Below are 57,671 nucleotides of genomic sequence, written 5' to 3'. Positions count from 1 at the left end.
AAAGACTTTCTAATTATACATGAATTGCAACAACAATAAAGTGGCGGAAGATACAAAAACACGGAATCGAACGGATAAAATGGGGCCGATCATGAAACAGTAAACTTAGGAAGAAAATACCTTTCGGGGAGGACAGCGCCATGAAAAGCAACAAAACGGCGGCCTTCTTGGCCGCCGTCATCCTTATGGCCGCCCTTGCGGCCGGGTGCGGCCCGCAATCGACCGTGAAGCAGCAGCAATTGAATCAGCGGGACGACACCCAGGGCGGAACCGGCAACAAAACGCACAGCGGCAATCTTCACTCCAAGTGATGTTTCCGGCGCAGCCGTCCGATCAAGCCGACCATATCTTCCGGCAGCGGAGCCTCGAAGCCGATCCTGCTCCGATCGGCGGGATGAGCGAAGGCGAGTCGGGCGGCGTGCAGCGCATGACGGTCGAGGGATATTCCTTCGGCCTTCTTTGCGTCCGCATCCGTGTTCGCAAGCGCCTCGGTTTCCGTTCCTTCCTCCGGGTCCGCGTCGATTCCGTACATCGCATCTCCGACTAAAGGATGGCCGATATGCTTCATATGAACGCGGATTTGGTGCGTCCTCCCCGTCTCGAGCCGCAGCCTGACAAGCGAAGCCGCGGCGCCGTACCGCTCGACCGTTTCGTAGTGGGTCACGGACCGATACCCGCCGGGCGTTACGATACGGACATGCGGCGATTCGGGATCGCGATCGATCGGGGCGTCGATCGTCCCGCCATCCGTTGCAACCGAACCGTGGACGATGGCCAAATACGATTTCTCGACGGCACCCGCCTGCATTTGCTCGGATATGTGCTGGTGGGCGTAAGGATTTTTGGCGATGGCGAGCACCCCCGACGTCTCACGGTCCAGCCGGTGAACCGGGCGGAAGCGGATTTTCTCCCCCCGCTCCAGCCAGTAATGGACTACCCCGTTGGCGATCGTATTCGTATAGTGGCCATGCGTCGGATGGACGATGATGCCAGCAGGCTTATTTACGATCAACAGCTGATCGTCCTCGTGCAAAATGTCGAGCGGCATAGGCTGCGGCAAAATGTCCTCGGACTGCTCCTCCTCCATACGGATCTCCACGACGTCTCCGGCCTGCACCCGCGCGGACGTATAGCGCCTGACTCCGTTGACGGTTATTCCTTCGGGGGTAAGCTTTAGACGGGACAGCAGCTTGCGGGACAGCTGCATCCTGTCGCGAAGAATCGTCTTGAGCATCGCGCCGTCCTCCCCTTGCGGAACAACGTAGGTCAACGGCTCATAATAATTCATTTCGACTTGCGCCGGAATACTTCGGGGCTTCGGGCATATTCCACATCCGGCACTCCCTCCCGGTGATTGGCGGTACGGGCGACGGTAAAGAAGAAATCGGACAGCCGGTTCAAATAGCGGCGAACCTCTTCATTGATTTCCGCCTGCTTGGACAAGGTGACGACGCGGCGCTCGGCCCGGCGGCATACGGTGCGGCATACGTGGAGCAGCGAAGAGGCGGCCGATCCTCCGGGCAGGATGAATCGGGTAATATCCGGCGTTTCCGCATCGTATTTATCGATCCACGCTTCCAGCCGGTCCACCATATCCGCCGTTACTTTGTAAGGACGAAGCTCCGGCTTGAGCAGGGCAAGGTCGGAGCCGCAGTCGAACAGCTCGTGCTGGATCAGCTCCAGATCCGCCTTTAGGTCGGCGAGCTTGTCTGACGACATGGCGCCGATCGCCTGTCCGAGAAAGCAGTTCAGCTCGTCCGTCGTACCGTATGCTTCCACGCGCACGTCGTCTTTGTCGACGCGGCCGCCGATGACGCCGGTTTGTCCTTTATCGCCCGTTCTCGTATAAATTCTCATTCGTTCCGTCCCCTTTCGTTATCCCCGTTAATCATCTCATAGATCCGGTTCATATCCAAATGCTGACGCACATGATCCGCCAGCCGGTCGAACGCCGCCTCGCGCCTGCTCATGAATTTCAGCTCCCCTGCGAATGGCGACCATCCTTTGTCCGCGCGGATCTCGTTGATCCAATATCGTCTAAGCTCGTCGTTATGCAAGATGCCGTGCATGTAAGTGCCCCAAAGCTTGCCGTTCTCCGACATCGCTCCGTCGGCATGGTACGAGCCGGCCGTATCCGGCGCATCGTGAATCCGGATCGAGAAAGGCTGGCGAACCGGCCCGAGAAAAGCGGTCCGTCCCATATGAATCTCATACCCTTCGACGGGCAGTCTCCCGTTGTCCGGCAGTTCGACCGTACCGGTCACCCGCTCGGTCCGCTTGTCGGGCGTGAACGTCGTTACCGCCGGAAACAGTCCGATGCCCGGAAGCTCCTCCGTGTCGGATTCGATCCGGTCCGGATCGAGCAGCCGCGTCCCCATCATCTGGTAGCCCGCGCATATGCCGAGCATCCTTCCGCCCGCTTCGACGTGACGCTTGATGCACGTCTCCAGCGCGGTGGCCCGCAAAAACTTCAAATCGTCGACCGTATTCTTGCTTCCCGGGATGATGACCGCGTCCGGATCGCCCCATTCGGATACCGTGGAGACGTAGCGGACATGTACGTCCGGCTCCTCGAACAACGGATCGAAATCGGTGAAGTTGGACAGTCTCGGCAAACGCAGAACGGCGATATCCACTTGCCCTTTCCGCTTCACCCCGGTCGCTCTCTTCGCATCGAGCGAAGCCGAATCTTCGTCCTCCAGCCCCAGATCCGGCAAGTACGGGATGACGCCGACAACCGGCTTGCCCGTCCGTCTCTCCAGCCAATCGAGCCCGGGCTGCAGCAGCGAGACGTCGCCGCGGAATTTGTTGATGACGAAGCCTTTGACGCGGGCGCGTTCTTCCGGCGTCAAAATATCGAGCGTGCCGACAAGCGAAGCGAATACCCCGCCCCGGTCGATGTCGGCGATCAGCAGCACCGGAGCGTCGGCCCACCCGGCGAGCCGCATATTGACGATGTCGCGGTCTTTCAAGTTCACCTCGGCCGGACTTCCCGCCCCTTCGATGACGACGACTTCATAGCGGCTGCGCAGCCGTCCGAGCGCTTCCTTGACGATATGCTCGGCCTCGCCGAGATATTTTTCCCGATACGTTCTGGCGTCATAATCGCGCAGCGGCTTGCCGTGCACGACGACTTGGGACACCATATCCTTCTTCGGCTTGAGCAGAATCGGGTTCATGTCGGTCGTCGCGGGGACCCGGCATGCGTCAGCCTGCATCCCTTGCGCTCTGCCGATCTCTTTGCCGTCCGGGGTTACGTATGAGTTGAGCGACATATTCTGCGACTTGAAAGGAGCCACCTTTCGTCCGTCCTGGAGCAGGATGCGGCAAAGCGCGGTCGTCAAAATGCTCTTGCCCGCATCCGACGACGTCCCTTGAAACATGAGGGTCGGCGCGAGCGCGGGACCGGCTTCCGGCTTGCCTGCGGCATTGTCCGTCGTTGCCTGTTCTGCCTCCACCGCCGCCGCTGCCGATATTTCTTCCCGCTCGCCCTTTAGCGCCTGCTTAAGCTGATCGATCAAGATCGCATTGTCGTCCCTGAGATGGACGGCTATGCGGAAATAAGAAGAGTCCAGCCCGGGAAACAGGGAAGCGTCCCGGATCAGCACACCCGACTCGCCCATCCGCCGCTGAAGCTGCTTCACATCGATGCCGAAGCTATCCGGAATGCGGACAAGCAGGAAGTTGACGTCACTCGGGAAGACGTGCAGTCCGAGCTCCCGCAGCTTCTCATTGAGCCAAGGCCGCTCTTCCGATAGCCAGCGTCGGGTCCGGCCGGCATAGTCCGCATCGGCCAACACCGCCTCTCCGACCCATTGGGCGATCGCGTTGACGCTCCACGGCACCTGCAGCTCGGCAAGTCTCCGTATTTCGTCCGGATGCGCCACCATGAAGCCCAGCCGGATGCCCGGAATCGCGTAAAACTTCGTCATCGAGCGGATGACCCGCAGCCGCTTCTTCTCGGCCGCCATCCGGATCAAGCTGGCCGAATCTTCATCCGGCACGAAATCGACGAACGCTTCGTCGAGAATCAAAGGAACGTCGTCGCGGACGAGCCGCATCAGCACGTCCGGGTCGGCCAGCCGCCCCGTAGGGTTGTTCGGGTGACCGAGTATAAGAAGGTCGGCCTGTTCCGCCGCGTTGCGCACCCCCTCCTCGCCAAGCGCGAAACCGTCGGCTTCGGAGAGCGGAATGTCGACGATACGTCCTCCTATTTTCAGAACCGCTTCCTCGTATTCCGAGAAAGAAGGCCGGGCCAATCCTACCGAACGAGGCTTCAACGCCCGGACGGACAGATCGATCAATTCGGCCGCTCCGTTGCCGACCAGCACGCTTTCCTCCGGAATCCGGTACTTCTCCGCGATGGCACGGCGCAGCCCCCGCACGGCCGGATCCGGGTAACGGGCAAGCTCCCGCCACCGGTCGGCAAGCAGCGTGCCGACGCATGCCGGGGGGCCGAACGGGTTCATATTCGAACTGAAATCGAGAAATTGCCCTGACGGCTTGCCGAATACCGCTTCCGCGGTCGTCAAATCTCCTCCGTGCCCATATCGTTCCAACATAACGTTTCCTCCCCGTCTCTACCAGCTTGCCGCCGCAACGGCTCCGAGCAGCAGCGCGCATTCCAGCAGCTCGATTAGCGCCCCGTACGTATCGCCCGTCAAGCCCCCCAGCTTGCGCGTCATCCCGCGCGCCAGAACGTATCCGATCAAGCCTGCCGCAAAAATAAGCCCGGCCGTGTAAGTGATCGCTTCCCACCACGGGAACCGCATAGCCATGAATACGATTACGCTGGCCGCAAACGCCCAAATAGTAGCGTTTCTCGCTTCCGAACGCGTCACCGATGTGAATAAGCTGCCGAGTCCGGTTCCTTCTCTGGCATACGGCCAGCCTGCAATCGCCCAGACGACGAACCATCTGCTCCATATCGGGGCGACGACGAGGAACGCGAGAAACCCGCCCGTTTCTTCGGAAACAAGCGAGAGCAGCAGCGAAAATTTCATCATCAGCAGCAGGACGCCGGCGACGACGCCCATCGCGCCGACGCGGCTGTCTTTCATAATTTCCAGCATCTTCTCCCGCGGCCGGTGGCTGAGCAGCCCGTCGGCCGTATCCATCAAGCCGTCCAGATGAAGCGCGCCTGTCAGCGCCACCCATATGCCCAGTACGAGTACAGATGCCGGCGCGGCCGGAAGGACAAGTCCGAGCATCCATCCCGCTGCCGCAACAAGGACGCCGATCACAAGGCCGACGACCGGGTAATAAACCGTGCTGCGTCGGAACAAATCGTCCGTATAATTTAATTGGATATTTACCGGTATGCGTGTAAGAAATTGAAATGCCGAGGCGCATGCCTGCAGCCCGTTCAACCATGCATCGCGATAATTGCGCATAACAGCCCTCCCGCCGCCACATAGCTTACCCCGTAACAAATCCGCGTCGTAAGCACGATATCCAAACGGGTCTTCTCGCGCAGCGGCCATCCCATCCGCGCGCGGTCGCTCACGATGTCGCCGTACCGGTTCAATCCGCCGAGCTCGATGCCGATCGCTCCCGCAACCGCCGATTCCGGAATGCCGCTGTTCGGACTCGGGTGGAGCGAGGCGAACGCCGCAATCGATTTGGCGGCTCTCGCTGCCGACAAACCCCGGCCGAACAGGCTGACAAGTATGATCATAAGTCCGGTCAGCCGTGCCGGAACGTAATTCAATACGTCGTCGAACCGGGCGGAAGCCCAGCCGAAATATAAATATTTTTCGTTTTTGTAGCCGACCATCGAATCTAACGTATTGGCAGCCCGATACAGCATGGCGAGAGGCGCGCCGCCGAGCAGCGCGAAGACGATCGGGGAGACGAAGGCGTCCACCGTGTTCTCCGCTACCGTCTCGACAGTGGCGCGGACGATCTCCGGCTCCTCGAGGCGGGTCGTATCGCGTCCGACGATGTAGCCCACAAATTTACGCGCGTCCGGCATATTGCCCTCGACGAGCGGCCGATAAACCTGCATCGCGGCATCCTTCAAGCCTTTAACGGCTAACGTCGTCGAAATAAACCACGTATTGGCCGCGTACCCGAGCCATGGATGCACCCACCGGCACGCCAGTACGATGCCGAGCATAACGGAAAAAGCCGCCGCGACCGTCAGCATGGTCAAGGCGACGCCCGCAAGCCGCACCCGGCGCGGCGACGCGGATCCGGGAGCTTCGCCCCGCCGGAGCCATTTCTCCAGGCGCGAGATGAACCGCCCGATATAGATGACCGGATGAGTCGGCCAACGGGGATCGCCGACGATCCAATCCAGCATGATAGCGGCTATCGCCATCCATGCCGTCTCTTCCAAGCTGTACAGCAGCATCCCCAACTTCCTCCTCCCTTTTGTCCGATACGGAACGATCAGTTCCGCTATTTCCCGAAAAGCCGTCTCCAGAACCGCCTAAAGGAAGTTTCAGTTCCGTTATTGACGACAAAGGAACGGTTTTTCAGCCATTTTTGCCGAATAGCGGAACTCATCCTTCCACTTCGCCCTATAAACGCAGAGCTGACGAGCAATAAAGGAACTCTTCCTTCCGCAGGCGCCATAATAGCGCCAACCTGCCGCACGATGCGACGGTGAGCTACCCGTCGATCTGCCGTGGCTCGAATCGGAAAGCCAGCCGTTTCAATTCGACCGGAATGCCGCTCGTCACCAGAAACACCTCGTCGCATGCTACCGCGATCCGCTGGTTCATCCGTCCGGCCAGATCGCGGTACACCCGGCCGAGCTTGTACTCCGGCACGATGCCGCTGCCCACCTCGTTTGTAACGAGGAGCACCGTTCCCGGGTATTGGCGGAGAGCGGCCGCCAGCTCGTCCACTCGGTCGCCGACCTTTTTCTCCATGTCGGCTTCCTGCTCATATCGGAGTACCCAGTTGGACAGCCATAGCGTCAGGCAGTCGATCAGTACCGCTTCCCCGGGGGACGGGACGTGACTCAGCAAATACTCCGCAACATGGAACGGTTCCTCGACCGTCGACCACGAAAAACCCGATTCGTCCCGGCGCTCCTTGTGCAAGGCCAGCCTTGCCGCCATTTCGTCGTCGAACGGCTGCGCGGTGGCGATGTAGATACCTTGTTTCCCCAGATGGGCCGCGTACCGTTCTGCAAAAGAGCTTTTTCCGCTTCTGGCCCCGCCCGTCACCATAATCCGCATGCTCTCATCTCCTTCCTTGTCCAAAGTCAGACTATTAATCCGTCTTTGCACGAACGCCTTCCTGCCCGCAGTCTATTCTCTCACTACGCCGTCGGAAGTCACTTCTCCGATACTCCCGCGCTTTCGAACGTAGCCATCTCGTTCATCAGCTTGACCGCGGCCTCCACGATCGGGAACGCCATAACCGCGCCGGTCCCTTCGCCAAGCCGCATATCCATCTGCAAAATCGGCCGCAAGCCGATATGCTCCATCAATACGCGATGCCCCAGCTCGTGGGACAAATGCGATGGCAGCATGTACGCCGACGCCAAAGGCGCGATACGCGACGCGACGAGCGCCGCCGCCGACGAGATGAAGCCGTCTATGACGACCGGACAACGGTTCGCGGCCGCGCCGAGTATGACGCCGACAAGACCGGCGATCTCGAAGCCGCCTACTTTCGCCAGCACGTCCAGCGCATCTTCCGCATTCGGGCGGTTGACTTCGAGCGCACGGCGGATGACGTCCCTTTTGTGCCGGAGCGCCTCGTCACCGATGCCCGTCCCCCGGCCTACGACCGCCTCGATGTCCATCCCGGTCAGAGCCGCGAGCAGCGCCGAGCTCGGCGTCGTATTGCCGATCCCCATCTCGCCGGTAGCGAACATGCCGTAGCCGCGCTCCGCGAGATCGTCTACGATGTCGACGCCGGCTTGTATCGCACGCACCGCTTCGTCAGGACTCATGGCCGGACCGACTGCAATGTTGTCCGTTCCTTTCCGGATTTTCCTGCCGACCAGATTCGGGTGGCTCAAGTCGGCATTGACGCCGATATCGACGCATACGACATCCGCGCCGACGTGTCTCGACAGCACGTTGACCGCCGCACCCCCGTTCAGGAAGTTCAATACCATCTGCGGCGTCACCGCAGCCGGGAACGCGCTGACGCCTTCCGCACACACGCCGTGATCCCCCGCCATGACAATGACCGCCTTGCCGGACAAGTCCGGCTGCAGCCGGCCGGTGATGCCGGCGATCTGTCTGGCGATTTCCTCCAGCCTGCCGAGACTTCCCGGAGGCTTAGTCAGCCTGTCGATGCGCTTCTCGGCATCCCGCATCGCGGACTCGTCCAGCCCTCGTATGCGTTCGACCGTTTGCTCCAATAAGGTCCGCAGTGCCATTTTCCTGTTTCCTCCTTCTGCTATATTACTACGAAACCGGTTCGCGCGTCTTGCTAACCGTACGATAAGCCGCCGGCTCTCCCGGCTGCAGCAGCAGCTGGGGAACGCCCGTCACCGGATGAGCCGTAACGATCGGCTCGGTTTCATAAACTTCCTTAATAAGCGCGCGGTCGAGCACTTCCCACGGCGTACCGATCTTCACGATACGCCCCTGATGGATGAGCAGCAGCCGGTTGCAGTATTGCGCCGCCAAGTTCAAATCGTGCAGGACGGCGACTACCGTCAGCTTCTCCTCGGACTGCCAGCGGCGCACCGTATCCATCATCTGCATCTGATAGCCGATATCGAGATAGGTCGTCGGCTCGTCCAGCAGCAGCAGACGGGGCTGCTGTGCCATCACTTTGCCCAGTGCGACGCGCTGCCGCTCCCCTCCGCTCAAATATTCCAGCGTCCTGGAGGCGAACGGAGTAAGCCGCAAATGGTCCAATATGCCGTCGATCAAACCGGATTTGTCGTCAGCCTCTTCGCCGAGCCAGTTCTGGAACGGAAAGCGGCCCATTTCGAGCACCTCGCGGACGGTGAAGCCGACCGGCGGCAGCGCGTCCTGCTGCAATACGGCCAGCATCCGGGCCAGCTCCTTGCGAGAGTAAGCTTTCAGCGGCTTACCGAGCATCCGGATGTCCCCCGAGTCGGGATGGTCCACACCGGAAATGAGCTTGAGCAGCGTCGACTTGCCGCTGCCGTTCGGCCCGATAATGCCGAGCGTCTCCCCTTCGTCTACAGCAAACGACACATCGTTCACAACGGTTCTGCCGTCGAACGATTTCGACAGGCGATTCACCTCGATCATACGATCAACCTTTCAGCAGCTTCTTTTGTCTGGACAGCAAATAAGCGAAGAACGGCGCCCCGAGAAAAGCGGTGACGACGCCGAGCGGAATTTCCGTCGGACTGAGCACCATGCGGGCGAGCGTGTCGGCCCACAGCACGTAAATGCCGCCGAACAGCAGCGACAAAGGAATGAGCAGCCGGTAATCCGGACCGACCATCAGGCGGACCAGATGCGGCGTAATGAGACCGACGAAGCCGATGACCCCGCATACCGAGACGGCGGCGGCGGTCAATATCGTCGAGACGAGCAGCACGATCCATTTGGTCCGCTCCACTCGCACCCCCAAATGGGCGGCATGCCGCTCTCCGAGCGCGAACAGGTTGAGCGCGCGGCCGCAAGCGATCAGAATGCCGGCTCCGATCAGAAGATAAGGGATCACCACCATTGTATAAGGCCATCCCCGCAGCGCCAGACTGCCCATCAGCCAGAATAAGATTTCGTTGACGATCTTGTCCGAATTGAGTGCAACCATGAAGGAAACGATGGCGCTTAGAAAGGAAGATACGACAACCCCGGACAAAATGACCGTTTCCGTCCGAAAGCGCCCCTGAACGCCGGCCAGCCGGAATACGATCCACAGCGTGGCTAGTCCGGTTGCGAAGGCGACGATCGGAATCGACCACATGCCGAACAGCGCATAATGAAGCCCGAACGAAATAAGAAAAGCGGCTCCGACCGACGCCCCCGAAGCGACGCCCAGCGTATACGGGTCGGCGAGCGGGTTGCGCAGCACGCCCTGAAACCCGGCGCCGGAGACCGACAACGCGGCCCCGATCAATACCCCGAGCACGATACGCGGCAAGCGGACTTTCATAATGATTTGCTCCGACGATTCGGGCCAAGTGACCGGAACGGAGCTTCCTATGTAAGGGATCTGCTTGAGCAGTACGCCCCATACTTGCGCAATCGGAATATGCGCGGACCCGAGCGACAAGCTGACGACGACGGAAAGAAGAAGGAGCAGCATCCCCGCTACTCCCCATACAAACAGCTTCCGTTTCATTATTTCACCAATTCCGGGTGCAGCGCTTTGGCCATGTCGACGAGCGCCTTCGTAAGGCGCGGTCCCGGACGCGACAGCAAATTGTCGTCGAGGCCGATCACTTTGCTTTTCTGGATCGCGGCGATTTTATCCCAGCCCCCGCGGCCCCGGATCGTTTTCTCGAGATCCGGCACGTTTCTGGCGAAGAAGATGACGTCCGGGTTCGCCTGAATAATTTTCTCCTCGCTGATCTGCTTCCAGCCTTCCAGATCGGACGCCACGTTGACGCCGCCCGCGAGCGTGATCATATCGTCCAAATACTCGCCCTTGCCGACCGTCCAGCCCGGAGAAAACTCGATGTATACTTTTTTCTTCTGCTCCGGCTTCAAGCTTTTCAAAGCGTCGACCACCGTCTGCTTTTCTTTCTTCATCTCGGCGACGACTTTCTCCGCCTGCTCCTGCTTATCGTTAATGAGCCCGAACAAAGTGACGCGCTCTATCGCTTCGTCGATCGTCTTCGGGTTTGTCTGGAACAAGTTCATCTTCAGCTCGTTCAGCTTCGCTACCGAGTTTTTGTTCAGCGACAAGCCGGCGAACACGATGTCCGGATTGGCCGCGATAATCGCTTCGGCGTTTCCTTGCAAATTGCCCATCTTCGGCTTGCTCTTCGCCTCTTCGGGATAATCGTCCAGGTTCGATACGCCGACGATTTTGTCGCCCAGCCCGAGCGCGAACAGTACCTCCGTCTCCGTAGGCGAGAGCGATACGATCCGCTGCGGCGCTTTTGTAAAGGTGAATTCTTTGCCCGAGCTGTCCTTGATCGTGAGCGGGTATGTCGTCCTTTTGCCCGTCGACTCGCTTCCCGACTTGACTGCCGTCCCCCCCGACGCCTGCGCGGGTTCCTTGACCCCTTCGGCCGGTTTGTTTTGTCCGCATGCGGCAACCGCAACCGCCAAGGCACATGCCATGAGCAGCATTCCAAGCTTCTTCATCCGTTCCCTCTCCCTTGTGCCCCAAAAAGTGATGTGTTCCTTCGAAGCCTACTCCTGTTACTTTCCGGGGACCCCAACCTGCTCCCCAAAAAGTGATGTGTTCCTTCCTCCAACAAAGAAACCCCCATCCTCGAAAGGACAGGGGTTCAGCCAATACGGGCAAACGCGCAATAGACGCGTATATTTCGTTCTTCCCGAATAAGCCGGTTCCTTTTCCTCGAAGGATTCCTTGAGCTAAACCATACAGGCAGGTCTCCTGACTCATAGGCGCGCGGCTGCAACGCGCTGCTTTCCCGCCTTCCCATCCGCATCCCGGACAGTGGCATCGTGAGAAAGCTCCTATTTCACAGTGGCGGGACCGTGTCGGATTTTCACCGACTTCCCTTTTAACCCGATCGTAGCGATACGTTCGGGCACCTGTTGGCTGATTGTGCTATTAGCGTAAAACTCGCATGCCAAGCATCTGGCTTACGGATCGATTATAGGCCAAATCGGGGCTTCTGACAATAGCAATCGCGCTCGTGAACGGCACCAAGACGCCTAAAAATACGAAGGACCGCAGCATTCGGCCGCGATCCTGACCCTATCCTTTATTTTTTGAGAATGACCTGAATGGCGGCGTTCATCTTCTCCTCCGCTTCCCGCAATGCCGTGTTGATGTCTTTGCCGGAATAAAGAACTTCATTGAACGCCTGATCGATCATCGCTGCCGGATTTTGTGGAAAAGAGAACTTGAACGGTTTTACGATAGCGAGCTTCGGCTTTGTTAATGCGACTACATTCTTATTCTGATAATCCGCGTTGTTCTGTCCGAATTGATCCTGGATTTTCCGATCCTTAAGGACGGAAACTTTTCCGTTTCTGGATATCGTCGTCTGCACTTCATCGGATAAGAGTACCTCTATGATTTGGAAGGCGGCATCTTTATTCTTGCTCTGGGCCGTCATGACGAGGTTATAAGAGTCGACGCGCTGACCGATGCCGGGCGCAGCCGGATTGACCGGATAGGTGACGACATCCCAATTCAAGCCATTAATCTTCACCATCGCCGGCAATAGTGCGCTGTATCCCATGGTCATGGCAACCTGACCGTCCTGAAAGCCTTTGATCGCCGCGATCGTCTTGGGAGCTGCACCGTCGTCGGACAATTGCTGCAATCGGAACCAAAATTGGAAAAGGTCTTTCCAGCCCTGCGACTGAAAAACGGATTTATCGTTAACGGTATCAATGAAAGGCAAGCCCAATTGGTAAGCTCCCCAGAACACGCTGTTCGGGTGCAAGCCGACGTAAGGGACCCCATTCTCATTTCGGGTCAGCTTCATGGCCAAGCTCCGTATTTCCTCCCACGTCATGCCGTCTTTCGGATAAGAAACCCCGAACCGGTCGAACAAATCCTTATTGTAAAACAACCCGAACCCGTTATTATAAACAGGCAAGCCAACCAACTGCTCGGAGAAGCTGCCCACCTTGATCGACTCCAAATACTCCGGTTGAATACGGGCCAGGTCGAATTTATGCTTCTTGATCAGCTCCTCCATATTGTAATAAAGCCCCAGCGACTGAAACTCCAGGATGTTCAAGGGAGCTTCCAAAATAAGATCGGGGATGTTTCCCGATGCTACCAGCTCCGGTACTTTGCTGCCCGCCACCGCGGTATCCGTTCTTTGGATTGTAATATGCGGATATTTCTTCGTGACGGCGGCAGCGAACTGACTCAGCTCTTCATCGGACAAGAAGCCTTTATTGGCAGCCAATTTTACCGTAACGGGATCATTCTTGATAACCGGCTCTTCCTGCGTTTCCACTTTCTTTTGGCCGCCGCATGCGGCTGTTGCTAGGAGCAGCATGGATAAAACCAACCCGGCGATTATCCGCTTCCATGCCATAATAACCACCCCTCATCCCCCGATAATATAGTTAATACAATATATAATATGTAATTGGTCAATTCAGAACAAAAAAGCTTCCCAGGCGAATGGGAAGCTGCCGCATGCGGTCATCTTAGAAGCCGCTTGATTGCTCGAACCTAATTCCGTCAGCACTTTACAAGCGTGACGCGTTCGGACTCCTGTTGAAAGAGATGGAAAACATGCTGTTATTTACGGAAAAACGACGCATAATCGGTACTACACTGTAAAAAGTCAAGTTATTTCTCGTGGATTGGCGCAACTCTTCAGCAATCAACGAAAATAACTGCAGCTTTTCCATTAAAAACGGTGCGTCCGGCCTTGGCCGCCGCTTTTACCTGCATGTTTTCCATTTAAGGGAGGCCAAGTATCTTCTGCTAGGCCCGGACTCTTTTACCGCGGCAGCTCGAAGCGGCTGTAGCCCTCCATCCGGTACGGCAGCGTCAGCACCGCCCAAGGGAGCCCATACTCTGAATACAGCTGCCGTTTGTCCGCCACGTCCTTCATGACCAAGGACAACCCCGGCAACAGCCGAAACGCGGAGCCGTTAACGTCCCGCTCCTCCACGAACGGAGCTGGAATGGCGCGGACGATACGCGACGACTCGTATGCGCCATTGGAAACGAGGATGAAGCCGCGGCTCGCCTCGATCGGGGAGAACAGCGGCTCGCCGCCATCGCCGCCGATCGCCTGCATCAGGTTCAAGTACATATGGCGCAGCAAATTTTCCGGTCCGTACGAAAAGCTTCTCTCGCCATCCCGGCTGCGGATCGTCCATTCGTTCTCGTAATTCCAGCTCGCTTCTCCTTCCGTCCCGCGAACGGTCAGGTAAGGCGTCTCGTCCTTATCGTGAGACAGCATCGCGTAGAAGTGAACGACAACGCCGTTCGCCGCGTTCACCCGAATACACGACACGTCGTCTCCTTCGATTTCGTTGACATGATACAGCTCGGCCTGCACGGACCGGTGCTCCCCCCTCGAAGCGTCGCCGCTTCCGGCCGCGAGCAGGCAATTGTTCAGCAGATGGGCGAGCGGATTGTTGAACGTACCGTCCAGGACGTACACACCGTCCAGTATAAGCTTGCCCGCCCATCGGGTGCGGTCGTAATACGAGCGCCCTCTTCTCCACATGCCTACTCCCGTTACATCGACAAGCCGCCCGATCGCCCCGGCCCGAAGCTGCTGCAGCAGCTCCCGGAACGCGCGGCTGGACGTATGCTGGAAATTGACTTGGCACAGCCGGCGGTTGGCTCTTCCGGCCGCGATGATCTCGTCCACATCCTGCACCGTCACGGCCGGCGGCTTCTCCACGAGCACATGGAAGCCGAGCTGCATCGCACGGATGCACATCGGCTTGTGGGCGGCGATCGGGGTGGCGATGACGACGAAATCCATTTCCGGATGCTCGTTCAGCATCCGCTCATAATCGGTATAATGAGCCGCTCCGCATGTGACAAGCTGGCGGTACTCCTCCGCATACGCCTCCGCCCGCACCTCGGCAAATGCGACAACCTCCAGCAGCCCTTCCTTGACCAAATCCAGCATGGCCTTAACGTGATTCGTACCATATCCGCCGATGCCGATAATCCCAGCCCGAACTGTCCTCACCCTGAATCCCTCCATAAATTGAGGCTGTTGAAAAAGTCTGCAAAGTTGTATGACAAATCTCTCTTTGACTTTTTCAACAGCCTGACAAATGGTTCGCCCGGGAAGCAATCAGCCTCCCGGGCGTCACGATCTCTAGAAACTCCTCGATTGCTCGAACCAAATTCCTCCCAGCAATTTAAACGTTACGAACTGATTCGAATTGGCGCCCGTAATGTCGACATTGCCTTTCGTTCGGATCGCGGAAGCTCCATACACGATCGTCGTGTTAACCGCGAGCCTGACTACGATCGTCTGGTTGTTCATCCCGTCGTCGAACATCGTGACAAGGGTCGGAGCCGTATTGGCAAAAGCAAACGAGCCGCCCTTGCCGACCGATGGCGTCGTGTCGCCGTCCGCGAACGTAAACGCATCCGTATCGAGCGCATCATTGCCGGAGCATTGCGCGAAATGTTTTCGGCCCCGGGACAAATAAATTTTACTTAATGTCGTCATATAAAAAGAGTTGTTTTTCAACGTATTGTTCGCAAGCTTCCCGCTCGTCTCCTCAAACACGTACAAGTGGTAAGCGTAGCTTGCCGCATTCGTCACGACATTGTTCTGAATGACGTTGTTCGAGGTGGTTAACGTCGGTCCCAATTGCGCGATATAGATGGCGCACATCGCCCTGCCCGTATAACAGGCGCTTATCGTGTTGTTCTGGATCACATTGTTCTCCGAATCTTTGGAGCCCCATGCGGTTCCGACAATCGGCGCGCCATAATTGGGTCGCGAATATTTGGCATCTGCCGGAAGCGGCCTGATCCAATCGTTTTCCAGAGCGATCGCCGCGATGTAATGCCGGGATATCGTATTCCCGTCCACCACATTCCCGATGCTATTGACGGCCATGTACACCCCGTAATTCGTAAAGCTCTCGATTCGGTTGCTTGCGATCAGATTCTCATAGGCGCCCGTATTGATGTTGACCGCCGCTTCGCCGCCGATCGTATTATACCCGTCGATTTGCTTCATCAGGTTGGAGGTCACAACGTTCTTGTAAGCCCCGTATCCCAACAGTACGCCCGAGGAGAGGAACCCCAGCAATTCATTCGAGGTTATTACACTGTTATTGGACGCCTGGGCGACGTAAATGCTGCGATGGTTTTGCTTCATGCAGTAGTTGTTCGATACGATCGTGTACTCCGCAGCGAGCAGATTCACGGCGTAGCTGCCGTACAGCAGCGTATTGCCGGTAATGATATTGCCGACGCAAGGTATAGTGGGAGGGACAATATTGCCGTTATCGAAAAAGCCTCCAAAATTGGCCGATTCCCCGATCAGGTCGATCAGCAAGCCGCGTTGGGTCGGATTCTCGTATCCGACAATATGATTGTTTTGGATTTTGTTATAGTTCGAGTCGAACCAGAGCAAGATTCCGTAATGATTCAAGGTCGCGTGATTCGTAAATCCATAAATGCGATTGGAAATAAACGAGCAGTTTTTGCATGCGTCCGCCTTGATGGCTTCCCGATCCCCGCCGGACATATCGATATTTACGCTTATCGTGCAATTTTCGACCGCCGTCCCGCCGAACAGCCTCGGCCCATCCAGCTGAACGACGCCGTTGACCGCCGTGCCCTTCCCCTTGATGACACCTTCGCATCGCAGTGCTACCGTTCCGTTTTTGATCCGGATCGACGATACGAGATACGTTTTGCCTCCCGGACAAAACACCGAGCATTTATTGGTCGCGGCGTAGTTCAGTATCGCTTGAAAAGCGGCCGTGTCGTCCGTCACCCCGTCCCCGACCAGAGGCGCCAGCGGAGCCGGCGGCTTCAATACGTTGATAGGCCGCAGCGCCTCCAGCCTCCCGACATTTTCGTTAATGGCATGAACGAGGTCGGATTTATCGGTTGTGGTTAGCTGTGACAAATCTCCGATCAGTACCAAAGGATCCTCCCCCGCCGCCTTCGCGTTCAGCGCATGCATCCAGCTCCCCGCAGCGACCAATGCACCCGTCGCGCCGAGCGAAGCGAGCATCGTTCTCCGGCTCATCCATCCGTCATCTTTCGCCGCCGTGCCGTCACTCTTCTCCGTACTGCAATCGCTTTCAACAACAGTCTCATGATCGTTGTTCGGTTTATCCATATACACGCCTCCAATAGGTATTGTTTGTTAGAGCGCACACGGTTGTCGGATCGATGCAAGCTGCGCGGACATAAGCGGCTTATTTGGTTTTTTGCTTGAATGCTTCGATTTTCTTCAAGGCGTCTTCTTCCGCGCTGCGGAGCGTCGTATTCATATCCATCTTGCCCAAGCTGTACTGGTTGCCGAAGTTGTAATACGCCGTCACCAAATCGCCGTCATAAGCCGCTTTCGGAGGAATCGGCGCGAATTTATTGTAGAATATCGCTTTCCAGTTCCGGTCCGCATATGGGGACTCCTTGCCGAGATCCGCCTTTACTTTGTCGCTGTTCAATACGGGCATCGTTCCTTTGCGGGCAATCTCCGCCTGGAATTCGTCGGACACGAGATATTTGAGCACTTGGGCTGCGGCATCCTTGTTCTGGGCCATCTTCGTAATGCCGTAATAGCTCGGATACGATTGCGAACCGACCGCCGGCTGCCCTTTGATCGTCGGCAAGGAGACGATATCCCAATTCAGCTCCTTAAGCTCTTTCTCCCACGCATAGATCAAGCTGGACAGGTACGCATACATCCCGACCGTCTTGCTTTTGACGAAATCATTAATATCGGGAAGCCTGTTCAGTTTCACAACTCCGTCCTGGTAACCGGGCGCGCCGAGCGGCTGTGTATAGAAAATATCGAAGTACGTTTTCCAACGCTCGTCCTTGTTGATGGTCGGCTTATCGGCTGTCATGTCGGCATGCGGAATCGATAACGGATTGAGGCGGAACGAGTGGAAGGGCGAATGGGTGAATCCGAAATATTGGACGCCGCTGTCCAGACGGGTCAGCTTCTTGTTCATGTCCATCACTTCGTCCCATGTCATCCCGTCTTTCGGGAACGGTACGCCGAATTTATTGAATACATCTTTATTGTAATACAGGACCAGATTGGTCGTAGTGACCGGCAAGCCGTACATTTTCCCGCCGGAAGCCTGCTTGACCGCATCGACGACGGTCGGATCGAGCCGCGATAAATCGATGCCGTGCTTCTTGATCAGCTCGGCCATATCGTATTGAATGTCTACCGGGAAAGCCGCCGCTTCGAAATTGCCGATCGACTGATAGAAGATATCGAACCGCGTATTGGTCGTGATCAAATCGGTCAGCTGCGTTCCTTTGCCGGCCTGAATATATTTGATCGTATAGTTCGGAATTTTTTTGCGCAAAGCATTGCCCATGCGGGAATCGAAGCTTTCGACCAGCTCGCCGTTGTTGGAATAAAATACGATTTCGGCCGCTTCTTTCGTATAATCGATCGGTGCCGTCGGAGTAACGGCCGCATCCTCCTTAGCCTTTCCCGAGCTGCCGCAGCCCGCCAGTATCGAAGTTGCGATCATCACGCCGATCGATGGAATGAAATATTTTTTATTCAAGCTAGACCCTCCCCATATCTGTTATCTCTAGCGCCTCTTTTGCATTGAAAAGAGGCGCCCGCTCGCCAAAACATTTACTCGCAATCGATCGCAAACATATGGAACGTGTCCAGCTGCGGTACGTCAAACGCAATGTACTCGCCCTCTACCGTAAAATCAACCGGTTCTTCTTTCGGCAGAAACAGCACGCGAGTCGGCTTCTTATCCCCGATATTCACTTCCACGCGCACTCCCGATACCGGAATGTTCGGCTGCTCCTGCTGGAAGTTGATGACGTTAATCGTATAACGCTTATCGGATTTGTGCCGGAACATCGTAATTTCCACAGGCTTCGGCGCATTGGTCCGGAAGTGGGGAGCTTTGTTCAGCAAAGATTTGATAAGATCGATAAAAATAGTGCGCTGCCCCGTCTTGGCCATCCTTTCCAAATACCCCGCCGCATACATCGCCCGGCCGTTGCCGTATCGGTTGACCGTAATGCCCGGATAATTGGTCGGAATTTCCGGCGGACTGCTGATCGCCGACGAGAACTGATGCGGATTGTTCGGATCAAGCTCGGGCAGCACGATCGTGGCCAGCGTCTCCGTGCCTTCGTGCGGCTTGGCGAGCATTTGATTGCAGTTCACGGTCATCGGGTACGACTCGTCGTAATCGGCGAACAGCGGCTTTCCTGCCTCGGTCGGCGCGTAATAGCCGATGTCCTCCCATGTCGTTCGCTCATAGTCGACACCGAATACGTCGGAGAGCATATAATTTTCATGCCGCTTACCGGTTTTGTCCACCAAGGAAGTATTGGCGCTTGCATACACGCTTCCTCCGGCCGCTACGAACTTGCGGATCGCCTCGACCTCTTCGTCATCCATCATTTGCATGTCGGGCAAAATGACGACTTGGTACTTATGCAGATTATCCAGTCTGTTTTTGCTGATGACGCCGAACGGAATATTACCGTCTATCATCGCTCTGGCCGCATTCATTGCCGCCGCATGGTGCGGAGCGGAGCCTGTGGGGGGCACTTTTTCCACCTTTTTGCCGTTGTCGCGCAAATCGATCAACGATTCGATGTTCGTATAGATGGCGACATCTTGGCAATACTCGGCGTCGTAATCCATGTAGGGCTCGTACTGGCGCGTTTCTCCGTATATCTCGCCCAACATGCGATACATCTTTTCGTTCATCGTACCTAGCGGATCAATCGCGTCAATGAAACTGAAAGCACCATTATTGGCCATCGCCAAGTACACCAGGTTTTTCAAATAATGCTTCGGCTTGTAGACTGTATGCTCCAGCAGATTGGCGTCGGCTACCGTCGTCATAAATTCGACGGAATGGTTTTTGCTTGTACTATGGAACATCTTGCACACATAGTTGACCGTTTGAGGCCCTCCCGATATATCTCCGCTCAAATAATCGTTTTGATCAAAATACTTCAGGGAAGCGCCTTGGTGCCAGCCTACAAAATAACCGGCGACATTATGAGCTACGGATATGCCGGGCTTCCATTTCTTGGCGGACTGCGTGACCAGCTCGGCGAATCCGGACTGCCACGCCTCCCGGCGCCGCTGGAACTCCACAAACTTGGGATTGTTCCAATCGACCACTCTCGGAATTTCGCTGATCCCCGTCTCTTCCAAGTACCGTTTCCGGCACGCCGAGCAATAGCACACTTGCGACAGCATGATCATGTCGATCCATAGACCGTCAAATTCATAGTTTTTGCACAGCTGCTCTACATCCGTGAGTACCATATCGCGATATCCCTCGTGGTTGTAGCAGCATACGCCATATCTGCCCGGTTGTCCCCAATAATAATCTCCGGTGGTCAGTCCCTCGCTGTTGACCGCCCGCCATTCCGGATGATGATCATACGCCCACTTCGACCAAATGTTATAGTACACAACCGAGGGCAATCCGGCTTCTTTGGTCAGCGTCGTAATCTCGCGAACGATATCCCTGCCCTTCAGCCCTTTATGCATTTTGTCGGCTTTAGTCGGGAAGTTGGTAAGTCCCACGCAGGAGTTCGTATAGAAGTAAATGGCGTCAACCTGAGCGAGCTTCATCAGCTCGACATACCGCTTCGAATCGAATTTCGATAGAAACCGTTCATCCCAGTCCGGAATATGCATATCGACCAAACATCTTCGATGACTCTTTTTAAACCACGGTGTACTCATTTCTAGTCCTCCCTCATATGTACCCACTTTTTATGAAATCCTTTTAAACGTTATAGAATTTATAAATTTTCGGACCTTGTGAACGAAAAGAATAAATTGTATACCAAGAAAAACTACCTCTTACGCAGGGTCATTCATCGTGGAAAAGACTTCGATTAGAAGCTTTTCTTATAACATTTTTGGAAATCGATTTCTCATTATGTATACTTCATGTAAAACCCCCTTGTAAGAGTATCATTTCGTTCCGCTTTTCAGCGCCGCTATCGCTTTCTCCGCTTCTTCGCTGGCATTGCGCGTCGCTGTGTTCAAATCGGTTTTGCCGAGCACGATATCGACGACCTGCTTGCGCAAAATGCCTTCCACGGTCAATTGGTAGTTCGTCCGGATCGTTAGGGGCGCCGGTTTGTTGTAATAGACGGAGCTCCAATGAATGTTTTTGAATTGCGAGCCTTCCCCGAACGCTTTCTTGACCGCCTCGTCTTTAATGACCGGCATAAGCCCTTTCCTGGAATACATCGTCTGGGCTTCGGGCGTAGTCAAATAATGAATGACGTTCATCGCTTCCTCTTTATGCTGCGCCATCGATGTAATGCCGAACATTTCCGGCGTCGTCTGGGTACCGACTCCCGGCTGATCGCGGAAGGTGGGCAGGGCGACCATATCCCAATTCACTTTCTGCAGCGTATCGGGCACTGCCTGCGGGAATTTGGATATAAAGGAGAACATGGCAAGCTCCTGCGAATTGGTGAACTCGAATCGATATGGAAGCGCCTTCAAAGCCGCCGTCCGGTCTTTGTAAGCTTGGCTCTCGGACGGCTGGATGACGATCGTATCGAACAGCTTCTTCCACGGCTCCTGGGTAAAGGTAGGCTTCTCCGTCTTCGGATCGATGAGAGGAACGGAGAGCGGGTTGTTCATCAAGAGGAACAGGTCGGAAGCGTATCCCAAATACTGCTTGTCGCCTTCCTTGCGGGTCAACTTCTTGGCAAGGTCCAGCATTTCGTCCCAGTACATGCCGTCGCGGGGGTAGGCCACCCCGAATTTATCGAATATATCTTTGTTGTAATACAGGACGAAGCCGACATTCGTTACGGGAAGTCCGTACAGCTTGCCGCCCCCGGAACTGCGGATGCCGTCGATGAGGGTAGGCTCGAATTTCGCCATATCGACCTTGTGCTTGGCGACCATGTCCGTCATGTCGTAGAACAGGTTGCCGCTTGCGCCCATTTCGTAAAAGTATGAAATGTTTTGGTAAATAAGATCGATCCGCTGCTTCTGGGCGAGCAATTCGGGCAGCGTCTGTCCGGGCTTGTTCTGAATGTACTTGATCGTGTAGTTCGGAAACTTCTGCCTGATCGTGTCTCCATGAATTTGGTTGAAGCCATCCGGCGAATCGCCGGTAGTCGAGAAAACTACGAGCTCGACCGGTTCGGCCGGTTCGGCTTTGACAGCGGCGGCGGACTCGGGTGATTTAGTCGCTGCGGGTGGAGGAGAGTCGTTTGCGCTATTGCCGCATGCCGAGGTCATAAGGGGAATTGCCGCGAGCAGTGCAGGGAAAATCCTTTTCATGGACATGTTACAGCTCCTTTACATTGGAATGTGCTGCGAACCTCCTAGGCAAAAAACGACGATAACCGTATCAACCACCTTTAATCATTATCGATTATGGAATAAATATAATATATAATATCAAATCGGTCAATTGGAAAAATGAAAGAAAAAAAGCTCCCCATCTCAACCTGGACGGGAAGCCGTTTCTTGCTATTCGATTATACCCACAGTTGTTCATCGCCGTTGTACGGATCGATCGGCGGGTTCGGGGCAACCTGTACAAACTCCATGTACGAACGGTAAATATGAGCGCGCATCGTCTTCTCCGCCGCATCCGGGTCCCCTTGCTTAATGACCTCAATCAATTCCAGGTGCGTGTCGACTTCCTTCTGCTTGGACGAGGTCGTGCCGAGCGTCCGGTTCAGCAGCGCGATCTGGAACGAGATGGACCGGTACATCGAGATGATTTTCGCGTGCTTGGACAGATGGACGATTTTCTCGTGAATGTAGAACGAATCCTTCAGCAAATACGCAACCGAATCATCGTGCAGCTTCTCCTTCATCGTCTCGTACAGCCGCTCCAGCTCGGCTATTTCTTCCGCTGTGGCCTGCTTCGTTACCGTCCGGATCGCCAGCCCTTCGAACAAAGCGCGCACGGAGTAAATTTCATAAACGGCCTTGTCGTCCAAAGGGGAGACGATCGTCCCTTTATTCGGAATGATCGTAATGAGCCCTTCTCCCTGCAGATGGCGAAGCGCCTCCCGGACCGGCGTCTGGCTGAGTCCGAGCTCCTTCGCCAACCTGGATTCCACGATGCGGTCCCCCGGATTCAAGTGTCCCATCAAAATTTGGTCTTTTATATAAGTGATCAGTTCTTCCGTAATATTTTGCTTATAAAATGCCGCTGTTTTATTCACGCTCGGATCCGTCATGTAGACACGACCTTTTCGGAATATTCGCGCAACATCCTATATTTTATATAGGATATAATCACTAATCCAAATTATATAATAATTCCATAGGCAAGAAAAGACCGCACCTTTCGGCACGGCCGTCCCCTTATTTTTCCGCCATCACTTTCAGTACTTGCTTCGCCTTATCCTTATTCTTGACTCGCATCGTGATGAACGCGACTACCTCTCCGCCTTTGTAGCCGGCGTCCTTCAACAGCTTCGAATCTTTCAACGGAACGCCTATAAGCTGCCCGTCGTAGACGCCGTCCGGGAAATCTTCCTTCTTCAATATGTCGTCCAGCGGGACGAACCCGCCTTCTTTTTTGAATCCGTCAAATTGCTCCTTCGGCAGGACGAATATGCCATGGTCTCCGGCAGCCAGCTCCACGACCATCTTCTGCGGCTCGAATATCGGGCTGATCGAGACGGCTACTGTCGGCGCCTCTCCCATCTTGGCCTGAAGCGCATTTTTCAGCTCGTCCTGCTTGTTGAACGGCGAGTTTTGCGGAAACATCATAAAAACGGAAACGTCCGCCTTCGGTCCGCCGCATGCGGTCGTCACCGCAAGCAGCAGCGCCAGTACCGCCGCGAGCCATCCGCCCCTGCTCCATTTCGCTTTCATCCGTATGTCGTCCCTCCACTCCGCATCAATCACCCTTCTATGATAGCATGCGCAAAGGACAAACAAAAGTTTGCCGAATGGGCAAAAGAAAAGAAGGACCGGGTCGCCCCCGGAACTGCCTCGGAATTACTCTCACCCCAAAAAGTGACGCTATCCTTCGAAGTTTACGCCGGGTACTTTTCGGGGACCCCGAACACTGAAAGTTTTTCTTGATATGGAAATGACACCCTTGCCGTTGCAAGGATGCCACGCATCAAAGTAGTTCCTTATTCCGTGTCAGTTCCCTAGTCCTTCTGCGTCACTTTCATATACTCGTTAATTTTTACGTCGAGCATCCGGCTAATTTCCATAACGGGCTCTGAAGTCAAGGAATCGCACTGTTCAAAAGCGACTTCCATCTGTCGGCGCAAGTTCGCTATTTCGTCTTCCAAAGAATCGGCAGCTTCCGCCGCCTCCGTCCGGGACTTCCGTCTGATGCGGTCAGGCCATTGCAGCGGTCGCGGCGTTGTGCCGATGCCTGTGTCGACATGTCGCGATAGGTTGCCAAACTCGACATCCGTGACCATCACGGCCTATCCCTCCTTGGATCGAATCTTGCAGATGTTTGTCAATGCGAGTTACTCCCATTATATCAGAGCATCAGGAAAAAGTGTAATACATTTACAATTTCACAAACCGGATTAAGCCTGCGCTTTCAGCTTGTTCAGGAAGCCGTCGATCCGATGAATCGCCTCCTGAAGCTGGGAAACGGACGATGCGTAAGAGCAGCGGATAAAGCCTTCTCCGCCCAATCCGAACACGTGTCCGGCCACGGTGGCGACTTTGCCTTCGCGGAGCAATCGTTCGCAAAATTCGTCGGAAGATAGTCCCGTCGACGCAATCGAAGGAAATAGGTAGAAAGCTCCTTGCGGCTCATGACACTCGAGACCGATTTCGCGGAAGCCCTTCACGACAAGACGGCGCCGCTGATTGTACGACTCCACCATCCGGTCTTTTTCCTCCAACCCTTTCGTCAACGCTTCGTAAGCCGCCACCTGACCCATGACCGGGGCGCACATGACGGTATATTGGTGAATTTTCAGCATCGCCGAAATAATGTCCGGATGGCCGCAAGCATATCCCATCCGCCAGCCGGTCATCGCGAACGCCTTGGAGAAGCCGCTCACCAGAATCGTTCGGTCTTTCATGCCAGGCAAGGAGGCGATCGATACGTGCTTCGTGCCATACGTCAGTTCGGCGTATATTTCGTCGGATATGACGATCAGGTCGTGTTCTTCGGCGATTTTCGCGATCGGCAGCAAATCCTCGTAACCCATAATGCCACCCGTCGGGTTGCTCGGGTAACAAAGGATTAATATTTTCGAACGCGGGGTCAGCTTGGCGCGGAGCGCTTCCGGCGTCAGCTTGAAGTTGTCCTTCGCGAACGTCTCGATGCCGACCGGCACGCCGCCCGTTATCGTGGAGATCGGCGCGTAAGGAATGTAGGTCGGTTCGGGCACGAGGATTTCATCCCCGGGACTAATAAACGCGCGCAGCGCCAAATCGATCGCTTCGCTCCCGCCGATCGTCACCATAATTTCGTTCTTGGGCTCGTAGGTCACTTCGAACTGGTTATGCAAATATTCGGCGATCGCTTCGCGCAGCTCCGGCAGCCCCGCATTCGGGGTGTAAGTCGTCCGCCCCCGTTCGAGCGATGCGACCGCCGCTTCGCGGACGTGCCATGGCGTGACGAAATCCGGCTCGCCTACTCCGAGAGAGATGATTTCCTTATTGCCGCTGGCCAAGTCAAAATATTTCCGAATGCCTGAAGGCGGCATATCGCGTACGAGCGGGTTCAAAAACCGCGTCATCGATTTCGTTTCATGAACTGTTTCCGTTTTTACCTGTTCCTGTTTAATCATCCGAATCTTCCTTTATGATCAATTATGGAGAGATATGCATCCGGAAATCTTCGACGTGATCTTCGAAGATGATCCCGTCCTGCTTATATTTTTTCAATATAAAGTGCGTTTTCGTGGAAAGTACGCTTTCGATCGGCGACAGCTTGCTCGATACGAACGAAGCGACTTCCTTCAAATTTTTTCCTTCGATTTCGACCAGAAGGTCGTAAGCGCCGGACATCAAGTAAACGGATTTCACTTCGGGGTGGAGATAGATGCGTTCGGCAATCGCGTCGAAGCCGCGGCCGCGTTCGGGCGTAATTTGCACCTCGATCAGCGCGGTTACTTTCTCGTCGTCGACCTTGCTCCAATTGACGACGGTAGCGTACTTGACGATGATATGCTCCGCTTCCATCTCCTTGATCGCTCGCCGGACCTCCTCGACATCGACGCCGAGCATCGTTGCCATCAGATCCGGGGTCCGACGGGCGTCTTCTTTCAGCAACTCAAGCACTTTAAGCTTCAATTCTTCCATGTCGAGTATACCTCCTGTACGGTTCGCGGATTTCCCCATAATCGCTTTATAAAAACGTTAAAACCACTATACACCAATTCGTGGGCGAAGCAAAGCAAAATAACCCCGGATCGCTCTCGTGACAGGCTGATCCGGGGATTGTATACGATTATATGCCGCGTCTGGTCAGGCTTGCTTCACGAGTGAAGTCCGGCGGTTTTTCAGCAGCTTGAATATCGTTCCGACGATGTCGCGATTCCGGTAGTCGGGCAGCACGACGATGTCCAGCCGGCCGTTCGCGCCTTCTCCGTCGCCCGCTTCCCCGCCGTCGACGAGGCGGCCGACGCCTACGAGCTCATCGCGATCGTAAGCGGATACGAAGCGGCACTTCTCCGGGTACGTGTCAAAAAAACGGCCGGCGTCCCAATGGCCCTCCAGCCCGCTCGCCTCGATCAAAGTCGCGACCTTCGCTTTGTCCGGCAAAGCATTGTCAAACGCGATTTTCATAAACGCTCACCTCGATGTAATTATACATGAATGTGTATAATTATGCAATATGAAGTATGAGCTTTCGCACAAATGAGAGAAACGGCCTGGTTTTCCGCTTGCAGACGGCTCATAATGGAAAACATACAGTTAATATGCGTCTAAAAGGCTGAAAATCCATTTTTACTGGAAAAGGTACAGCTATTTCGCCGCTCGAAAGCCAAAGTGGCCAAAATGCAAGAAAAAAGCTGTACCTTTTCCAGTTAGTTCACAGGAATGGCGCCGAATCCTCTGCAATAACTGGATATTTTCCATTATGGGGGTTCATGCTCATGCTCGATCATCCGAGTAACTTGTTCAAGTTACGGAACGCTGTACGGGCCATTCGCCGCCGGAAGCCGTACGCAGGCCGCTCCTGTTCAGCCAAGTCGGCCCGCAGGGGCGAACCCTACGCTTCGGTCCATCCCTCCCGTTCCTAATAACATGGGGGGCGGATCGCGGCGAGACTAGTAAAGCCTACATGTTCTCCGGAGCCGGCAAGCCGAGCACGTCCAGAACTTCCTTCAACGTTTCTTTGAACCGCAGTGTCAGCCATAAGCGAACGTTTCTGGTGCTGCCTTCCGCTTTCAGAATCGGGCAGGTCGCATAGAAATGACTGAACAAGGTCGTCAGTTCGTAAGCGTAAGCGCACAGCCGATTCGGCGAAAGCTCCTCGACCGCCGCATGCAGCGTTTCCGGCCAATAGGCAAGCTGTCTCAACAAGCCGCGTTCCTGATCGGTCAATCCCCCCAAACGAACCGTCTCGGATTGATCGTATCCCGCTTTCTCGAGAAGGCTGCAGGCGCGTGCGTAGGAATAGAGCAAGTAGACGCCCGTATTTCCCGATACTTCCGTAGCCTGATCGAAATCGAACACGATTTCCGTCTGCAGATGGAATCGGAGCAAATAGTACCGGATCGAAGCGGCCGCTATGGAACGGCTGGACAGGCCCGCCTTGCGCGAACGCTTCTCCTCGATGATTTGCTCCATCCGGTCCAGCAAATCGGTGATTTTGACGCCGATCCCTTGTCTGCCCGACATCGGGTACGACGCCCGGCCTTCCGAAATATCGACGCCCAGGCCCTCCGCCGTGGCCGGACTGAGCGATACTACGCCGTAACCGACATGTCTTAGCCGCTCCGCCTGCCCGTCGAAGCCAAGCGCCTGCAGAGCCTGCTTGATCATCGCCTGAGGGTATTCCTGCCTATGGTCGATCACGTTAATGACCGTATCCGCGTGCCCGATCCGCTTCTTCCGAATGCCGCCTTCGTGCGTCGACCAGAGCTTGTCGGCAAACTTTCGGTAGCGGAAATCTTTGCCCAGCACGCCGAATTTCCATAGGTGGTAGGCGATATCCTTCGCTGTATAAGTCAGGACGCCGTTCGAGCGGACGAGCACTTTATCCGCCTGGTGGTCCGGGTGATCCGCATCCGACTCGCAGCTATCGTCCCCGGCTTGCTTCAATATCCAGCAGCCCGCCAGCTTTCCCTCCGTCTCCTGCCGGAACACCGGGGTAGTTGACAGCAGCTCGAACGCTTGCGTCCAGAACCCAACGCGAACGATGACGCTTTCCCAGACGAGTACGTCGTATTCGATGCCGAACTGCTTCATCTCTTCCAAATGCTCGCGGACGATGCGCTCCGCTACGAGCAAACCAAGCCACGCCGTACCGCCCGTTCCTTGCTCCAGGTCATGAAGCACTTCGGTTCGTTCTTGCTGCAGCTCCGGATTTTGCTTGTAAGCTTTATTGATGCCCGCATACGTATCCCAGCAAAAATCGCCGAACCGCGAATAAGTCCCGTCGGCCGGGGTGTGGCGCATGCCGACAAGCGTATCGGCCAGTTGATTGCCCAAGTCGTCGATGTAATTATGCACCTCAACCGGATACCCGGCCGACCGCATCATTCTCGCCAGCGTATCGCCGATGCAGGAATTGCGCAGATGGCCGATATGGGCCGATTTGTTCGGATTGATCGACGTATGCTCGATTACGGCCTTCTCCCGTATTTCGCCGGCAGCCTTCGACGGATTGCCTTCAACAAACGTCGCCCATTTACCAAAGTCCAAGTACAAATTGACAAACCCCGGCGCGACCGCCTCCACTCGGCCGAACAAAGCGGCAATGGCGGGATGGCGATGCAGCCGTTCCTTGATCTCGCCCGCGATGACCAGCGGGGGCTTTTTCAGTTGCTTGGCCAGCTTCATCGCGATATTGACGCTGTACTCTCCGTGCTGCGGGTTGGCGGGATGCTCGACGGCGACGTCGATCCTTTCGGACTGCCTCGTGCCGGTCACCTACATGAGATCCCGCCATACATCCTCTACCGCCTTCGCAATCATCGTACTGATCATACGTTCGCCTCCCGTTTTTCTCGTATACATGCAAATAGGGCCCCCGTCTCTGTAAACAGAGACGAGAGCCCGTTAGGTCCCGCGGTACCACTCCATGTGCCGATCCCCGCGAAGAACTCGGCCGCTTTGCTTGTTAACGGTCTTCCGACCGGATTCGCCTACTTCGCGCAGGTTGGGCGAACCGTCTCCCGGGGCCGCTTCATTCGTGACGTCCGTACCGGCTTGCACCACCCCCGGCTCGCTGCGACTGTCCATCCCGAATTACTGTCCCGCTCATCGACACTTGCTGTATGGTTAACGATTATTGTCATTTATACAGCAAACGATCATCATTGTCAACTATTAACAGTCTTAACCGGTTGCATGGTCGTACACCCGGATGTCGATCAATTCGGCGCGCGGACACCCGTTCGTCTTCTGAATCGCGACGCGAAGACGAGTCGTTTGTACCGATGACACGAGATGCACTTTTTTCCTCTTCCGGTTCCCGGTCTCCCTGTGCAGCACAACCCACCGGCCGTCGACAAAAGCTTCCACTCGATAGTCGGAAGCCAATTCGGGAATCGTATCGAACGGCGTAACGATATAATGCAGATTGATCAAATATTCGTTGACATCGTCGTTAAACGTCAGATGAATCTCGCGGACGGACACCGGCTCGCTCCATTCCAGCTCCAGCCATTCCTCGCGCCCGCCGGCCATCGGCTCGGAAATCCACATATGCGGACCGCCGTACGGCCTGTTCACTCCGTCAATCGCCTTGCCGGGAGCATAGGCCATCGTCTCCCCGTGAATGCGGAAGCAAATCGGCTTGCGGATAAAACGTTTCATTCTCCATTCGATGACCGGCTGCGGCGGCCTCCCGGGCGGCCTCTCGAATTTGCCGAAGCATAAGACGCCGGTCAGCGGCGAATGCGATTGCCACAGCTTCAGCGACGGGTTCGCTTTGACGATAATAAAGCCGTTTTGCGGCTCGTCGGGTATCCATGACAAAGGAACGGCCATCCACTGCAGACTGCCTTGGCGCACTTCAACCGCGGCCGCGCTTATTTTCCGGAACGGGACATAGTTCTCGCGCCGGCCCGTATCCCACAGCTCGACATGCAGCGTCGTGTCTTGCACGGCGTCGAGCAGCAGCTCCAGACCGCCGAGCTTCGGATCGACCGGCACGAGCAGACCGATGTCGGCGTCCAGCGGCACCTGCTCCTTGGCCTGCTCCACCGCGATGACCGGCATCGTACTGGATGCCTTCACAGTGGCGCATCGGGCCAAGTCGCGCGGATCGCGGTTCGTCAAGCCGATGATCGAAGCATCCTGATGAAGCAGCGTCTGGAGCAGCTCCGGCAGCCGGTCTCGATACAGCGCGCGGGGAGTCGTATCGCCCCTGGCGCATAGAGCCGCCGCCGATCCTGCCGCTTCCCCCATGACTGCGCATGTCGCCATCACCCGGGTTGTGCCGAAAGCGACATGCGATGCGCTGATATTGCGGCCGGCCATCAGCATATTGGCCACATTGACCGAGTAAAGGGAGCGGAACGGAATATGATAATTTCCGTCGGCATGCCAATGCTTCGAGCCGCTCTCCTCCGCATACATCCCTTGGGGCGGATGCAGATCGATCGACCACCCGCCGAAAGCGATCCGATCGTCGAACGGGACCTGGCCCAATATATCGTTCTGCGTCAGCACGTAATCGCCGATAAATCTTCTGTACTCGCGTTTGCCGGGTACCGACCCGACCCATTCCAGCGTCAGGTTGTCCGCCTCGAAACGGCCCGAATTTTTGATATAGTCCCATATCCCGTAGATGGCGGCCCACAGCTCGTCGCGTATGCGCTCGTTATCGTGGACCGTGTCCAATTCCCCGCCCCATTCGATCCACCAATAATGGCAGCCGGAATCGCCCGTGCGGATAATACGGCGCAAAGGGATCGGCGTCTCGGCAATATTTTTGGCGAACGACGGGGGAACATATTTAACCGGTTTCCCTGCGTCTTTCGTATAAAACAGCAGCGTGCTCCCGAGCGTAATATCGTCGGCCTGCTCCGGTGCCCATGCTTCGTCGTATTCGTTCCTCGCCTCACGGCCGATGCGGTATTCGGCCCCCGCCAAAAAGCCTACGAGTCCGTCGCCGGTGCAATCGATGAACAAACCGCTCTCGAAGCGCAGCTTCCGCTCCGAACCCGTCATCCATCCGGTCACGGAGCGGATGCGGCGATCTTCGGCCGTTCCTTCCGCCTCCACCTCATGCACATCCGTATTGAGAAACAGCCGGATATTGTTCTCGGCAAGCACCGTTTCCAGCACGACGAGATCCCAGTAATAAGGATTGCCCTCCGCATTGCGGTATTGATTTTCAAGCAGCATTTCCCCGATGATCCCGGTCTCCCTCGCAAACCGGTGGGTGCCGCCGGCCGTGGCTCCGCTGACCCATACGCGAACTTCGCTGCTGGAATTGCCCCCGAGCACCGGTCTGTTCTGTACGAGCGCGACCCGGCTGCCGAGACGCGCGGCCGCTATTGCGGCGCATACCCCGGCCAAGCCTCCTCCGATGACGGTCAAATCGGAACGTACGGTTTCTTCTCTCATCTTTCTCCTCCATGCCCTATTCCGAAATTTTTGCCGTTCATTTGGCCGTCCAGCCCGTATTTCCCGTACCGCTTTCCTTCACATACAGCGTCGTGCCCGGCCCGCCGTCGGACCTTGCGTAAAACGAACCTACTGGAGCCGTTACGACTCCCTCCGGACTGCCTGCTCCGTACCGGATGCCGATATTGTCCGCGCCAAGCAGAACGCCCGCCGCCTTAATGAATCCTTCGTTCGTTCCTTGGCGAACCGAAAGGTACGAACCGGAGGCGCCGATATTGGGAGCGGTCGTACTGCTGCCGAAGTAAGCGTATCCATCCTTCACGAACCATTGCGTTTGGCCGGTCGCCGTATCCGCGATCGTGATCGCGTTCGTCGACGTCAAGCTTTTGATTTTGGCCGCCCCCATCTCGGTCCCCATAGGAGCATTGTTGATAAAGGTCTGCTTACGAACCGACTGATCGTCGACCAAAGCCACGCTGCTCGTGCCCGAAGGCTGCCTGACGCTGTCGATCGTCGTAATCGGCAGCGTTCCCGTAATGTACACCCCGCGCCGAACGTTTCCGAAAATTTGGATGTTGCGGATTGTACAATGCTTGATATCGGTAGCGACGACATCGATTTCATGTTCGCCCGTTCCTGCGCTGAAATGGACGCCGTCGATCGTCACGTTCGTACTCGTATTGCTCAGCTTCCACACCGCATTGCAGCCGGCATTCGCCACCTCCGCATACGTATTGTGGAAGGTCATGGCGCCGCCCCCGGAAAGCACGATCATCCCTGCCGGGCTCCCGCACCATTGGACTACGTTCCCGGAGAACAAGATAGCGGACGCTTTGCTGGCCGGGACATCGCAATAAATGCCCTCCCCCGCATGGCCGCTTATATAGTTGGCTATGAACCGTCCGGAGTACACCTGCTGTCCGATCTTGATGCCCTGCTTGCTGTTCCAGAACTCGCAGCCCATTACGGTCGGGGTCCATGCGGATACCCGCAGCGCCGGCCCGCTTCCGATTCCGGACACGCGTACCCCCTCCAGCAAGCAAGCTCTCGATGCGCCGCCCCAGGTCGCTACATCGTCCTGCGGCCCCAGAAACGCCACTCCTTCACTCGACAGGGCGTTTCCCTCGAGCGTAAAGTCCCGCGCGGCGCAGGATAGCGCGTAGCCGGTAGTCTTCGGGTCCAAATTGTCGCCGAAATGGAGCAGAGGGTTGGCATTCGCTGAATTTCTCAAGATCGTGATAAATCGGCCGCTTCCCCGGATCACCTGCCCGTTGGACTTGACTCGCAGCGTATTCGTGATCATAAACGTACCGGCCGGCATCATAATCGGCAGACCGGTGTCTATGGCGGCTTGGATGGCGGCGGTACTGTCGGTTGCTCCATTCCCTACTGCGCCGAACCAGGCAATGTTGATCTCGCCTTGATGGACGCGCTTGAATCGGGCTCCTGATACGGAAACGAGCACCAAGCCCGTATTGTCCGGAGATACCGTATCGGAAGCCTCGTAGAAGAACGGCCCCTCTTGTCCCACATCCGTGACGTAGTAGATCGAATCCGCGTCAGGATTCGTCGTGCCCCTCAGCTCGGCAATGGTGGTCAATCGGAAGCGTGAAGGATCGGGATGATTCGGATTGCCGTATGTCGAGTGATGGACAGAGCTGCCGGCAAATAGGGAGCGGTCGGACGATATGCCGGAGGCTAGGAATGCAGCCCCCGTTACGCCGAGCGCGGAGAGCATTTTCCGCCGGCTGAGCTTTTTGGGAAGTCCTTGTTTATTCGATTCGTTCGATTGCCGGATTTCATCGCGTTTATCCATACATGCACCCGCTTTCTGTCACTGCAGCTTCTGTGCGGCAATGTCTTTATCGAGCTGCTCTTCCGCTTCCCTGAGGAGCGTGTTGACATCCCCTTTGCCGGCCACATAGCTTTTCAGCTTGGATTCGACCACGACGAGCCCTCTGCGGTCGTAATCGTTCATTGGATAAGTTGCAGGAAAATTCAGAGTGGAAATTTGCTTCAAATTTTTGTTTTTCGCCGACGGATTATTCTCGAACGCCCGGGCCAACAGCTGCGGGTCCTTCAATCCCGTCACGCGGCCATCCCGGGTAGCATGCAGCTGCACTTCGGGATCGGTGCTGAGGAACGCGATAATTTGGAAAGCCAGATCCGCGTGCTTGGAGCCGGCCGAGATGACCATACCGTCGGAGAACAGCCCCGCGCCCACCTTCGGTTTGTCCGCAAATACCGGATAAGTGACGACGTCCCAGTCCAGTCCCTCTTTCTCGTAGTCCGCCATAACCGAATTTTGCAGCAGCAAAATGTCCGGCAGCATGCCGACCGTGCGCTGCTTGAGGAACTCGTCCCGATAATCGAAGAAGGAACGAACCGTAGAAGGGCCTGGATACGTGCTGCGGATCGTTTCGAACAGCCGTTTCCAGCCTTCGGTTTGGAGCGACGCTTTGCCGGTCTTCGGATCGACATAGGGAAGCGACAGCTGCATTTGCGTCCGGTTCGTGCTGAGCGGCGGTCTCATTCCGACATATTGGACACCGTTGTCCACCCGGTTCATTTTGTTCGCCAGAGCGGCCGCGTCGTCCCAAGTCATATGATCCTTCGGGAAAGGAATGCCGAATTTATTGAAAACGTCTTTGTTATAGTGCAGGGCAAATTCAAACACATTGAATGGCAGGAAGTGGAGTTGACCGCTCTCCGAATAAGCTTTCACGGTGTCCACAAGTCCGTCCCGGTATTTGCCGAAGTCGAACTTGTGCTTCTCCGCGAAAGGCCGCAAATCCGCCATCACCTTCAGCGGGGTGAGCGTCTGGAGGTTGGTGCTGCCTTCCCAGATGATGTCCGGCACATTCCCGGTCGTGATCAGATCCTGCATCTTGGCGGTTTTTTGTTCCACTTGCTTCAGCGTTACGTGCGGGAACTTCTTCTTGACATGCTGTACGATATAGTTATCGAATTCGTCCGGCGTCAGCTTGGAATAAAAGGACAGCGTAACCGGTTCCAGCTTCGCGTTCTCCTTGCCTGCTCCGCTATCCGAGGAAGGTCGCTGTTCATTGCCCGAGCAGCCCCACAAAAGCATCATACTTGCAACGGCCATACCTAAAGCGGTTTTACGCATGGAAAGCCCCCCTATTTGTTGTCGGTCCGTCATAGCCTGCCTCCCTAGTACAATGTCAGGCCTTAAATTGTGCATTGTATGGGCTTTTGAATGATAACCGAGCCAATACCAAGGCACAGAATTAGCTCTGACTTTGTACCTAGTAGATCAGGCGGCGAAAATGCTCGATGCGGTGAAACGTAATCAAATTGCCGTTGTGCGCGTCCTTCGCCCGTTCGTCTCCGGAACGGCTCAAGACGAGCAGATCCTCGCCGTCGATCGCCATGCTCGCATAATGCCGGGATTGCCTGGGCCCATCTCCGACAGCGACAAGACCGGCAAAGCACCAATCGACGCAATTTCGCGAAAAATGGAGCTGCAGGCGGTGCCGTTCGTTTTTGCCGAGACCGTATCGGTCTTCGGGCAGCCGGTCCGCCCTCGTCATGCTGTCCGTCGCTTGCGAGCCGAGGAGCCAGTAGAGGCGGGAACGTTCGTCGAATAGGATATGGAATTTCAGATGGCCGCCCGGACAAGGGACAAAGGCGAACGTTTTCCCCGACGGAGCCTTCTCGAGCATCGTGACGATCGTGCCGTCGTCCCGCTCAACCGCTTTCGCAACTGCAGCATAGCCGGTACCGCCCGTATGAGAGCGCATCCAAAGATGGAATGTTCGTCCATCCGGATCATGAAAATAGTGGTCCGGATCGGTAAATTGAACGATATTCGTCTCCAGCCAGCCCATGCGGGCACACTTGCGTCCCGGAGCGACTGCCGCAGCCTTGCCCGGCTCCACCTTATAGAACGGGACTCCGAAATAATCCAGCTCATCCTCCGGCACCGCGTCCCGGAACGCCAGCTCGGAGGCGAATGTCCAATTGCTCCGTTCGGTCAAGTCCGCATCCGTCCGTCCTCTCATCAGCACGGGAGCCATATCGGCGACCGGCCAGCCCGCTCCACCCGATCGCACGTTCCGCTCCATGACCAAGTACACGTTTCCTTTGGCGTAATGTACATTCGCCGGCGCCTGATGCCACATTTGCCCTTGCGTCAGCAATACCGGCTCGCTCCACGTGTCGCCGCCGTCATCGGAGCGGATGATCGCCAAATCGTGGCAATGCCCCAGCACGTACAAGCTGTCTCCGGCTGTAAACGGTCTGGCGTGCATGAAAGGAAAATCCGTCCGATGCCGCCATGTGCGGCCCAAGTCATCGGAGACGAACACTTTGCCGAACCACAGCTTGCCCCCCTCTATGCGCCGCTTCTCGCCGGGTATTCCGTCGATGCCCGGTCCGCTCATATCGAGCGTGGCGACAAGTCTGCCGTTCGGCAGCACCGCAATTCCCGGGCTGTATACATAGACGTTCTCGGGGTCCGGCGATTCGTAAACCGTTACATATTCGCGAGCCAACTGTCCGACCCGTTCTTCCAAGTCCTCCGCGCCTCCTTTGCCTTCGATTCGTCCCTTTACTGTACGTTAAAGGGTTATTTCTAGCCTAGTAAATTCAATTTACTTTTCCCATGCAATTGTTTATCATCGACCATATACTCCATTTCAAAGGGAGGCCGTCGCATGGAGCCGTATCGTCCGGCGGATGTGGTTCCCCAGCTCGTTCATGTTTTGTACTGGGATCGGAAGGAACGTTTTCTGAATGAGATTGACGTATACCCTTCATGGGTCATGTTTGCCGTGTGCGAAGGCATATTCGACTTCAGGATCGGCCAATTGCAAGGAAGCGCCACGAGCGGAGATATCGTATTATGCCCTCCCGGCATACCGTTATGGCGGGAGGTGGTGCGGACGCTTTCGTTTTTCGTCATTCATTTCCGGTGGAAATTGCCCGACTCACTCCAGACGATCGAAGATGAATCGCTGCTCATGCACATCCCCCGGGGGAAGCTTACGCTTCGCGACAGCCGCCGGATGTCGTCGAGCTATCAATATTTGCTCGGCCTTTGGCCGAAGCGGGACAAGCTTCATCGCCGCCGGCAAAATTTACTGCTGAACGATATATGGCTGCAATACTGCCTTGAGGCCGAAGCCGCCCGAAATATGGAGAAGCCGTCGGATCCGCTTATGCAGAAGGCCGCGAGTTTATTGGAAGCGCGCGCATACGACAGCCGGTTCAGCATGAAGAATTTGTCGGCCGAGCTCGAGCTGTCTCCCGTACAGTTTACCCGCAGATTCAAAGCCCGCTTCGGCAAAACGCCGGCAGACTACGTCGTGACGCTGCGGATGGACAAAGTCCGGCAAATGCTGCTGGAGACGAACTATCCGCTCGATCAAATCGCCGAGCAGTGCGGGTACGAGAACGGTTTCTACTTAAGCCGCGTATTTTCCAAAAAATTCGAGATGAGCCCCTCCGTCTACCGCAGCACCCACCAAATGTAAATATTTGCTGATTTGGGTAAAATAAGAGCTGCCCGCAACTCTTTTAAAAGGAAAACGCCCGGACGGTCATGCAAACCAAACATTAGTGCGTTGGGAGAGTGGAGTTATTTCGTAATGACTCCTACTCCCAAAGGACCCTTCGTCATTAATGAACCAAATTTGTTTATTAGCAAACTTCTCTGCGCTATTTGGCTCCACTTCTCGGTAATTGGAGGAACAATGAACCTAGAGTAACTATTACTGAACTTAAGTTTGGTAATAGTGAAATGAGGTTCGTTATTCGCTGTATTCGGCCATCTGATGTGCAAATAGCGCAATGGAGTTCAGTAATAGGGAAGCTTGGTTCGTTCAAGCCCATTTCCAAATTCCCCATGCAAAAGGGTCACCCTTTCGCTTTAGTTCGGTAAAGAACTTAAACATTCTGGCGTACAAAAAGGCCCTCGTCTCCATAGAGACGAGAGCCCGTTTAGACCGGCGGCACCAAAACCTTTATGCCGAAAACCATTCGGATCGCAAATCATTTACATCATTATTCGTCATTACCCCCCTCACTTGAACCGGTACAAAATCGAATCCTGCACCGGATTGTACCCGATCTTCGCATAGATCGAGTTCGAGGTCGGATTGGACAAGTCGGTATACAAGCTGCAAAATCGGTAGCCTTCGTCCAGCAGCAGCCGGCTGAGCGAAGCGACGCAGGATGAGGCGTATCCTTTGTTGCGGTGCAGGATCGGGGTGTAGACGAGACTCAAGACGATGCCGTTGCGGGTAGGCCGCGTTTTCTTAGCCATGCTGACCGGACGCCCGTCCTCCCACAAATACAACGACGCGCCTACGATGTTCTCCCGCGCTTTCTGCGCCGCATCTTCCCGGCTCATGTTCTCTCCCACCGATTCCGCGAACTCGTGAATCCAGTCGGCCACCAGCTCCAGATCGTCCGTACCGGCCAATCGGATGCCGCCGGCGCTGAGCGGGACCGCGTTTACCTCGTCGAGCCGGTATACCCGCTGATTCATCTTGACGTATGGGGTCGCCCGCTTGGCGGAAGCCCATGCGAATGCCAGCTGTCCGGCGATCTCGGGCGGTCCGACTACTCCCGGCAATTCCGCACCTTGTTCGATCAGATGAGCTGCGGCGAGCCGAACGGCTTGCTCCAGCTCCGGCTGCGGCCCTTCCCCGGCAACGATCATATTGACCGGGGTCATGAGCATGACGAGAACGGGGCTTCCGTCGCGTTCTTCCACCGCAGCCATAAACGGTTTGGCCGTCTTATCGCCTCTCGTCTCCTGCTGTATGAGCACATGAGTCAAGCCGAGCAGAAGATTGTTGCCCGCTTCGTTCCGTTCCAGATAAGAACCCGTCCGCTCCAGAAAAAGCCGGGCGCTGTCGAATAGCTGCAATTTCATCATGATCCCTCCCCTGTGCCTTGACCTAAGCAGCTTTAACGGAATTACCGCCTTGACAGACGACCGGGGCTTTGTGGACCGGCAAGTCCCGGTCGTCAGAGAGCAGGTACGCTATTTACGTTAAAGTTCCTAATTGTTTTCGAAACGTGCGGCCGATTTCCTTCCGGTTGACGAGAAATATTATCCAGAAGCCCCCTATTCCCTTCTGGGCGCTTCTGTGCTATAGTACGTGAGAAAAACTAAAGAAGAAATTCCGGATCGTGGTCCTGCCCCAAACGGCGGGCGCTCCGGGAGAGGTTCGCGAACTCCCTCTATAAAAAACTACCCAGAAGCGATGGCCCCGTTCAGGTATCGTCGTTTTTGCGTTCGGCGCGAAGCGGGCAACACCGTTTTCGCGCCGATTCTTTAGGTGAAGCCAGGGAAATTTGCACGGATCTCGTTCTTCTCGGATAAGAGAGGAAGGTGCTCGAATGAACAAGACGAAAGCCGTCGTCGTATTCAGCGGCGGGCAAGACAGCACGACGTGCCTGTTCTGGGCAATGGAGCGGTTCGACGAGGTGGAAGCCGTCACGTTCGATTACGGCCAACGGCACAAGCTGGAGGTCGAGGTCGCCGCAGCGATCGCGAAGGAGCTGAACGTCAGGCACCATGTGCTCGACATGTCCTTGCTCGGACAGCTGGCGCCGAATGCGCTGACCCGTACCGATATCGCCATCGAGCAGCAGGAAGGCTCGCTGCCGACCACGTTTGTGGACGGGCGCAATTTGCTCTTCCTGTCTTTCGCGGCTATCGTCGCGAAGCAGATCAGAGCGAAGCATATCGTGACCGGCGTGTGCGAGACCGATTTCAGCGGCTATCCCGACTGCCGGGACGTGTTTATCAAATCGTTGAACGTGACGCTCAATCTGGCGATGGACTATCCGTTCGTCATCGATACCCCGCTCATGTGGCTGAACAAGGCGCAGACGTGGGAGCTTGCCGACCGGCTCGGCGCTTTCGATTTCGTCCGGAAGCGGACGCTGACGTGCTATAACGGAATCGTGGCGGACGGGTGCGGGGAATGCCCGGCGTGCCTGCTGCGCAAGAAAGGTCTCGACGATTATTTGGCCATGCCGGGACAGGAGGCGCACTCGCGATGATGCAGCAAATTTATCCGACAGTGAATCATTCGTACGCTTACGAATTGAATAAAGATATGCAGTTTGCAGCCGCGCACTATATTCCCGCCGACGAAGCGGGCAAGTGCCGGAAGCTGCACGGCCATACGTATTTCGCGAATATTACGGTTGCCGGAGACACGCTCGATTCCGCCGGCTTCCTCGTAAACTTCTCCAAGCTGAAGCAGCTTATTCACGAACGGTTCGATCATTCCGTGCTCAACGACGACGCCGAAAGCTTCAGCGCCGACGATCCGGACCGGTTTCCGACGACGGAGGTCGTCGCGCGCACGATTTGCGAGATCGTGCAGCGCTATTTGGATCAGCTGGGCAACAACGCCCGCTGTCTGCAAGTGTATTTGCGCGAAACGCCGACCAGCTATTGCATGTACCGTCCGAAAGCGGGTACCCGCCCATGAATGAGCGCGGAAGTGAAGTCGTGACGGAGGGCCGCCGCATTCCCGTAATCGAAATATTCGGTCCTACCGTGCAGGGAGAAGGCAGCGTGATCGGGCGGAAAACGATGTTCGTCCGCACCGCGGGATGCGATTACAGCTGCGCTTGGTGCGATTCGGCCTTCACTTGGGACGGAAGCGGCAAGGCGGATATACGGCTGATGACGGCGCAGGACATTTATGCGGAGCTCCGGCATATTGGCGGGGATACGTTCGCACACGTGACAATCTCCGGCGGCAATCCTGCCCTGCTGCCGCAGCTCGACGAGCTGGTAGGGATGCTTCACGGGCACGGTATCCGGGTTGCGCTGGAGACGCAGGGAAGCCGCTGGCAGGACTGGTTCTGGGACATCGACGATTTGACGTTGTCGCCGAAGCCGCCCAGCTCCCGCATGGAGACGAACTGGCGGACGCTGGACGGCATTATCGCCAAATTGACGGACCGGAACCGGCCTTTCACCTTAAAGGTCGTCGTCTTCGACGAAGCGGATCTGCAGTATGCAGCCGACGTCCATGAGCGGTATCCGCAAGCTCCGTTCTATGTGCAGGCCGGCAACGACCGGCTGAAGGAAACCGAGCCGGAGCGGCTGCTTCCGTATTTGCTGGAACGGTACGAATGGCTCATCGACCGCGTCATGTCGCATACCGGGTTGAAGCAAGTACACGTGCTCCCCCAGCTTCACACATGGGTATGGGGCAACAAAAAGGGCGTTTAAGGAGGGACAATCATGGCAGGAAGAACGGAGGAAGAGCTGAAGGGCATCACGCAGCTCGGCAATCAGGGGACCGATTACCGGTTCCAATATTCGCCGCATATTTTGGAAACGTTCGACAACAAGCATCCCAGGCGCGACTATTTCGTCAAATTCAATTGCCCCGAATTCACGAGCCTCTGTCCGATGACCGGCCAGCCGGACTTCGCCACGCTGTATATTTCCTATATTCCGGATCGCCGCATGGTGGAGAGCAAGTCGCTCAAGCTGTATTTGTTCAGCTTCCGCAATCACGGCGACTTCCACGAGGATTGCATGAATATTATTATGAACGATTTGATCGCGCTGATGGAGCCGAGATATATCGAGGTATGGGGCAAGTTCACGCCGAGGGGCGGCATCTCCATCGACCCGTACTGCAACTGGGGACGCCCCGGCACAAAATACGAGCAGATGGCGGAGCACCGCTTGTTGAACCACGATCTGTATCCGGAGAAAGTGGATAACCGATAAAATTCGCAAGAACAGGGTCGATTGCTTTGGCGGTCGGGAACCGATTGGAATGGAACGACGCTTCTTGCCCTCGAAAAGTCCGATTGGCAAATGGGCCGTTAGTCTGCTTATTTGCAAAGCGGTTAAACGCTGACGACCGGGGATAAGCCGGCGTCCCGCCGTCTTATCCAATTAGCGCCGCCGACCGCCTGTTGCATGATCTGCACATGCCGACTACTTAATGGGTAATCGAACCGTTTTGAAGCAAGTTGCCTCAAAAGCTTGGCCGCTTCGTTGTCAGCACGGCCTGTTGATCGGGATGCAGACTTACAGCCACGCCGTTTTGCCGGTTTCCGCGCTTTCGTTCGACGCTTCGATGAAGCGGAATACGACGACATGGGACGTGTCCAGGCCGATCAGGCCCAGCTTCAACTCTTTCCGGCTTCCATTTTTATTGTAAATGGCCGATGCCTGCGATTACTTGACCTTTTCCACGAAAAACCGGGCCTATTCGCAATAACGAAGCGGCTCTTCGGGCATACGATCATGTCCCGAGGAGCCGCCCGAATATCCGGAGGCCTGTCAGTTCAACGGAATGACCTCGAAATCGTCCACATACAAAGATTCTCCCTGGTTAAACGCATTGGCATACAGAACGAGAGACAGCTTCGCGACCGGCACGCCGTTGATCTGCGCGGGGATATCGCCGACCCAGGCGAGCGTCGCCCAGTCTCCCGAAGTGTCGGCGGCGATTCGCCGATCGGTTCTGAAGGTGGAAAGTGTTTTGTTGTTCGCATCCAGCAAGCTTGCCGTCATGTATACGCTCCCCGTTCCGCTAATACTGTCGGGCAAGGTGTAGTAGTCGGCCGTCACTCCGTACACGCCGGCTGTAACCGAAGTGATGAGCGTTACCGCGCCGAACGTGGTGATTCCCTTCATCTCCGTGCTGTAGCTGCCCGTATGCGCTGCGGCGGTGGTCCGTTGAATCACCTCGCTCGTCACCGGGGGCTGTTTCCAGTACCCGAAGGGGGGAGCGCTCGTCACGGTGCCCGTCTCGAACGAGGCGTTCGTGTTGATCGGCGCCGTGCCCGACGCCTCGGCCACAATCAACTTCAAATAATTGCGAACCTTGGCCGAAGTGCCGGCGGACGCAATCTGCTGCTGGATCTGCGTTCTCACAATCCCGCCCGCCGGTTCGGAGGCCACCCATGCGGCCAAAGCATGAAGCATCCGATCGTTGAACCCGCTCCATACCGTGTTGTAATTCCAAGTTGTCGGCAAGTATCCTTGAATGAGCCACGGATCCGAGTTGAAGCTCTGCACGAGCGTCAGGCGAGAGTCGGCCAGCTGCAGGCTATCCACGTATCGGTCCAGCCAATCGAGTCCTTCCGCTGCGCTGGCGACGGGCGGAATATCCAGATTTCTCGGATAGCTGAATACGGAAGCTTCATAGTACTCGAACTGGTCGAGGAGCATCTGCGCCCGCTTGAGCTGGGCGGCCGTCTGGGCGTTTGCGACAGCGGCTTCCAGCCACCCGCGGCTCAAGACCATGTCCTGGTCCGTCACCGCTTGCAAATACCCCATGTTCTGGAGATGCATATAGTTACTGCGCCCCTGCATCGCTCGCCAGTTCTTGTACCAGCTCGTCTCGAAGACGCGATCCGTCCAGAACTGCTCCCAATAATCGTAGTACGCTTTCAAATAAGGAGCGGCCGCCGGACCGACGGCTCGCTCGTACCACTCGTCGAGCAGCGCATCCTCGTCGACGTCGGGGTTCCATTGCAGCTTAGCCGACAGCCACAATTTGGGGCCTTCCCCCCAGTTCGCATAAGCTTCCGCAACTTGCACATCGGCACCCTGATCGCGAGCGTACCGGTAGTTGTCCGCCATCTGGTGCGGGTACACTCTCGGAACCGTGTAGGGAGATCCGTACAAATATTCATAGAAGCCGAAGGTCAGCGCGGCCTCGCTCCAGGCGTCGGTCAGGTCGCGCCCCTCCGTGCCCGCGACGGGCTCCGCCCAGGAAAGTCGGTCATCCGTAATAAAGGGAATGACATGCGAATTCAAAGTCACATTGGTCGGCGGATCGTACACTTCGGCATAGGCCAGCACGCCGAAATATTTGTCCGGGTACTGCTGCAGGACGCCGGCGGCCACCTGATTCACCCAAGAGTAATAGATGTTCGACATGTCTTGCCACCCGATCGAATTGAGCTTGTTCGGATAAGCGGGATGACTCGGATTCGCTTCGCAATATCCGCCCGAATCGTTCACCGTGAGCGAATACGAGACGGCGTTCGGATTGTTGGCGAAGTATTGCTTGATCGTGTAGACCGCTTCCGCCATCGTATCGGGATTCGAGAAGCAAGGCTGCCAGCCGATGTTGCCCGTGGGGACCTGGCCATTCGGATAAAAATCCGGACGTGTCGCCCCGTACTTCGATGGCGGAAACAGATTGTGCAAGTTGTGGGCGGGATTGACCACCTGGCGAATCTTGTTGTTCGACGTCCACTCCGTATACATGGGCCAGATGGACGAGTTGGCCGACGGATAAATGTAGAAGTAGCGGGAGAAGAACGCCGGGTCTTGTCGCACCGTCTCCTCTGGCACCCTAAGCTCGTCGCTAACGGGCACATCCTCGCCGTCCGGTCCGGGCAGCAGCCAGCGCACGCCAACGTATTTCTCGAGAAATTCATTCACCCCGAATTCGGTTCCGAATGCGGTCGGGCCGACAATCGAGATGCTCTGCCCCTCCGAATGGATTACGAACCCGTCATCCTTCAGCCCGGTCAGAAGCGAGGCGACACCGGTATGCTCGGGCGCGGCCATGCCGACGTACACATGAACGGTTCCCGCCGGCTCGTTCGGGTCGATCTGCGAGGCTACGGGCAGACTGGCCCCCGTGGACTTTTCCGCATAGCCGGACAGCTTGCCCGCGGCTGCAACCGTTTTCGAATTGGCATTGGCCGCCACGAGCACGACAGCCCGGCCTTGCCCGTTTGCCACAAGAGCCAGCCCTTCCGACAGCGTAACCGACAAGATGGCCGTTCCGCCTTCCGCAAGTTGGAACGCCTCCGTAGTACGAGCGGCGTAACCGGATGCGGAAACCGCAACGGTATGGACGCCTGCCGGGACGGACGGTATGTAAAATTGGCCGTTACCGCCCGTCGTTGCGGCAAGTCCGGGGTAGCCGACTACGGTCACGGATGCCCCGCTCAGGGCAATATTGCCCGTACCGTATACCGTACCGGTTATGGCTCCCGGCACCGGATTCCCCCATATGGTGCCGGTCCAAGTCAACAGAAGACATAAGGTCAATACGGCGACGAGCATTGTGCGAATCGTTGTTTTCGCGTTCATACCATGTCCCTCCCAAATCGTAGTGATGATGAATTCCTGTAAACGCTTACCGAATCATGCGCAATCCCTGCCTCTTTTTATCACTTGCCCTTTAGCGTTCGAATTTGCTTGTTCACTTCCTCTTCCGCTTCCCGAAGCGCCGAATTCAAGTCTTTCTTGCCCACCGCCGAATAAATGACCGCGTTGTAGAATTGTGTCGTGGCCACACTGTTGTACTTGGTCCAGTAGCTGGAAGGGCCGTATTTTTTCCGGATAGAGCGCTTTCACATTTTTGCCCTGAAACAACGGCGAGTTTTGTCCGAAAGCGCTTTTGACCGTTTTGTCTTTGACGACGGGCAGCATCCGTCCGGCCTGGCCGGTTCGGTTTGGATCTCGCCGGAAGTCAGATAGGCGATGACATCGAACGCGTCGTCCTTGTATTTGCTTATGTTCGTAACGCTGAAGATGGTCGGGTACGGTTGAGCGCCCACGCCCGGCGCTTCCTTGTCGCTCGGGAACGACGCGATAACGAAGTTCATCCCCTCGAGTTGGGCGTATTGAAGTCCGCTGATCGACAAGAACATCGCGGTGTTACGGTCTTTGAAGAAGCCGTTTTTTTGAGTAAGGACGTTCAACTGTTTTTCATCGTATGCCGGATCCTTGTAGAAACGGATGATGTTCTCGGCGAAGCGTTTCCAGGCCCCGTAGAGCTTTCCGGTCGTAAGGCCCCGCCCCGTCAATTCGGGGGCGGGACCTTTCTGCTGGGAGCCGATGATCGAAACGGACCGAAATCAAGCTTCGATTGCGCCGAACCTCTTCCATGTGCCGGGCGATCCCGCCATCACGCAAACCCATCCCGTGTAACCGCCGGCCGCACTGTTGTCGTCGTACAAAACGGTGCCCTTGCGGTATTCGCCCAGCGTTGGCTCTGCCGCGGCGTAGGCCCGGTCGTTGTTGGAATTCGTCCATATTCGGCACAGTTCCGGCCCGGTCGCTCCAATTCCGTAAATTTGAAAGCTGATCAACTGTTTCATCGCCACCAGCAGTTGAATGGTTTTTACGTCGGGATGAACGCGGATGTCGGTCAGGGCAGAGTCGTTGGATTCGGCGTACGTTCCCCCGTAGTAGGTGTATAAATAAGGCTCATTGCTGGAGACGATGTACCGGTTGTACTCCCAGCCGTCGCCGGCCGTTGCCGGCACGCTCTCTCCCGTCAGCAGCGAGCCGCTTGCGTCCAGACAGCGGAAGTGAAGCCGTGTGCCCGTACCGGATACGGTGTTTTTGACGAACCGGAACGTTTTCAGGAGCGAAGTGTCCACATACAGGCTGAGAATCATTCGCGAGGTCGCGCAATTGACGCTTTGCCCGTTGAAGGTGACGAGCGAGACGCCGGATTCGACGACGGAGCTGCGCTGAAACGCGCCGTCCAAAGACAGCAAATCCAGATTACGCACGAACACTTTGTCTCCGTCGTAATAATTGCACTTCTGAGCGATGAAGCCCGAATCGAACAGCAGCGTTTTATTGTCGTTGACCGCGTTGCGCAAAGATTTTCCAAGCTCGTACAGTTTCGTCGAACTGAGCGCCATGGTGAAATTGAAATGGTTGTCCCGACAGTCCTTCAGGTAAGCGAAATAATTCGGATTGTTCGACTCCGTACGTACGGCGATAAACCGGTTGCCGCTGCAATTCACCATATGAACGGGTACCGTGAAGTGCGTTCCGCCCACTCCCATCTCAAATTTCGGCGAATAAAATGCGTTGCCGTTCAATCCGTTATAGTCGGTTTCGAATTTGACCCCGATAACCTGGTCGTAGCCGCCTGTAAACGAGCCTCCGTAAAACTCGTTGCCGTTCGCCCAGCCCTTGTTTTGGTTTTTGATCAGCACGTGGACCTTCCCGTATTGAAACATGCCGAGCGAAATAAAATTGGAGTAGAAGCCCAGGCCGTTTTTCGCAGATAGCAGCACGTTTGTGCAAAAGCGGGTGACTGATCCCAGCTCGATCGTGTTGTGGTACAGGTTAACGAACTCCACGCCTACGGAGCTGCCTGCAAAATTAATCGTTTTTTTGTCGACGGAGAGCTTATACGTCTTATTCCGCGTATACGCCATGTCGGAGCCGATTTTGACAGCGGTTCCTTCCCCGTCGTACACTAGAGCGCCTTCGCAGATGAAGCTTAGAGTTGGGGGGACTTCGATCGTATCGTTGATCAGATAGCTGCCGGGAGGTACGTACACCGTCCCGGTCGAGACCGCGGCGATCGCTTGCCGGATGGCGGAGGTGTCGTTCGCGATGCCATCCCCCTTGGTCCCGAACCAGGCTGCGTTGACCGGCTCCCGTCCGTACAGCCGCTTAAACCGTTCCCCGTATGCCGAAACGAGCACCGTTCCCGTATTGTCCACTGAGGCTGCGTCGGCCGGGTCGAGCCGGAAATGCCCCTCCTGGCCCGGATCGGTCACATAATAAAGCTCGCCCGCGGCGGAATCGGTCTTGCTTCGAATTGCCGCGATTGTGGTCGGGATGACGCAGCTCGAGCAGCTGTTCCCATCCCCGTATACGGCTGAACGCGCCAGCCCCGCCTGCAAGCCGCCTGCGGCGGCGGCGGCGCCAGCCAGGCCGATCGCAGTCAGCAACTTTCTTCTGCTCATGTTTTCCGTACCGTTCGTAACAATCCCTCCGTTTTGTGGTCTTGCGTTAGCCGGCCGGAATAACCGGTTTCCTCATCGAACAGAGGCTGATGATCGGCAGCGCATTTGAAAGACCGATTCTCTTCCATAATGGTGTGGGTAATGTACATATTGCCAGCATCGTGAATCAACCCGATGCTGCCCGCACCGACCATATTGACGAGGCGCAAGCCGGATTCAACCGTTTCGACCAGCGAATTATTATGAATTTCCAGAACGATCTTTTCCCCTTGTGCGTACGCCGCCTCTGCGCATTTTTCAGCCATTGAGCTGATTTGGCGCATTATCCAGCATAAATATGTGGATTAGGCCGACGGCATTCTTCAATAATCGTCATTTGCTGCCGCACCTGCTGTGGTGTGATTTCAAAAGGAGCACATTCACCAACGTCTGATATAGCATGCCGTATAAGTTCTTTTCCAAGGAATCTAACGTCATACAATCTGAACAATTTGTTATATCCCAACTCCCCTTTTGTGGAATTACAATAATTGTATATGAAACCGCATACATACCGTAGGACGATTGATTGCAAGAGATAGTCTATCGATGACTGTTTTGGAGAAATAACCGCTTAATTATAACCGGCAGCAGAGACCGAAATGGTCCGGAATCCGCTCCGGTCCTCCACGGATAAGCCTGCAAATCGCAATTCACCCATATCCCCCCATTCCGCGGGCAGGGATGCATAACCCGTCTCGAAAGGAGCCGCGCGTACGCAGCCAAGCTTCGATGCCATGTTGTGCAGCCGCCCGTATGCGATCGTCGTTCCTCCCCTTGAAGCATACTCCCATACATGCTTGGTCGTGGCCGGCAACTCGGGCGCAAACGCCACAATAGCCACATCAAGGCGCGCTTCGGTCAAACGTTCGGTTCCGTCGAGCCATTCGAACGGAATGCCCGCATGGTTCAGCACCTCGCCGATATACGCTGCGAACACGTTGACACCGCGCGCCCGCCGCCGTTCGGCCTCTTTCTTGTCGAATACGACACCTACTTTTGCCATGTTCACCTCTTGCTTCTCTCCCAAACCTAGTGATTCAGACCGTCTCCGCTTGCCTGGAATAACAATTTTATTATAAAAGCGATAACCGGACCGATTCTTCTCCTTTTGAACAAAAAATAGACGGAACCTGCAATAATTTGCAGCAGCTGTCCTTAAGTAGCTCCAGCGATGTTCCCGCCTCCTTATAGCAGAATCGCATGAGTTTTAAGTAGGAAACATGCTTCGATGCGCGGCGTCCGCCGTATATAATGTAGCTACATCATTTCATGGTGGTCATAGCGTTGACGAACATGATTCAGCATCGCGTGAACGATTGTAGCAACGCCTCCCCCCGACTGGACATTCAACAAGCTTGGTGGACCATGGTCGGACTCGGCGACGGACAACGCGAATGGACGTTCGAGGAAAAGTTCGAGAAAATCGCCGAAGCCGGGTTTACCGGCATAGTGGGGTTCGTTCCGGAGCCGGCAGAGGCCGAGCGATGGCGGCGAAAGCTGGACGAGTACCGTTTCGGCTTCGGAGCGCTGGCTTTCCCGCGTAAGCGTGAGGATTTGCGGAAGGTATTGCATCAGGCGAAACATTTCGGCGCCCAATATATCAATGCACAAGTGATGGATTCGTTCGTTATCGGAGATGAGGCAATAGCTTTGTTAAACGGGCTGATCGACGAAGCGGCTGCCGCTCAAATGCCGTTTTTTGCAGAGACCCACCGCGGGCGAGTCACTCAGGACTTGCACCGCACGGTGGAATACGTTAACGCCATTCCGGATTTGCGTCTGACGATCGACTTGTCCCACTACGTTGTAGCCGGGGAACTGGCAGACGGCTCCGCGCAGGCCGAGCCGTTCTTCGATGATCTGTTGCGGCGAACTTCGGCTATTCATGCACGCGTATCCAACGGGCAACAGATTCAGGTCGATATCGGGCCGAACGGCGAGCATCCTATGGTACCGCATTTTATGCGCTGGTGGGAGAACGGAGTGCGGTATTGGCTGCAGGAAGCGCTGCCGGGAGATGTGCTTCCTGTTCTTCCCGAACTCGGGCCTCCCTCTTACGGCATCACTTCGGACAACTATGCGGCAAATCGTCTGGAACTATCCGATCGCTGGCAGCAGGCGCTTCTTTTCAAACGCCTCATCTTGGACGTATGGCAGCGTGCGCAGCGTTAGCGACGATTTCGGGATGTCTCTTAATCAATATATCCAGAAGTCGCAGGTGCGGAAAAGGTTCCAAAGGAAAATCGAGCGGAAGCGCATCGCCAAAAACGGCGCGGCCGCCCGATTCCATATACTGTCCGAGCGTTATTGGAGCCGAAACGATATTTGCAATATCCGCCGGACTCAGCAGCAAGATGCCCTTCGTCTCGGCAGACGGTACGGGGGAATCGTGTGACGTAGCCAAATAAACGGGCGTGATCCGATTGCCCGGTGTCCGTTTCCCGACCAGTATCGGTTCAACGTCTCCTTCCTGCCAGCCCCCGACAATTAATTCCGGCTCGTCGGATGCTTCGTACCAGTATGTCGCCGGCGGCTTGACCGGGACAATATGAAGTGCCGCCTCCTCGAACGCTTCGCGCGAAGCGCATTGCCAGCCTGTCTCGTCTCGTTCCCGATGTCCGCCGAGTCTTACGACACCCAGTGCCGTTCCCGCTTTGGTAGGTCCGACTTGAAACGGAAAGAGGCCGTTTATATTTACGTAAACCCCGGCGGTAACGACGTTTTCGTTCAAATTCACCTCGTCACTCCTCTCGTCAAGCGACAAAGCTTCGAACTTACTTCCGAAGCTCTTGAACGGAACCGTCCCGATAACCGACAATTACCTTATCCGTCATACCGATAAACAGCCCGTTGTCAACGACGCCCGGTATCGCATTGATCGCGTTATGAAGCTCGCCCGGCCGCTCGATCATCCCGAAGTTGCAGTCCACAATGTTGTTCCCGTTATCGGTCACGTATCGATTGTGGTCCACCATTCTCGGCTTCGGATCGCATCCGAGCGCACCCAGCTTTCGCACGGTCAGCTCATGGCCGAACGGTACGATCTCTACAGGCAAGCGGAACTGGCCGAGCCGGCTTACGATTTTGCTCTCGTCGACTACAATCAAGAGCCGCTTGCTGGAAGCGGCTACGATTTTCTCGCGTAATAATGCGCCTCCGCCGCCTTTGATCAAGTTCCAATCCCGGTCGACTTCATCGGCGCCGTCGATCGTAAGATCGATTGCTTGTACGGCCGAGAATGGAATGATGCGGATTCCGAGCTCCTCCGCCAAGCTTTGAGATTGAACCGATGTCGCTACGGCCGTAATGGCAAGCCCGTTGTTGACGAGTTCACCCAGCTTCCGGATGGCCCAATAAGCGGTCGAGCCAGTACCTAATCCGACGATCATTCCGTCTTGTATGTAATCCGCCGCTTTCTCGGCGGCTATCCGTTTTGCTTCCATACTGTCACCCCTTTGGATGATTCGGCCTGAACGTACTTCCTGAAATCAGCATTGCACAAAAAAACTTATATAACAAGCCCGGTCACCCAATACAAACAATTTTAGAACTGTGACGCGGAAATGATTCGTACACTTCGCACCATAAAGGAAAGCTCCAGCCAACTATAAGTTTGGCTGGAGATCCGTTGCAATTACATGGCTGAGGGAGCACTTGATTCCCCTTGTTTGGGAGTATGGATAAACAGCAGCGCCAATATCGCACCGGCAAATGCTACGATGCCGGACCAAAAGAACGCTTGATGAAATCCATCATTTAGAGCAGTTACAGGATCGCCTCCAGTATGGGAGGCTGTCGATGATGCCGCGATCGCGACCATGATGGCCAAACTGATCGCCGAGCCGATCTGATAGCTCGTATTAGCAAGACCAGATGCGAGCCCCGCTTCTTCCGGCTTAACGCCCGACATAGCGGCCATTGTAGCAGGGATGTAAGCAAGGGACATTCCGAGAGCGCCCAAAAGCGAAGCAGGGAGCACATTCATTACGAAATTGCCGTCCGCAGGCGTGTTTCCGGAGAACAGGAGCATCGAACCTCCGAGCGCAATCAATCCTATAACCAAGTTCGCTTTGATACCTAGCTTTCCGATCAATTTACCTGTAATGAATATCATGAAAATGGCAATCAATATCGTCATCGGCAGCAAGCCGACCCCGCCGGCGAAGGCGGAAAATTTCAGTACTTGCTGCATATAGAGATTGAGGAAGTACCATAGAGGTATCCACCCACCGGACAGCATAATGAGCGCGATATTGCCGGCTGCCAGGTTCGGCGCTTTTAAGATTCGTAAGGGTACAAGCGGTTCTTTTTTCACGGCTTGGATAATCAGGAAGAGGATGAACAACACGGCCCCCATAATTAGCGTCCATACGGTGGAAGGCGCTCCCCAACCGTTGTGTTCTGCAGTAACGATGCCGTACACGGCCAACACCAATGCCGCAGTAACGAAAATAGAACCCGCAACATCAATGCTGCCTTTTCTGCGCGTCCCTTTCCCCAAAAGTCCGGGGGATACTATTAAGGCAATAATCCCGACTGGAACGTTGATCAGAAATGTCCATTGCCAACTCAACCACTCGGTAATAACACCTCCGAGAAACACCCCCGCCGATCCACCCGCAGCTGCTGAAGCACCCCAGAAGCCCAATGCCTTTCCGAGCTCTCTTGGATTGCCGCTAAACAACATCATGACGATGGTTAGTGCCGAAGGTGCAATCAAGGCGGAACCGAATCCTTGCAGCGCGCGGCCGACGTTCAGCGACTCCTCGTTCCAAGCCAGACCTGCAAGTAAAGAAGCTAGTGTTAATATCGAAAATCCCCACATAAACATACGCCGCTGACCGAAAAGATCGGACAAACGACCACCTAATAGCAGCAGACCGCCAAAGAAAATGACGTAAGCATTAAATATCCATTGCAAGTTTTCCTGTGTGTATCCGAGCGCTTCTTTGATGGCCGGCAACGCCACCCCGATGATTGATGTATCCATGATCACCATGAAATTCGCAAGACATAACAAAGCCAACGCCTTCCAGCGTCTTGGATCGGCTTGCGAAAGAGCTGCTTGAGTCGCCATAATAAAAACCTCCTCAGATTACGAATCATCCGATCAATACCGGAATCCAAAATCAACGCTCGCGACGGCCGTCCAGTGACGAGGTTCATTCAGCTCCAAAATTTACCGGAGTCCGATACTGATATACTATAGCCCCCTACCCTATATTGTCAAGAAGGTTTTATACGGATTACAAAATTAAAAACTTAAACATTCAAGGTCATCAGCCATCATGCCTGCATAGGAAATAATGAGTTGATAAATTAGTAAAATTATAGGCCCGTAGTTTCCAACCATTCATGTTACGCCCTTTTTCTCACGCCGGTCGACGCACCTTCAAGCCAAATGAATGCTTGGTTGAACAATCAAAAGGCCGTCGAACTAATCGGCGGCCATACTTGTGATTAAATTAACGACTCCGTAATTTAAACCGGCTTTTCGAAGAACTGACGCCCATAAGTGTATTGTCTCAAGTCACCTGCACCGGACAAAATGGCTGCGATGTAGATTGGTCCGAGACCTTCATAGTAACCGCGGCTTACAACATCGGCGATAACAAGAGCATCCTTCGGATCACTCTTAGAAGGACTGACCGAGACGCTCCTTTTTTTGACAAAGCCCATTTCTTAGGCTATACAGGAAAGTTTAGTTAATGCAAACTTCCTGATTATGTGAGTCCAGTTTGCGTTAGCTTAATAACGTATCATTGTTATTCGTCGTGAGTTCAGATATTTTAAATGCCTGCTTCAAGCATGTTAGCTGATTTAATTTCACACCCATTTTATCGGCAAACACCGTATAAATTAACTTTGCTAGATCTGTTTCAGTCCTACATGACGACGATTTCTGCACAATTTCTTTGATTTCAATGCTATATTCGTCTTCTGGAGCACCTCCTACTAATAAACTGACAGGGTCCCAGCTATTAATTACTTGCGTTAAAAACTTTATATCTATATTCACCGGTTTATCACCTTTTATTTTTGTTTTGAACTCCATTATCGTTTCCCGTTAGAATTTGTTGTCTGTTTTATTGAGTGTCTTCGTCGCTTTTGTACTCCAAAATATCACCCGGCTGGCAATCCAAACTCTTACATATCGCTTCTAATGTTGAAAAACGAACCGCTTTTGCTTTCCCATTTTTCAGAATGGACAGATTCGCCATAGTAATTCCAACCCTCTCCGAAAGTTCTGTTACGCTCATTTTCCTTTTTGCCAACATCACATCAACATTGATGATAATCGCCATGATATTCACCTCAGATCGTTAAATCATTTTCTGATTTTATATTAATAGCTTCTTGTAAAAGTCTTTGGAGAACCGCGGCAAAAACGGCGATCACCATAGAGGCGAAAATAATAACCAATCCGATTGGCATGAAACTTGGAGGGTCTACTTTCTTCGCCATGAGATAGTAGAGTGGCATACCTAGCAAGTATAAGGTACTGGTTGTGATGGCACAGTATTTTATATTCTTTAAAGCCTTTACGGATAATTCCGAGAACGCTTGGTTCTTTTCAATATAGCTTAAAAGTTTAAAAGCCTGATACAGAGCAAAGTAAAAAGGTATCGCTGCCGCGTACATATCGATTAAAACGAGAGATTTCATATAAGCGATATTCGGATACAATTCTTCAGCAAAATTCCCGATCTTAGGTACTAAAAATATGCATAAAGCAAGAATTGGGATTCCAATAAGAATAACAGCCATCTTCAAAAAGAGTGTTGTTCCCCGTTTCATAAAAAGCACCTCACTAATTTAATTATAAAATGACTTTAACATATAATTTATTGTTTTAAAATAAATTTATATCGTTTATTATCGTTATTGTTAATAGAATATCCTTTTTATTTTAAGCAAAAAAATAAAAAGCATTTCTCATTACAAAGAAATGCTCTTACTTAAAATGTTAAATTTACAAGCTCAGCATGGTGGAGAAGTCGAGCGTAACCAATGAATAATCGAATCAAATAAGTGAAGAGAGAATGGATGATCAGAGGGTTGCTTAAATTTCGGCATAGCGTTGTTAATGTTTATGACATTTTGTTCGATACTTATCGCATTAAACTTATTCACATAGCCATGGAACCAATTATTGATCTGCAAATAATAAGTCTCTCGTGGTTTATTAATTCTCATTAAATGATCGAATTCAATACGCTCTCTAGTCGGGTCGTTTGCCTTTCTTCTTCGTAATTCTTGTTCGGTGGTTGTTAGAAGAACATATCCATCCACGAATCCAATAGATTGATGCTCTAATTGTTTTCGGTAAAATAACTCAAGTTCATCTAACGCTAGACAATTCTGATAATTAAAGGACCAATTGAACCATAGCGGTTTGAATGGATCGCTGTCTAAAATGACTAATTCATGGATTTTTAACTTCTCTTGCGCTAATTCCCAACGCTGGACTTCTAAGTTTAGATAATGGATTGCTTTCTCGTATGCATTAAGATTCGAAATAGGTTTCCTTATAACTTCTGGTATTGTAAAAACATCAAATTGCTTGGTTAATTGTTTACATGTTGACGTCTTGCCAACAGCACTTGGCCCTTCTATACATATCAGTGGCATAACATAGACTCCATCCAAATGAGTTTTTGAACAATTGTCTACATCTCCGTTTCTTTGTGACGTAGAGCTATTATCGCTTGCCTTTTGTTATTTATACTATGGCTGCCGGCACCTCAAAGTAAGGTACATGCTCATATATATTTTGCTGGGGCGTCCTCACTCAAGAACAAAAGGAGGATTACAGTACAAATTTCTCAAGTGCTGAAGCAACACCGTCGTTATCATTTGATTCGGTAACGTATTTAGCACAATTTTTTAGTTCGGTTATTCCATTACCCATTGCAATTGGAAATCCGCACATATGAAAAAGTCCCAAATCGTTAAAATCGTCTCCGAATACCATTACCTGTTCAACGTTTATCCCGATCTCATTTAAGACCCATTGCACGGCATCTTCTTTTGAAGCTGATTTATGCATAATTTGAACCAATACTCCTTCGTCAGTTGCGATCACGTTAACTTGGTCACCGAATTGCAGGATAAGATCTTTCCATGTGCTGTAACCAACAACGAGTATTTTGGTCGGAGACATTGAAGAGATAAAATCGTAATCGACTACTTGTGGTTTAGAATCACTCGAACGGGCACCAAACCGAGCACACTCTGAGTCGGGAACTGGTGTGCACGTATACCATGAGTCATTTACTTCATATGAGATTGTCGGGTGGGGTTCGTTTAGCCCAATGAATTTAATAATCTGTTGGCTAATCTCTGTTGGGATACTAATGTGCCGCTGAATTTGCTTAGATTTGCATGTTACTAGGGCACCATTGTAGAAAACAATGTAATCTACAAAAGGAATATCCTTTACGAATTGTTTAGCGACTCTAGGCGGTCGTGCTGTGGCAACAATAATTTGAATTCCGGATTCAAAACACTTTTTAACCGCACGATAATTCCGAGGAGATATGGATTTGCTACTATCCAGTAACGTTCCATCCAAGTCTAATACAATTGCTCGTATTTCCGACATCTATATCCCCTCATTTTATAAATAAATTCCTCCAATTATATCCTAATAACGGTGCTAATGGTAGCCTCATTATTAGATTTTTCTTCCAGTAAGCGCAACAAAAAGGCTGCCGATCCATGTCGGCAGCCGCGTCCTTCGTGAATATGGAGTTAACGTGTTCCGTTAGTGGAGACGAGAAATTTTAGACCGCACGAACATTATTCATGCATGAACAATGGCCTGACCGTTATTTCATTTCCATACGGTCGAGCCGGCTGTTCCCCTCCCATGCGTGGTTGTAGTACAGTGTGTCGCCCGCGAAGTAAAGTGAAGTCGCACGAGCGGTCGTCAGGCCGGTTCCCCCCGTACCGTCAAGGCGGAACTTGTCGATATTGCCGGAGCCCATAATTCTGAAATTGCCTGCGGCCATGTAAATCCAGCCCTGGCGGTAATGAAACGCCCTAATCAAGCCCTCCGAGGTATGCAGTGGAATATCGACCAGCCCGTCCCCGCTCATTTTGTTCAATCGTTTACCGTTCTGGCTAACATAATAGATCCATCCGTCGATGAGGATCGCACGGGTCACATCTTCGCGAAGCTTCCGATTGTCGGAGCCGTCCAGGTTCATCCGAAACAGCATGTTCTGTCTGACATAGTAGATCGTATCCCCATCCAGAAAAAATCCGGAAAAGGACGAACTTTGGTCTTTGGCCAGGAGCACTTGATCCTCCGTACCGTCAGTCTTCATCCTACGAATGCTGTCGGTCCAGTAATAGCCGCCGCCGTTTGTATCATGCATGTAATAAATCCAGCCGTTGTTCACCCATAGCTTTTCGGCAGGACCGGCGGAAAGCTGTGTGCGCCCGGTCCCGTCGGTTTTGATCTTGTAGATGCCGCCGGGATCATTTGAGGAGGGAATCGTGTAATATAGCCAATCCCCTTCGATGTTGAGGTACGCGGCATTGTCGTCCGACAGCTTCACTTCCTCGCTGCCATCCGTTTTCCGTTTCACCAGTTGACTCGTTCCGAAATATTTGATCTCCGGATTCATATAGATCCAATCGCCTTGAACGGCGAGTTGTCCGTTATTCGCCACATTGAGCGCATCGGTCTGCTTCGCTTGCACATTCGTTCCGCCTCCGCAGGACTCGATCCCGAAGCCCTGTTCCGCATCCCAGCTCGTCATCCATCCGAAAACGTCGTGCGTAAACCGCCACGTCATCGGAAAATACGTGATATTGCGGTAAAGCAGCAGCGGATACGGTTCAGCCGCATTGTCGATCCTTTGTCCGTTTACTTGAACTGGAAACATGGCAAGCTCAGCCTTTTGTGTATCGTCGTTTGAATGGATTGTGGAAGTCAAATCCTGTTGGAGCGGTATGCAGGCGTCCGTCTTTGCCAGCGACATCCCCTGCATTGGGTCCCACTGTGCCGTAAGCCCCAGTGCGGTCATGTTGTTCCAGGTCATCGGGAAGTACGTGATATCCTTATACACGAGAAGCGGATATTCGCTGTGCCGCACATCCAGCACGGTACCGTTCACGGTTACGGAAAATTCGGGAAAGCTTACCTCGACCCGGTCAGTTGCGGCATTGGAGACGGACGGCTGCAAGGCAAGCGGTATACTCAATAGCAGTGCATAGAGACAAAGACGGGCTTTGTTCAAATCGAATTCATCTCCTCATGAATTACTTCTTATATGTTATAAACGGTCGTTATTTCCAAAATGTTTCAAAAAAAGATGTTGTAGCTGGAGCTCCATATGGCAGAACTACACAATCCTCCCTCTATGAATAAATGCATATCTCCAATTTCCTCTTGTTTTCTTACGATTTCGTTGAGGGGGAGTTTTAATAGACACAGCCTCACAGGAACAAAATTGTACAGAAGGGGATTTTTGGTTTC

Annotated in this window: 50 protein-coding genes, 2 riboswitches and 1 other annotated feature; of the genes, 8 read left to right on the top strand and 42 right to left on the bottom strand. The window is 54.4% G+C overall.

Translation table 11 applies throughout. From position 1 onward, the window contains the following. Nucleotides 1-140 precede the first annotated feature (140 nt). The gene (locus FE783_RS37760) at nt 141-311 is read left to right on the top strand and encodes a hypothetical protein (RefSeq protein ID WP_158302153.1); all 171 of its coding nucleotides are present in this window, start codon (nt 141-143) and stop codon (nt 309-311) included. Here the strand turns inward: FE783_RS37760 and FE783_RS31695 are convergent. From FE783_RS31695 to FE783_RS31560, 27 genes are all read right to left on the bottom strand, one after another. Then, entirely contained in the window at nt 299-1,288 is a 990-nt protein-coding gene (locus FE783_RS31695; RefSeq protein WP_138883411.1) for an RluA family pseudouridine synthase, read from the bottom strand. The genes FE783_RS37760 and FE783_RS31695 overlap by 13 nt on opposite strands. Beyond that, a complete protein-coding gene (locus FE783_RS31690; protein ID WP_138883410.1) occupies nt 1,285-1,857 on the bottom strand; it encodes a cob(I)yrinic acid a,c-diamide adenosyltransferase in 573 nt (190 codons plus the stop codon). The genes FE783_RS31695 and FE783_RS31690 overlap by 4 nt, the downstream gene beginning before the upstream one ends. Beyond that, nucleotides 1,854-4,562, bottom strand: coding sequence for a cobyric acid synthase (locus FE783_RS38880; protein WP_138883409.1), 2,709 nt, complete (start codon nt 4,560-4,562; stop codon nt 1,854-1,856). Before FE783_RS38880 ends, FE783_RS31690 begins: the two co-directional genes overlap by 4 nt. Before the next feature lie 18 nt (nt 4,563-4,580). Continuing rightward, nucleotides 4,581-5,393, bottom strand: coding sequence for an adenosylcobinamide-GDP ribazoletransferase (gene cobS / locus FE783_RS31680; RefSeq protein ID WP_138883408.1), 813 nt, complete (start codon nt 5,391-5,393; stop codon nt 4,581-4,583). Beyond that, a complete protein-coding gene (gene cbiB, locus FE783_RS31675; protein ID WP_138883407.1) occupies nt 5,366-6,355 on the bottom strand; it encodes an adenosylcobinamide-phosphate synthase CbiB in 990 nt (329 codons plus the stop codon). Before cbiB ends, cobS begins: the two co-directional genes overlap by 28 nt. Nucleotides 6,356-6,614: 259 nt before the next feature. After that, nucleotides 6,615-7,190, bottom strand: coding sequence for a bifunctional adenosylcobinamide kinase/adenosylcobinamide-phosphate guanylyltransferase (cobU, locus tag FE783_RS31670; RefSeq protein WP_138883428.1), 576 nt, complete (start codon nt 7,188-7,190; stop codon nt 6,615-6,617). 98 nt (nt 7,191-7,288) lie between these two features. Next, complete coding sequence (gene cobT, locus FE783_RS31665) at nt 7,289-8,347, bottom strand: nicotinate-nucleotide--dimethylbenzimidazole phosphoribosyltransferase (protein WP_138883406.1); 1,059 nt, start codon at nt 8,345-8,347, stop codon at nt 7,289-7,291. A gap of 28 nt (nt 8,348-8,375) precedes the next feature. Then, a complete protein-coding gene (locus FE783_RS31660; protein ID WP_138883405.1) occupies nt 8,376-9,197 on the bottom strand; it encodes a heme ABC transporter ATP-binding protein in 822 nt (273 codons plus the stop codon). Between the two features lie 4 nt (nt 9,198-9,201). After that, nucleotides 9,202-10,242, bottom strand: coding sequence for a FecCD family ABC transporter permease (locus FE783_RS31655; protein WP_138883404.1), 1,041 nt, complete (start codon nt 10,240-10,242; stop codon nt 9,202-9,204). After that, nucleotides 10,242-11,213: an ABC transporter substrate-binding protein gene (locus FE783_RS31650; RefSeq protein WP_138883403.1), complete on the bottom strand. Its 972-nt coding sequence runs from the start codon at nt 11,211-11,213 to the stop codon at nt 10,242-10,244. The genes FE783_RS31655 and FE783_RS31650 overlap by 1 nt, the downstream gene beginning before the upstream one ends. A gap of 229 nt (nt 11,214-11,442) precedes the next feature. Next, nucleotides 11,443-11,649, bottom strand: a riboswitch (cobalamin riboswitch). Between the two features lie 154 nt (nt 11,650-11,803). Beyond that, nucleotides 11,804-13,099: an ABC transporter substrate-binding protein gene (locus FE783_RS31645; RefSeq protein ID WP_138883402.1), complete on the bottom strand. Its 1,296-nt coding sequence runs from the start codon at nt 13,097-13,099 to the stop codon at nt 11,804-11,806. Between the two features lie 414 nt (nt 13,100-13,513). Next, nucleotides 13,514-14,728 carry a Gfo/Idh/MocA family protein gene (locus tag FE783_RS31640; RefSeq protein ID WP_238403332.1) on the bottom strand — a complete coding sequence of 405 codons (1,215 nt, stop codon included), beginning with the start codon at nt 14,726-14,728 and terminating at the stop codon, nt 13,514-13,516. Nucleotides 14,729-14,860: 132 nt separating this feature from the next. Next, nucleotides 14,861-16,855, bottom strand: coding sequence for a NosD domain-containing protein (locus FE783_RS31635; RefSeq protein WP_138883400.1), 1,995 nt, complete (start codon nt 16,853-16,855; stop codon nt 14,861-14,863). A gap of 79 nt (nt 16,856-16,934) precedes the next feature. Beyond that, the gene (locus tag FE783_RS31630; protein ID WP_138883399.1) at nt 16,935-18,269 is read right to left on the bottom strand and encodes an ABC transporter substrate-binding protein; all 1,335 of its coding nucleotides are present in this window, start codon (nt 18,267-18,269) and stop codon (nt 16,935-16,937) included. A gap of 74 nt (nt 18,270-18,343) precedes the next feature. Next, entirely contained in the window at nt 18,344-20,443 is a 2,100-nt protein-coding gene (locus FE783_RS31625; protein ID WP_138883398.1) for an alpha-amylase family protein, read from the bottom strand. Nucleotides 20,444-20,677: 234 nt separating this feature from the next. Continuing rightward, nucleotides 20,678-22,018: an ABC transporter substrate-binding protein gene (locus FE783_RS31620; protein WP_138883397.1), complete on the bottom strand. Its 1,341-nt coding sequence runs from the start codon at nt 22,016-22,018 to the stop codon at nt 20,678-20,680. 194 nt (nt 22,019-22,212) lie between these two features. Continuing rightward, entirely contained in the window at nt 22,213-22,926 is a 714-nt protein-coding gene (locus tag FE783_RS31615; protein WP_138883396.1) for a GntR family transcriptional regulator, read from the bottom strand. A gap of 127 nt (nt 22,927-23,053) precedes the next feature. Then, complete coding sequence (locus FE783_RS31610; RefSeq protein ID WP_138883395.1) at nt 23,054-23,569, bottom strand: hypothetical protein; 516 nt, start codon at nt 23,567-23,569, stop codon at nt 23,054-23,056. Between the two features lie 284 nt (nt 23,570-23,853). Then, on the bottom strand, nt 23,854-24,135 hold the full coding sequence (locus tag FE783_RS31605; RefSeq protein ID WP_138883427.1) for an aspartyl-phosphate phosphatase Spo0E family protein: 282 nt from the start codon (nt 24,133-24,135) through the stop codon (nt 23,854-23,856). Nucleotides 24,136-24,249: 114 nt separating this feature from the next. Next, nucleotides 24,250-25,470 (bottom strand): aminotransferase class I/II-fold pyridoxal phosphate-dependent enzyme, encoded by a 1,221-nt coding sequence (locus tag FE783_RS31600; protein ID WP_138883394.1) that lies wholly within the window; start codon nt 25,468-25,470, stop codon nt 24,250-24,252. Between the two features lie 22 nt (nt 25,471-25,492). Beyond that, nucleotides 25,493-25,984, bottom strand: coding sequence for an Lrp/AsnC family transcriptional regulator (locus FE783_RS31595; protein WP_138883393.1), 492 nt, complete (start codon nt 25,982-25,984; stop codon nt 25,493-25,495). Between the two features lie 165 nt (nt 25,985-26,149). Further along, complete coding sequence (locus FE783_RS31590; RefSeq protein ID WP_138883392.1) at nt 26,150-26,470, bottom strand: GNAT family N-acetyltransferase; 321 nt, start codon at nt 26,468-26,470, stop codon at nt 26,150-26,152. Between the two features lie 495 nt (nt 26,471-26,965). Further along, a complete protein-coding gene (locus FE783_RS31585; protein ID WP_238403331.1) occupies nt 26,966-28,783 on the bottom strand; it encodes an arginine--tRNA ligase in 1,818 nt (605 codons plus the stop codon). Nucleotides 28,784-28,894: 111 nt separating this feature from the next. Further along, nucleotides 28,895-29,126, bottom strand: a binding site (T-box leader). A gap of 65 nt (nt 29,127-29,191) precedes the next feature. Continuing rightward, nucleotides 29,192-31,429, bottom strand: a complete 2,238-nt coding sequence (locus FE783_RS31575; protein ID WP_138883390.1) for an FAD-dependent oxidoreductase — start codon at nt 31,427-31,429, stop codon at nt 29,192-29,194. A 37-nt stretch (nt 31,430-31,466) separates the two neighbouring features. Next, nucleotides 31,467-33,245 (bottom strand): glycosyl hydrolase family 28-related protein, encoded by a 1,779-nt coding sequence (locus FE783_RS31570; RefSeq protein ID WP_138883389.1) that lies wholly within the window; start codon nt 33,243-33,245, stop codon nt 31,467-31,469. A gap of 18 nt (nt 33,246-33,263) precedes the next feature. Continuing rightward, on the bottom strand, nt 33,264-34,559 hold the full coding sequence (locus FE783_RS31565) for an ABC transporter substrate-binding protein (protein ID WP_158302152.1): 1,296 nt from the start codon (nt 34,557-34,559) through the stop codon (nt 33,264-33,266). A gap of 139 nt (nt 34,560-34,698) precedes the next feature. Beyond that, complete coding sequence (locus tag FE783_RS31560) at nt 34,699-35,967, bottom strand: sialidase family protein (RefSeq protein WP_138883387.1); 1,269 nt, start codon at nt 35,965-35,967, stop codon at nt 34,699-34,701. Between the two features lie 141 nt (nt 35,968-36,108). Here FE783_RS31560 and FE783_RS31555 point away from each other — a divergent pair, with 141 nt between their 5' ends. Next, nucleotides 36,109-36,927 carry a helix-turn-helix domain-containing protein gene (locus FE783_RS31555; protein WP_138883386.1) on the top strand — a complete coding sequence of 273 codons (819 nt, stop codon included), beginning with the start codon at nt 36,109-36,111 and terminating at the stop codon, nt 36,925-36,927. A 548-nt stretch (nt 36,928-37,475) separates the two neighbouring features. Here FE783_RS31555 and FE783_RS31550 read toward each other — a convergent pair. After that, a complete protein-coding gene (locus FE783_RS31550; protein ID WP_138883385.1) occupies nt 37,476-38,336 on the bottom strand; it encodes a GNAT family N-acetyltransferase in 861 nt (286 codons plus the stop codon). A gap of 284 nt (nt 38,337-38,620) precedes the next feature. Next, nucleotides 38,621-38,664, top strand: a riboswitch (PreQ1 riboswitch). Between the two features lie 139 nt (nt 38,665-38,803). On the opposite strand from FE783_RS31550, the gene queC reads away from it, so the two are divergent. Genes queC through queF form a run of 4 tightly spaced genes read left to right on the top strand, consistent with a single transcriptional unit; the run spans nt 38,804 to nt 41,171 of the window. Then, complete coding sequence (queC, locus tag FE783_RS31545) at nt 38,804-39,472, top strand: 7-cyano-7-deazaguanine synthase QueC (RefSeq protein ID WP_138883384.1); 669 nt, start codon at nt 38,804-38,806, stop codon at nt 39,470-39,472. Continuing rightward, a complete protein-coding gene (gene queD, locus FE783_RS31540; protein ID WP_138883383.1) occupies nt 39,469-39,909 on the top strand; it encodes a 6-carboxytetrahydropterin synthase QueD in 441 nt (146 codons plus the stop codon). The genes queC and queD overlap by 4 nt, the downstream gene beginning before the upstream one ends. Further along, nucleotides 39,906-40,661, top strand: a complete 756-nt coding sequence (queE, locus tag FE783_RS31535; RefSeq protein WP_138883382.1) for a 7-carboxy-7-deazaguanine synthase QueE — start codon at nt 39,906-39,908, stop codon at nt 40,659-40,661. Before queD ends, queE begins: the two co-directional genes overlap by 4 nt. Nucleotides 40,662-40,673: 12 nt before the next feature. Beyond that, nucleotides 40,674-41,171: a preQ(1) synthase gene (gene queF / locus FE783_RS31530; protein ID WP_138883381.1), complete on the top strand. Its 498-nt coding sequence runs from the start codon at nt 40,674-40,676 to the stop codon at nt 41,169-41,171. A gap of 561 nt (nt 41,172-41,732) precedes the next feature. Here queF and FE783_RS31525 read toward each other — a convergent pair. From FE783_RS31525 to FE783_RS31515, 4 genes are all read right to left on the bottom strand, one after another. Then, a complete protein-coding gene (locus tag FE783_RS31525) occupies nt 41,733-44,510 on the bottom strand; it encodes a DUF4838 domain-containing protein (protein WP_138883380.1) in 2,778 nt (925 codons plus the stop codon). Between the two features lie 80 nt (nt 44,511-44,590). Continuing rightward, nucleotides 44,591-44,716 carry a hypothetical protein gene (locus tag FE783_RS38760; protein ID WP_274381468.1) on the bottom strand — a complete coding sequence of 42 codons (126 nt, stop codon included), beginning with the start codon at nt 44,714-44,716 and terminating at the stop codon, nt 44,591-44,593. A gap of 57 nt (nt 44,717-44,773) precedes the next feature. Beyond that, on the bottom strand, nt 44,774-45,124 hold the full coding sequence (locus tag FE783_RS31520) for a hypothetical protein (RefSeq protein ID WP_138883379.1): 351 nt from the start codon (nt 45,122-45,124) through the stop codon (nt 44,774-44,776). Between the two features lie 156 nt (nt 45,125-45,280). After that, a complete protein-coding gene (locus FE783_RS31515) occupies nt 45,281-47,140 on the bottom strand; it encodes a glycosyl hydrolase family 28-related protein (protein ID WP_138883378.1) in 1,860 nt (619 codons plus the stop codon). An 89-nt stretch (nt 47,141-47,229) separates the two neighbouring features. Here FE783_RS31515 and FE783_RS38080 point away from each other — a divergent pair, with 89 nt between their 5' ends. Further along, entirely contained in the window at nt 47,230-47,448 is a 219-nt protein-coding gene (locus FE783_RS38080; RefSeq protein ID WP_202916296.1) for a hypothetical protein, read from the top strand. Nucleotides 47,449-47,753: 305 nt separating this feature from the next. Here the strand turns inward: FE783_RS38080 and FE783_RS31505 are convergent, their stop codons facing one another. Further along, nucleotides 47,754-48,191 (bottom strand): hypothetical protein, encoded by a 438-nt coding sequence (locus FE783_RS31505; protein ID WP_138883376.1) that lies wholly within the window; start codon nt 48,189-48,191, stop codon nt 47,754-47,756. A gap of 284 nt (nt 48,192-48,475) precedes the next feature. Between FE783_RS31505 and FE783_RS31500 the strand changes: the two genes are divergently transcribed. Continuing rightward, nucleotides 48,476-49,354, top strand: a complete 879-nt coding sequence (locus FE783_RS31500; protein ID WP_158302154.1) for a sugar phosphate isomerase/epimerase family protein — start codon at nt 48,476-48,478, stop codon at nt 49,352-49,354. Here the strand turns inward: FE783_RS31500 and FE783_RS31495 are convergent. The 9 genes from FE783_RS31495 to FE783_RS31450 all read right to left on the bottom strand — a co-directional run bounded on the left by FE783_RS31495 (nt 49,320) and on the right by FE783_RS31450 (nt 57,432). Next, on the bottom strand, nt 49,320-49,919 hold the full coding sequence (locus FE783_RS31495) for an NUDIX hydrolase (protein WP_138883375.1): 600 nt from the start codon (nt 49,917-49,919) through the stop codon (nt 49,320-49,322). The two genes, FE783_RS31500 and FE783_RS31495, sit on opposite strands and share 35 nt — an antisense overlap. Nucleotides 49,920-49,956: 37 nt before the next feature. After that, a complete protein-coding gene (gene rpiA / locus FE783_RS31490) occupies nt 49,957-50,625 on the bottom strand; it encodes a ribose-5-phosphate isomerase RpiA (protein ID WP_138883374.1) in 669 nt (222 codons plus the stop codon). A gap of 191 nt (nt 50,626-50,816) precedes the next feature. Beyond that, nucleotides 50,817-52,259 carry an MFS transporter gene (locus FE783_RS31485; RefSeq protein WP_138883373.1) on the bottom strand — a complete coding sequence of 481 codons (1,443 nt, stop codon included), beginning with the start codon at nt 52,257-52,259 and terminating at the stop codon, nt 50,817-50,819. A 666-nt stretch (nt 52,260-52,925) separates the two neighbouring features. Continuing rightward, a complete protein-coding gene (locus FE783_RS31475) occupies nt 52,926-53,237 on the bottom strand; it encodes a DUF1871 family protein (RefSeq protein ID WP_138883372.1) in 312 nt (103 codons plus the stop codon). Between the two features lie 31 nt (nt 53,238-53,268). Next, on the bottom strand, nt 53,269-53,487 hold the full coding sequence (locus tag FE783_RS31470; protein WP_138883371.1) for a helix-turn-helix domain-containing protein: 219 nt from the start codon (nt 53,485-53,487) through the stop codon (nt 53,269-53,271). A 10-nt stretch (nt 53,488-53,497) separates the two neighbouring features. After that, nucleotides 53,498-53,980, bottom strand: coding sequence for a DUF2975 domain-containing protein (locus FE783_RS31465; protein WP_138883370.1), 483 nt, complete (start codon nt 53,978-53,980; stop codon nt 53,498-53,500). A 183-nt stretch (nt 53,981-54,163) separates the two neighbouring features. After that, a complete protein-coding gene (locus FE783_RS31460) occupies nt 54,164-54,814 on the bottom strand; it encodes a nucleoside/nucleotide kinase family protein (RefSeq protein ID WP_138883369.1) in 651 nt (216 codons plus the stop codon). Nucleotides 54,815-54,992: 178 nt separating this feature from the next. Then, the gene (locus FE783_RS31455; protein WP_138883368.1) at nt 54,993-55,787 is read right to left on the bottom strand and encodes an HAD family hydrolase; all 795 of its coding nucleotides are present in this window, start codon (nt 55,785-55,787) and stop codon (nt 54,993-54,995) included. A gap of 226 nt (nt 55,788-56,013) precedes the next feature. Beyond that, on the bottom strand, nt 56,014-57,432 hold the full coding sequence (locus FE783_RS31450) for a DUF5050 domain-containing protein (protein WP_138883367.1): 1,419 nt from the start codon (nt 57,430-57,432) through the stop codon (nt 56,014-56,016). Between the last annotated feature and the right edge of the window lie 239 nt (nt 57,433-57,671).

It is taken from the genome of Paenibacillus mesophilus, assembly GCF_005938385.1.
In the GTDB taxonomy this organism is placed as follows: Bacteria; Bacillota; Bacilli; order Paenibacillales; family NBRC-103111; genus Paenibacillus_AB; species Paenibacillus_AB mesophilus.
This window is presented reverse-complemented; position numbering and strand designations above follow the sequence as displayed.

Coding starts and splice junctions, on each gene's coding strand:
- FE783_RS31625 (WP_138883398.1), bottom strand. CDS start 20,443: ATGAGTACACCGTGGTTTAAAAAGAGTCATCGAAGATGTTTGGTCGAT.
- cbiB (WP_138883407.1), bottom strand. CDS start 6,355: ATGCTGCTGTACAGCTTGGAAGAGACGGCATGGATGGCGATAGCCGCT.
- rpiA (WP_138883374.1), bottom strand. CDS start 50,625: ATGGAAGCAAAACGGATAGCCGCCGAGAAAGCGGCGGATTACATACAA.
- FE783_RS31610 (WP_138883395.1), bottom strand. CDS start 23,569: ATGAAAGCGAAATGGAGCAGGGGCGGATGGCTCGCGGCGGTACTGGCG.
- FE783_RS31695 (WP_138883411.1), bottom strand. CDS start 1,288: ATGAATTATTATGAGCCGTTGACCTACGTTGTTCCGCAAGGGGAGGAC.
- FE783_RS31485 (WP_138883373.1), bottom strand. CDS start 52,259: ATGGCGACTCAAGCAGCTCTTTCGCAAGCCGATCCAAGACGCTGGAAG.
- FE783_RS31525 (WP_138883380.1), bottom strand. CDS start 44,510: ATGAACGCGAAAACAACGATTCGCACAATGCTCGTCGCCGTATTGACC.
- cobS (WP_138883408.1), bottom strand. CDS start 5,393: ATGCGCAATTATCGCGATGCATGGTTGAACGGGCTGCAGGCATGCGCC.
- FE783_RS31645 (WP_138883402.1), bottom strand. CDS start 13,099: ATGGCATGGAAGCGGATAATCGCCGGGTTGGTTTTATCCATGCTGCTC.
- FE783_RS31660 (WP_138883405.1), bottom strand. CDS start 9,197: ATGATCGAGGTGAATCGCCTGTCGAAATCGTTCGACGGCAGAACCGTT.
- FE783_RS31690 (WP_138883410.1), bottom strand. CDS start 1,857: ATGAGAATTTATACGAGAACGGGCGATAAAGGACAAACCGGCGTCATC.
- FE783_RS31635 (WP_138883400.1), bottom strand. CDS start 16,855: ATGGATAAACCGAACAACGATCATGAGACTGTTGTTGAAAGCGATTGC.
- queC (WP_138883384.1), top strand. CDS start 38,804: ATGAACAAGACGAAAGCCGTCGTCGTATTCAGCGGCGGGCAAGACAGC.
- FE783_RS31470 (WP_138883371.1), bottom strand. CDS start 53,487: ATGGCGATTATCATCAATGTTGATGTGATGTTGGCAAAAAGGAAAATG.
- FE783_RS31455 (WP_138883368.1), bottom strand. CDS start 55,787: ATGTCGGAAATACGAGCAATTGTATTAGACTTGGATGGAACGTTACTG.
- queF (WP_138883381.1), top strand. CDS start 40,674: ATGGCAGGAAGAACGGAGGAAGAGCTGAAGGGCATCACGCAGCTCGGC.
- FE783_RS38080 (WP_202916296.1), top strand. CDS start 47,230: ATGATCGGCAGCGCATTTGAAAGACCGATTCTCTTCCATAATGGTGTG.
- FE783_RS31615 (WP_138883396.1), bottom strand. CDS start 22,926: ATGACGGATCCGAGCGTGAATAAAACAGCGGCATTTTATAAGCAAAAT.
- FE783_RS31475 (WP_138883372.1), bottom strand. CDS start 53,237: ATGGAGTTCAAAACAAAAATAAAAGGTGATAAACCGGTGAATATAGAT.
- cobT (WP_138883406.1), bottom strand. CDS start 8,347: ATGGCACTGCGGACCTTATTGGAGCAAACGGTCGAACGCATACGAGGG.
- FE783_RS31600 (WP_138883394.1), bottom strand. CDS start 25,470: ATGATTAAACAGGAACAGGTAAAAACGGAAACAGTTCATGAAACGAAA.
- FE783_RS31555 (WP_138883386.1), top strand. CDS start 36,109: ATGGAGCCGTATCGTCCGGCGGATGTGGTTCCCCAGCTCGTTCATGTT.
- FE783_RS31565 (WP_158302152.1), bottom strand. CDS start 34,559: ATGCGTAAAACCGCTTTAGGTATGGCCGTTGCAAGTATGATGCTTTTG.
- FE783_RS31590 (WP_138883392.1), bottom strand. CDS start 26,470: ATGAAAATCGCGTTTGACAATGCTTTGCCGGACAAAGCGAAGGTCGCG.
- FE783_RS31515 (WP_138883378.1), bottom strand. CDS start 47,140: ATGAGCAGAAGAAAGTTGCTGACTGCGATCGGCCTGGCTGGCGCCGCC.
- FE783_RS31550 (WP_138883385.1), bottom strand. CDS start 38,336: ATGATGAAATTGCAGCTATTCGACAGCGCCCGGCTTTTTCTGGAGCGG.
- cobU (WP_138883428.1), bottom strand. CDS start 7,190: ATGCGGATTATGGTGACGGGCGGGGCCAGAAGCGGAAAAAGCTCTTTT.
- FE783_RS31465 (WP_138883370.1), bottom strand. CDS start 53,980: ATGAAACGGGGAACAACACTCTTTTTGAAGATGGCTGTTATTCTTATT.
- FE783_RS38880 (WP_138883409.1), bottom strand. CDS start 4,562: ATGTTGGAACGATATGGGCACGGAGGAGATTTGACGACCGCGGAAGCG.
- FE783_RS31605 (WP_138883427.1), bottom strand. CDS start 24,135: ATGGTCACGGATGTCGAGTTTGGCAACCTATCGCGACATGTCGACACA.
- FE783_RS31570 (WP_138883389.1), bottom strand. CDS start 33,245: ATGGATAAACGCGATGAAATCCGGCAATCGAACGAATCGAATAAACAA.
- FE783_RS31460 (WP_138883369.1), bottom strand. CDS start 54,814: ATGCCACTGATATGTATAGAAGGGCCAAGTGCTGTTGGCAAGACGTCA.
- FE783_RS37760 (WP_158302153.1), top strand. CDS start 141: ATGAAAAGCAACAAAACGGCGGCCTTCTTGGCCGCCGTCATCCTTATG.
- queE (WP_138883382.1), top strand. CDS start 39,906: ATGAATGAGCGCGGAAGTGAAGTCGTGACGGAGGGCCGCCGCATTCCC.
- FE783_RS31595 (WP_138883393.1), bottom strand. CDS start 25,984: ATGGAAGAATTGAAGCTTAAAGTGCTTGAGTTGCTGAAAGAAGACGCC.
- FE783_RS31655 (WP_138883404.1), bottom strand. CDS start 10,242: ATGAAACGGAAGCTGTTTGTATGGGGAGTAGCGGGGATGCTGCTCCTT.
- FE783_RS31575 (WP_138883390.1), bottom strand. CDS start 31,429: ATGAGAGAAGAAACCGTACGTTCCGATTTGACCGTCATCGGAGGAGGC.
- FE783_RS31650 (WP_138883403.1), bottom strand. CDS start 11,213: ATGAAGAAGCTTGGAATGCTGCTCATGGCATGTGCCTTGGCGGTTGCG.
- FE783_RS31620 (WP_138883397.1), bottom strand. CDS start 22,018: ATGTCCATGAAAAGGATTTTCCCTGCACTGCTCGCGGCAATTCCCCTT.
- queD (WP_138883383.1), top strand. CDS start 39,469: ATGATGCAGCAAATTTATCCGACAGTGAATCATTCGTACGCTTACGAA.
- FE783_RS31500 (WP_158302154.1), top strand. CDS start 48,476: ATGATTCAGCATCGCGTGAACGATTGTAGCAACGCCTCCCCCCGACTG.